This window comes from Pseudomonas sp. D3 (genome assembly GCF_029320995.1).
Classification (GTDB): domain Bacteria; phylum Pseudomonadota; class Gammaproteobacteria; order Pseudomonadales; family Pseudomonadaceae; genus Aquipseudomonas; species Aquipseudomonas paraveronii.
This window is the reverse complement of sequence record NZ_CP119772.1, coordinates 5,087,644-5,143,094: the sequence shown is the minus strand read 5'-3', so window position 1 is coordinate 5,143,094 and position 55,451 is coordinate 5,087,644. Positions and strand designations below refer to the sequence as shown.

General features: G+C 58.0%; 55 protein-coding genes, 4 tRNA genes and 1 riboswitch (2 of these 60 only partly in view). Of the genes, 32 read left to right on the top strand and 27 right to left on the bottom strand.

Annotated features, from left to right (window positions below; translation table 11 throughout):
* The 7 genes from acs to argR form a co-directional block, all read left to right on the top strand.
* On the top strand, nt 1-411 hold the 3' end of the coding sequence (gene acs / locus P3S72_RS23720; protein WP_276194506.1) for an acetate--CoA ligase. It extends 1,545 nt beyond the left edge of the window; 411 of the gene's 1,956 nt are visible here — the last part of the coding sequence; its start codon lies beyond the left edge, outside the window; the stop codon is at nt 409-411.
* 624 nt (nt 412-1,035) lie between these two features.
* The gene (locus P3S72_RS23715; protein ID WP_276194505.1) at nt 1,036-1,821 is read left to right on the top strand and encodes an ABC transporter substrate-binding protein; all 786 of its coding nucleotides are present in this window, start codon (nt 1,036-1,038) and stop codon (nt 1,819-1,821) included.
* A 91-nt stretch (nt 1,822-1,912) separates the two neighbouring features.
* A complete protein-coding gene (locus tag P3S72_RS23710; RefSeq protein WP_010566615.1) occupies nt 1,913-2,602 on the top strand; it encodes an ABC transporter permease in 690 nt (229 codons plus the stop codon).
* Nucleotides 2,599-3,297 (top strand): ABC transporter permease, encoded by a 699-nt coding sequence (locus P3S72_RS23705; protein WP_247402126.1) that lies wholly within the window; start codon nt 2,599-2,601, stop codon nt 3,295-3,297. The genes P3S72_RS23710 and P3S72_RS23705 overlap by 4 nt, the downstream gene beginning before the upstream one ends.
* A 1-nt stretch (nt 3,298) precedes the next feature.
* Entirely contained in the window at nt 3,299-4,411 is a 1,113-nt protein-coding gene (locus P3S72_RS23700) for a succinylglutamate desuccinylase/aspartoacylase family protein (RefSeq protein WP_276194504.1), read from the top strand.
* Between the two features lie 27 nt (nt 4,412-4,438).
* A complete protein-coding gene (locus P3S72_RS23695) occupies nt 4,439-5,203 on the top strand; it encodes an ATP-binding cassette domain-containing protein (RefSeq protein ID WP_247402131.1) in 765 nt (254 codons plus the stop codon).
* A gap of 220 nt (nt 5,204-5,423) precedes the next feature.
* A complete protein-coding gene (argR, locus tag P3S72_RS23690) occupies nt 5,424-6,404 on the top strand; it encodes a transcriptional regulator ArgR (RefSeq protein ID WP_247402133.1) in 981 nt (326 codons plus the stop codon).
* 26 nt (nt 6,405-6,430) lie between these two features.
* On the opposite strand, the gene P3S72_RS23685 is transcribed toward argR, so the two are convergent.
* Nucleotides 6,431-12,352 (bottom strand): DUF6543 domain-containing protein, encoded by a 5,922-nt coding sequence (locus P3S72_RS23685; RefSeq protein ID WP_276194503.1) that lies wholly within the window; start codon nt 12,350-12,352, stop codon nt 6,431-6,433.
* A gap of 309 nt (nt 12,353-12,661) precedes the next feature.
* Here P3S72_RS23685 and P3S72_RS23680 point away from each other — a divergent pair, with 309 nt between their 5' ends.
* From P3S72_RS23680 to astE, 7 genes are all read left to right on the top strand, one after another.
* Nucleotides 12,662-13,882 (top strand): aspartate aminotransferase family protein, encoded by a 1,221-nt coding sequence (locus P3S72_RS23680; RefSeq protein ID WP_276194502.1) that lies wholly within the window; start codon nt 12,662-12,664, stop codon nt 13,880-13,882.
* Nucleotides 13,883-14,095: 213 nt separating this feature from the next.
* A complete protein-coding gene (gene aruF / locus P3S72_RS23675) occupies nt 14,096-15,115 on the top strand; it encodes an arginine/ornithine succinyltransferase subunit alpha (protein WP_276194501.1) in 1,020 nt (339 codons plus the stop codon).
* Between the two features lie 50 nt (nt 15,116-15,165).
* Entirely contained in the window at nt 15,166-16,191 is a 1,026-nt protein-coding gene (gene astA, locus P3S72_RS23670) for an arginine N-succinyltransferase (protein ID WP_276194500.1), read from the top strand.
* The gene (gene astD, locus P3S72_RS23665; protein ID WP_276197984.1) at nt 16,188-17,657 is read left to right on the top strand and encodes a succinylglutamate-semialdehyde dehydrogenase; all 1,470 of its coding nucleotides are present in this window, start codon (nt 16,188-16,190) and stop codon (nt 17,655-17,657) included. The genes astA and astD overlap by 4 nt, the downstream gene beginning before the upstream one ends.
* 155 nt (nt 17,658-17,812) lie before the next feature.
* A complete protein-coding gene (astB, locus tag P3S72_RS23660; RefSeq protein WP_276194499.1) occupies nt 17,813-19,159 on the top strand; it encodes an N-succinylarginine dihydrolase in 1,347 nt (448 codons plus the stop codon).
* Nucleotides 19,160-19,182: 23 nt separating this feature from the next.
* Nucleotides 19,183-19,473 carry a topoisomerase II gene (locus P3S72_RS23655; RefSeq protein ID WP_247395951.1) on the top strand — a complete coding sequence of 97 codons (291 nt, stop codon included), beginning with the start codon at nt 19,183-19,185 and terminating at the stop codon, nt 19,471-19,473.
* Between the two features lie 11 nt (nt 19,474-19,484).
* Nucleotides 19,485-20,489, top strand: a complete 1,005-nt coding sequence (gene astE, locus P3S72_RS23650; RefSeq protein WP_276194498.1) for a succinylglutamate desuccinylase — start codon at nt 19,485-19,487, stop codon at nt 20,487-20,489.
* 133 nt (nt 20,490-20,622) lie between these two features.
* Here the strand turns inward: astE and P3S72_RS23645 are convergent, their stop codons facing one another.
* Nucleotides 20,623-21,132 (bottom strand): 6,7-dimethyl-8-ribityllumazine synthase, encoded by a 510-nt coding sequence (locus tag P3S72_RS23645; RefSeq protein WP_276194497.1) that lies wholly within the window; start codon nt 21,130-21,132, stop codon nt 20,623-20,625.
* Between the two features lie 113 nt (nt 21,133-21,245).
* Nucleotides 21,246-21,415, bottom strand: a riboswitch (FMN riboswitch).
* A 190-nt stretch (nt 21,416-21,605) separates the two neighbouring features.
* On the opposite strand from P3S72_RS23645, the gene ltaE reads away from it, so the two are divergent.
* The 8 genes from ltaE (at nt 21,606) to mgtE (ending at nt 29,343) form a co-directional block, all read left to right on the top strand.
* Entirely contained in the window at nt 21,606-22,610 is a 1,005-nt protein-coding gene (ltaE, locus tag P3S72_RS23640; protein ID WP_247395946.1) for a low-specificity L-threonine aldolase, read from the top strand.
* A gap of 146 nt (nt 22,611-22,756) precedes the next feature.
* A complete protein-coding gene (gene alaS / locus P3S72_RS23635; RefSeq protein WP_276194496.1) occupies nt 22,757-25,375 on the top strand; it encodes an alanine--tRNA ligase in 2,619 nt (872 codons plus the stop codon).
* A 97-nt stretch (nt 25,376-25,472) separates the two neighbouring features.
* The gene (locus P3S72_RS23630) at nt 25,473-26,714 is read left to right on the top strand and encodes an aspartate kinase (RefSeq protein ID WP_253398261.1); all 1,242 of its coding nucleotides are present in this window, start codon (nt 25,473-25,475) and stop codon (nt 26,712-26,714) included.
* A gap of 172 nt (nt 26,715-26,886) precedes the next feature.
* Nucleotides 26,887-27,075: a carbon storage regulator CsrA gene (gene csrA / locus P3S72_RS23625; protein WP_003175645.1), complete on the top strand. Its 189-nt coding sequence runs from the start codon at nt 26,887-26,889 to the stop codon at nt 27,073-27,075.
* 62 nt (nt 27,076-27,137) lie between these two features.
* Nucleotides 27,138-27,228 (top strand) — tRNA-Ser (locus P3S72_RS23620).
* 108 nt (nt 27,229-27,336) lie between these two features.
* A tRNA-Arg gene (locus P3S72_RS23615) sits at nt 27,337-27,413 on the top strand.
* Nucleotides 27,414-27,485: 72 nt separating this feature from the next.
* A tRNA-Arg gene (locus P3S72_RS23610) sits at nt 27,486-27,562 on the top strand.
* Between the two features lie 338 nt (nt 27,563-27,900).
* The gene (gene mgtE / locus P3S72_RS23605) at nt 27,901-29,343 is read left to right on the top strand and encodes a magnesium transporter (protein ID WP_276194493.1); all 1,443 of its coding nucleotides are present in this window, start codon (nt 27,901-27,903) and stop codon (nt 29,341-29,343) included.
* A gap of 102 nt (nt 29,344-29,445) precedes the next feature.
* Here mgtE and P3S72_RS23600 read toward each other — a convergent pair whose 3' ends face one another.
* Nucleotides 29,446-29,772 (bottom strand): Arc family DNA-binding protein, encoded by a 327-nt coding sequence (locus P3S72_RS23600; protein WP_003193592.1) that lies wholly within the window; start codon nt 29,770-29,772, stop codon nt 29,446-29,448.
* Nucleotides 29,773-29,803: 31 nt separating this feature from the next.
* On the opposite strand from P3S72_RS23600, the gene P3S72_RS23595 reads away from it, so the two are divergent.
* Entirely contained in the window at nt 29,804-30,094 is a 291-nt protein-coding gene (locus tag P3S72_RS23595; RefSeq protein WP_276194489.1) for a hypothetical protein, read from the top strand.
* A gap of 66 nt (nt 30,095-30,160) precedes the next feature.
* Here the strand turns inward: P3S72_RS23595 and P3S72_RS23590 are convergent, their stop codons facing one another.
* Entirely contained in the window at nt 30,161-30,340 is a 180-nt protein-coding gene (locus P3S72_RS23590) for a PA3371 family protein (RefSeq protein ID WP_276194488.1), read from the bottom strand.
* An 11-nt stretch (nt 30,341-30,351) separates the two neighbouring features.
* Nucleotides 30,352-30,579, bottom strand: a complete 228-nt coding sequence (locus P3S72_RS23585; RefSeq protein WP_276194486.1) for a hypothetical protein — start codon at nt 30,577-30,579, stop codon at nt 30,352-30,354.
* A 324-nt stretch (nt 30,580-30,903) separates the two neighbouring features.
* Between P3S72_RS23585 and P3S72_RS23580 the strand changes: the two genes are divergently transcribed.
* Nucleotides 30,904-30,980: transfer RNA gene (locus P3S72_RS23580), tRNA-Arg, on the top strand.
* Nucleotides 30,981-31,130: 150 nt separating this feature from the next.
* Here P3S72_RS23580 and P3S72_RS23575 read toward each other — a convergent pair.
* Nucleotides 31,131-32,324, bottom strand: a complete 1,194-nt coding sequence (locus P3S72_RS23575) for a hypothetical protein (RefSeq protein WP_276194484.1) — start codon at nt 32,322-32,324, stop codon at nt 31,131-31,133.
* Nucleotides 32,325-32,342: 18 nt separating this feature from the next.
* Nucleotides 32,343-32,972, bottom strand: a complete 630-nt coding sequence (locus tag P3S72_RS23570; RefSeq protein ID WP_276194482.1) for a recombinase family protein — start codon at nt 32,970-32,972, stop codon at nt 32,343-32,345.
* Between the two features lie 270 nt (nt 32,973-33,242).
* Between P3S72_RS23570 and P3S72_RS23565 the strand changes: the two genes are divergently transcribed.
* Nucleotides 33,243-33,707, top strand: coding sequence for a trypco2 family protein (locus P3S72_RS23565; RefSeq protein WP_065895873.1), 465 nt, complete (start codon nt 33,243-33,245; stop codon nt 33,705-33,707).
* 136 nt (nt 33,708-33,843) lie between these two features.
* Here P3S72_RS23565 and P3S72_RS23560 read toward each other — a convergent pair whose 3' ends face one another.
* The 6 genes from P3S72_RS23560 to P3S72_RS23535 all read right to left on the bottom strand — a co-directional run bounded on the left by P3S72_RS23560 (nt 33,844) and on the right by P3S72_RS23535 (nt 36,740).
* Nucleotides 33,844-34,440, bottom strand: coding sequence for a tail assembly protein (locus P3S72_RS23560; RefSeq protein ID WP_276194479.1), 597 nt, complete (start codon nt 34,438-34,440; stop codon nt 33,844-33,846).
* 8 nt (nt 34,441-34,448) lie between these two features.
* Complete coding sequence (locus P3S72_RS23555; protein ID WP_065869648.1) at nt 34,449-34,793, bottom strand: hypothetical protein; 345 nt, start codon at nt 34,791-34,793, stop codon at nt 34,449-34,451.
* Nucleotides 34,794-34,861: 68 nt separating this feature from the next.
* Nucleotides 34,862-35,695: a hypothetical protein gene (locus P3S72_RS23550; RefSeq protein WP_276194475.1), complete on the bottom strand. Its 834-nt coding sequence runs from the start codon at nt 35,693-35,695 to the stop codon at nt 34,862-34,864.
* A 4-nt stretch (nt 35,696-35,699) separates the two neighbouring features.
* Nucleotides 35,700-35,909 carry a hypothetical protein gene (locus P3S72_RS23545; RefSeq protein ID WP_141688907.1) on the bottom strand — a complete coding sequence of 70 codons (210 nt, stop codon included), beginning with the start codon at nt 35,907-35,909 and terminating at the stop codon, nt 35,700-35,702.
* Entirely contained in the window at nt 35,896-36,327 is a 432-nt protein-coding gene (locus P3S72_RS23540; protein ID WP_276194472.1) for a hypothetical protein, read from the bottom strand. The genes P3S72_RS23545 and P3S72_RS23540 overlap by 14 nt, the downstream gene beginning before the upstream one ends.
* Nucleotides 36,324-36,740: a DUF5681 domain-containing protein gene (locus P3S72_RS23535; protein ID WP_276194470.1), complete on the bottom strand. Its 417-nt coding sequence runs from the start codon at nt 36,738-36,740 to the stop codon at nt 36,324-36,326. The genes P3S72_RS23540 and P3S72_RS23535 overlap by 4 nt, the downstream gene beginning before the upstream one ends.
* Before the next feature lie 838 nt (nt 36,741-37,578).
* Here P3S72_RS23535 and P3S72_RS23530 point away from each other — a divergent pair.
* Nucleotides 37,579-38,121 carry a hypothetical protein gene (locus P3S72_RS23530; protein ID WP_276194467.1) on the top strand — a complete coding sequence of 181 codons (543 nt, stop codon included), beginning with the start codon at nt 37,579-37,581 and terminating at the stop codon, nt 38,119-38,121.
* Between the two features lie 403 nt (nt 38,122-38,524).
* On the opposite strand, the gene P3S72_RS23525 is transcribed toward P3S72_RS23530, so the two are convergent.
* The 3 genes from P3S72_RS23525 to P3S72_RS23515 form a co-directional block, all read right to left on the bottom strand.
* Nucleotides 38,525-39,190: a hypothetical protein gene (locus tag P3S72_RS23525; RefSeq protein WP_276194466.1), complete on the bottom strand. Its 666-nt coding sequence runs from the start codon at nt 39,188-39,190 to the stop codon at nt 38,525-38,527.
* Between the two features lie 295 nt (nt 39,191-39,485).
* A complete protein-coding gene (locus P3S72_RS23520; RefSeq protein WP_276194464.1) occupies nt 39,486-40,433 on the bottom strand; it encodes a toll/interleukin-1 receptor domain-containing protein in 948 nt (315 codons plus the stop codon).
* 54 nt (nt 40,434-40,487) lie between these two features.
* Entirely contained in the window at nt 40,488-41,150 is a 663-nt protein-coding gene (locus tag P3S72_RS23515) for a DUF4145 domain-containing protein (protein WP_276194462.1), read from the bottom strand.
* A 169-nt stretch (nt 41,151-41,319) separates the two neighbouring features.
* Between P3S72_RS23515 and P3S72_RS23510 the strand changes: the two genes are divergently transcribed.
* Both P3S72_RS23510 and P3S72_RS23505 read left to right on the top strand, forming a co-directional pair.
* Entirely contained in the window at nt 41,320-41,550 is a 231-nt protein-coding gene (locus P3S72_RS23510) for a hypothetical protein (protein ID WP_276194460.1), read from the top strand.
* Nucleotides 41,551-41,695: 145 nt separating this feature from the next.
* Entirely contained in the window at nt 41,696-42,061 is a 366-nt protein-coding gene (locus tag P3S72_RS23505) for a hypothetical protein (RefSeq protein ID WP_276194458.1), read from the top strand.
* Between the two features lie 105 nt (nt 42,062-42,166).
* On the opposite strand, the gene P3S72_RS23500 is transcribed toward P3S72_RS23505, so the two are convergent.
* The 3 genes from P3S72_RS23500 to P3S72_RS23490 all read right to left on the bottom strand — a co-directional run bounded on the left by P3S72_RS23500 (nt 42,167) and on the right by P3S72_RS23490 (nt 43,631).
* Nucleotides 42,167-42,925: a hypothetical protein gene (locus P3S72_RS23500; protein ID WP_276194455.1), complete on the bottom strand. Its 759-nt coding sequence runs from the start codon at nt 42,923-42,925 to the stop codon at nt 42,167-42,169.
* A gap of 156 nt (nt 42,926-43,081) precedes the next feature.
* Nucleotides 43,082-43,318: a helix-turn-helix domain-containing protein gene (locus P3S72_RS23495; RefSeq protein ID WP_026013795.1), complete on the bottom strand. Its 237-nt coding sequence runs from the start codon at nt 43,316-43,318 to the stop codon at nt 43,082-43,084.
* 112 nt (nt 43,319-43,430) lie between these two features.
* Nucleotides 43,431-43,631, bottom strand: a complete 201-nt coding sequence (locus P3S72_RS23490) for a helix-turn-helix domain-containing protein (RefSeq protein WP_276194451.1) — start codon at nt 43,629-43,631, stop codon at nt 43,431-43,433.
* Between the two features lie 142 nt (nt 43,632-43,773).
* Here P3S72_RS23490 and P3S72_RS23485 point away from each other — a divergent pair, with 142 nt between their 5' ends.
* Nucleotides 43,774-44,457, top strand: a complete 684-nt coding sequence (locus tag P3S72_RS23485) for a hypothetical protein (protein WP_276194449.1) — start codon at nt 43,774-43,776, stop codon at nt 44,455-44,457.
* Here the strand turns inward: P3S72_RS23485 and P3S72_RS23480 are convergent.
* From P3S72_RS23480 to P3S72_RS23455, 6 genes are all read right to left on the bottom strand, one after another.
* Complete coding sequence (locus tag P3S72_RS23480; protein WP_276194447.1) at nt 44,454-45,665, bottom strand: site-specific integrase; 1,212 nt, start codon at nt 45,663-45,665, stop codon at nt 44,454-44,456. The two genes, P3S72_RS23485 and P3S72_RS23480, sit on opposite strands and share 4 nt — an antisense overlap.
* A 527-nt stretch (nt 45,666-46,192) precedes the next feature.
* Nucleotides 46,193-46,558 carry a DUF202 domain-containing protein gene (locus P3S72_RS23475; RefSeq protein WP_276194445.1) on the bottom strand — a complete coding sequence of 122 codons (366 nt, stop codon included), beginning with the start codon at nt 46,556-46,558 and terminating at the stop codon, nt 46,193-46,195.
* Between the two features lie 199 nt (nt 46,559-46,757).
* Entirely contained in the window at nt 46,758-46,946 is a 189-nt protein-coding gene (locus P3S72_RS23470) for a DUF2892 domain-containing protein (protein ID WP_276194443.1), read from the bottom strand.
* Nucleotides 46,947-46,959: 13 nt separating this feature from the next.
* Nucleotides 46,960-47,379 carry a DUF6691 family protein gene (locus P3S72_RS23465; protein ID WP_276194442.1) on the bottom strand — a complete coding sequence of 140 codons (420 nt, stop codon included), beginning with the start codon at nt 47,377-47,379 and terminating at the stop codon, nt 46,960-46,962.
* A gap of 2 nt (nt 47,380-47,381) precedes the next feature.
* Complete coding sequence (locus tag P3S72_RS23460; protein WP_276194441.1) at nt 47,382-47,816, bottom strand: YeeE/YedE family protein; 435 nt, start codon at nt 47,814-47,816, stop codon at nt 47,382-47,384.
* Nucleotides 47,813-48,127, bottom strand: coding sequence for a metalloregulator ArsR/SmtB family transcription factor (locus P3S72_RS23455; protein WP_276194439.1), 315 nt, complete (start codon nt 48,125-48,127; stop codon nt 47,813-47,815). The genes P3S72_RS23460 and P3S72_RS23455 overlap by 4 nt, the downstream gene beginning before the upstream one ends.
* A 346-nt stretch (nt 48,128-48,473) precedes the next feature.
* Between P3S72_RS23455 and P3S72_RS23450 the strand changes: the two genes are divergently transcribed.
* Together P3S72_RS23450 and P3S72_RS23445 are read left to right on the top strand one after the other, a co-directional pair.
* Entirely contained in the window at nt 48,474-49,604 is a 1,131-nt protein-coding gene (locus P3S72_RS23450) for a site-specific DNA-methyltransferase (protein ID WP_276194438.1), read from the top strand.
* Entirely contained in the window at nt 49,601-50,473 is an 873-nt protein-coding gene (locus P3S72_RS23445) for a NotI family restriction endonuclease (protein ID WP_017849182.1), read from the top strand. Before P3S72_RS23450 ends, P3S72_RS23445 begins: the two co-directional genes overlap by 4 nt.
* Before the next feature lie 63 nt (nt 50,474-50,536).
* Here the strand turns inward: P3S72_RS23445 and P3S72_RS23440 are convergent, their stop codons facing one another.
* Together P3S72_RS23440 and P3S72_RS23435 are read right to left on the bottom strand one after the other, a co-directional pair.
* Nucleotides 50,537-51,823, bottom strand: a complete 1,287-nt coding sequence (locus P3S72_RS23440; RefSeq protein ID WP_276194437.1) for a carbohydrate porin — start codon at nt 51,821-51,823, stop codon at nt 50,537-50,539.
* 140 nt (nt 51,824-51,963) lie between these two features.
* Nucleotides 51,964-54,360: a membrane-bound PQQ-dependent dehydrogenase, glucose/quinate/shikimate family gene (locus P3S72_RS23435; protein ID WP_276194436.1), complete on the bottom strand. Its 2,397-nt coding sequence runs from the start codon at nt 54,358-54,360 to the stop codon at nt 51,964-51,966.
* A gap of 862 nt (nt 54,361-55,222) precedes the next feature.
* Between P3S72_RS23435 and P3S72_RS23430 the strand changes: the two genes are divergently transcribed.
* Nucleotides 55,223-55,451 carry the 5' end (the start) of an MFS transporter gene (locus tag P3S72_RS23430; protein ID WP_276194435.1) on the top strand. Its footprint extends 1,151 nt past the window's final position, so the window shows 229 of its 1,380 coding nt (coding positions 1-229); it begins with the start codon at nt 55,223-55,225; the stop codon falls past the right edge of the window.

Here is a 55,451-nt window from a genome sequence, read left to right as displayed (position 1 = left end):
GTGGATGACGTGTTGAACGTGTCCGGCCACCGCATGGGCACCGCCGAGATCGAAAGTGCCATGGTCGCCCACCCTAAAGTCGCGGAAGCGGCGGTGGTGGGTGTGCCGCACGACATCAAGGGCCAGGGCATCTATGTCTATGTCACCCTGAAAAACGGCGAAGAGCCGACCGAAGCGCTGCGCCTGGAGCTGAAGAACTGGGTGCGTAAGGAAATCGGACCGATTGCTTCGCCGGATGTGATCCAGTGGGCACCGGGCTTGCCGAAGACGCGGTCGGGGAAAATCATGCGGCGGATTCTGCGCAAGATTGCCACGGCTGAGTACGATGGCTTGGGCGATATCTCCACCCTGGCCGACCCAAGTGTGGTGGCGCATTTGATTGAAACGCACAAGACCATGAACGTCGCATAAGGCGGGTTGGTGGGACAGAGCCCCATTCGGTGTGAGCCGGGTGGGGCTTTTTTGTGGTTTCTCAAAACCACTGAAGATCCCATGTTTGTGGTCTCTCAAAGCCACTGAAGGTCCCATGTGGGAGGGGGCTTGCCCCCTCCCACATTTGGATCTCCACCAGTCCAATAAATATCGGTTTATCGCAGAGGACGTTTCTGAATGTTACCGAGAAGCGCAAATGTGTAACCCTTCGCCCTAACATGAGGCAAAGTGCTACGGGCCTGCCTCGAAAAGCCGTGTTTTAGACACCCGGGGACATTAGATTAAACGCCAGACTTGCCGTGCTAGAAGGGTTTGCGAATAATAGGCCCGCAATTTGCAGTATCAACAGGTTTAATATCTTTTGTCTCTGCATAAAAAACAGGGGCTGTCAATGTGCTGGAACCGCTTTCTCAGTGCTTCTGTAAATTGTTGTCGCATTGAGGAAATATCGGCTTCCGGCCTGTCGTTAGAATGCCCATCACTCGCTCGTCGTCGCCGCTGTTGAATCGGCGTAGGACGCAGCACCGCTATTCGGTTTCACTCAGTCGCATCGTGGGCCATGGCTCATACTGCTGTTTTGCCCTATACCGATGGAGTCCCAAGATGAAGAAACTCGTGCTGTTGGGCGCCCTGGCGCTGTCCGTGCTGTCCATGCAGGCTTTCGCTGAAGGCAAGCCTCTGAAAATTGGTATCGAAGCGGCTTACCCTCCGTTTGCCTCGAAGGCACCGGATGGCAGTATCGTCGGTTTTGACTACGACATCGGCAACGCCCTGTGCGAAGAGATGAAGGTCAAGTGTACTTGGGTCGAGCAAGAGTTCGACGGCCTGATCCCCGCGCTGAAAGTGCGCAAGATCGACGCGATCCTGTCGTCCATGTCCATCACCGATGACCGCAAGAAGTCCGTGGACTTCACCAACCGCTACTACCTGACCCCGGCGCGCCTGGTGTTGAAGGAAGGCACGACCGTCAGCGATAGCCTGGATGAGTTGAAAGGCAAGAAGATCGGCGTGCAGCGCGGTTCGATTCACGACCGTTTTGCCAAGGAGGTCCTGGCGCCTAAAGGTGCCACGGTTGTTCCTTACAGCTCGCAGAACGAAATCTACCTGGACGTGGAAGCCGGTCGCCTCGACGGCACCGTGGCTGACGCCACCCTGTTGCAGGAAGGTTTCCTCGATACGGCTGCGGGTAAAGGCTACGCGTTCACCGGCCCAGCCTTTACCGATAGCAAATACTTCGGCGATGGCATTGGTATCGCGGTACGTAAAGGCGACAAGGAAAACCTGGATCGCATCAACGCTGCGATCACTGCGATCCGTGCCAACGGCAAGTACAAGGCTATCCAGGACAAGTACTTCAACTTCGATATTTACGGCCCAGACGCCAAGTAAATCGTCGCAGCGGTCTGTCCAGAATGGCGCAAGCAACAGAATTCCTGAGGTTTGCGCCATTTTTTCATCCCCCTTTTCGAGGACCTGAATCATGTTGAAAGGCTACGGGGCCGTCATCCTCGATGGCGCATGGTTGACGCTTCAGCTCGCCTTGTCGTCCATGGCCTTGGCCATTGTTCTGGGTCTGATCGGGGTCGCGTTACGCCTGTCGCCGGTGCGCTGGTTGGCCTGGCTGGGTGACTTGTACTCCACGGTGATCCGTGGGATTCCCGACCTGGTGCTGATCCTGCTGATTTTCTACGGTGGTCAGGACCTGCTGAACCGCGTCGCGCCGATGCTTGGCTATGACGACTATATCGACTTGAACCCCTTGGCCGCCGGTATCGGCACCCTGGGTTTCATCTTTGGTGCCTACCTCTCGGAAACCTTCCGTGGCGCCTTCATGGCCATCCCCAAGGGCCAGGCTGAAGCCGGCCTGGCGTATGGCATGAGCCCTTTTCAGGTGTTTTTCCGGGTGATGGTGCCGCAGATGATTCGGCTGGCGATCCCCGGGTTTACCAACAACTGGCTGGTACTGACCAAGGCCACCGCGCTGATTTCGGTGGTGGGCCTGCAAGACATGATGTTCAAGGCCAAGCAGGCGGCAGATGCCACCCGCGAGCCTTTTACCTTCTTCCTCGCAGTGGCGGCGATGTACCTGGTGATTACCAGCGTGTCGTTGTTGGCCTTGCGTCATCTTGAGAAGCGCTACTCGGTAGGCGTAAGGGCGGCTGATCTATGATCTTCGACTACAACGTCATTTGGGAGGCCATGCCGCTTTACCTTGGCGGCTTGCTGACCACCCTGAAATTGCTGGCAATGTCGCTGTTTTTCGGCTTGCTCGCCGCCTTGCCCCTGGGGTTGATGCGTGTGTCCAAGCAGCCGGTCGTCAACGGTATCGCCTGGCTCTACACCTATGTGATCCGCGGCACGCCGATGCTGGTGCAGCTGTTCCTGATCTACTACGGCCTGGCCCAGTTCCAAGCGGTGCGCGAGAGCTTCCTGTGGCCGCTGTTGTCCAGCGCCACGTTCTGCGCGTGCCTGGCCTTTGCGATCAACACCAGCGCCTACACCGCCGAGATCATTGCCGGGAGCCTCAAGGCCACCCCCCATGGCGAGATCGAAGCGGCCAAGGCCATGGGCATGTCGCGCTACAAGCTGTACCGCCGCATCCTGCTGCCGTCGGCCCTGCGCCGTGCGCTGCCGCAGTACAGCAACGAAGTGATCATGATGCTGCAGACCACCAGCCTGGCGTCCATCGTCACCCTGATCGACATCACCGGCGCCGCGCGCACGGTGAACGCCCAGTACTATTTGCCGTTCGAAGCCTATATCACCGCCGGCGCGTTCTACCTGTGCCTGACCTTTATCCTGGTGCGCTTGTTCAAGTTGGCCGAGCGCCGCTGGCTGAGCTACCTGGCTCCACGGAAGCACTGATATGGAACGTATCGATCACCTGTTGCCGTGGGGCCACCTGGGCTGCGAGCGCCAACTGAGCGTGTTCCGTTTCGGCAGCGGCGAGCGCAAGGCCTACATCCAGGCCAGCCTGCACGCCGATGAACTGCCGGGGATGCGTGCCGCGTGGGAGCTGAAAAAGCGCCTGACCGAACTGGAACAGCAAGGCGCCCTCAACGGCGTGATCGAGCTGGTGCCGGTGGCCAACCCGATGGGCCTTGGCCAACTGCTGCAAGGCAGCCACCAGGGGCGTTTCGAGATTGGCAGTGGCAAGAATTTCAACCGTGATTTCGTCGAGTTGAGCGAGCCGGTGATCGCGCAGTTGCACGGCAAGCTCGGGGACGACCCCCATGCCAACGTGCGCGTGATCCGCCAGGCGATGCGCGCTACGCTTGACGCGTTGCCCGCGCCGGCCAGCCAGTTGCAAGGCATGCAGCGCGTGCTGTTGAGCCACGCCTGCAGCGCAGACATCGTCCTCGACCTGCATTGCGACGCCGAAGCTGCGCTGCACATGTACGCACTGCCCCAGCATTGGCCGCAGTGGCGTTCGCTGTCGGCGCATTTGAATGTGAAAGTCGGCCTGCTGGCGGAAGACTCCGGCGGCAGCTCGTTCGATGAAGCCTGCTCGCTGCCCTGGCTGCGTCTGTCGCGGGCGTTCCCCGAGGCGCAGATTCCGCTGGCATGCCTGGCGACCACCCTGGAACTGGGCGGCCAGGCTGATACCGGCCGCGATGAAGCAATCTTCCACGCCGAAGGCATCCTCGCGTTCCTCGCCGAACAGGGCCTGATTAACGGTGAGTGGCCGGCGCCACAGTACGAACCCTGCGACGGTGTGCCCTTCGAAGGCACCGAGTTGCTGTTTGCGCCGCATGCCGGTGTGATCAGTTACCTGCGTAAAGCCGGTGACTGGGTGGACGCCGGCGAACCGATTTTTGAAGTGATTGACCCTCTGGAAGACCGCGTGAGCATCATCCGCGCCGGCACTTCGGGGGTGTTGTTTGCCGTTGAACGGCTACGTTATGCCCAAGCGGGTTTCTGGCTGGCCAAGGTGGCGGGGCGCGAAGCGCTGCGTCACGGGCGCTTGCTCAACGACTGACCACCTGTTTTTGTGAGAACCGACCGCATGTACAAACTTGAAGTCCAAGACCTGCATAAACGCTATGGCAGTCATGAAGTGCTCAAAGGCGTGTCCCTGGCCGCTTCGGCCGGTGATGTGATCAGCATCATCGGTTCCAGTGGTTCGGGCAAAAGTACCTTTTTGCGCTGCATCAACCTGCTGGAGCAACCCCACGCTGGCAAGATCCTGCTCAATAACGAAGAGCTGAAACTGGTGGCCAACAAGGACGGCGCCCTGCGGGCCGCCGACCCGAAACAGCTGCAACGCATGCGTTCGCGCCTGTCCATGGTGTTCCAGCATTTCAACCTGTGGTCGCACATGACTGCACTGGAAAACGTGATGGAAGCCCCAGTGCATGTGCTGGGCATGTCGAAAAAAGACGCACGGGAAAAGGCCGAGCACTACCTGGCCAAAGTCGGCGTAGGCCATCGTAAGGACGCGTTCCCGGGCCATATGTCCGGTGGCGAGCAACAGCGCGTGGCGATTGCCCGAGCGCTGGCGATGGAGCCGGAGGTGATGCTGTTCGACGAACCCACTTCGGCGCTGGACCCGGAGTTGGTCGGCGAAGTGCTCAAGGTCATGCAGGACCTGGCGCAGGAAGGCCGCACCATGGTGGTGGTGACCCACGAAATGGGCTTTGCCCGTGAAGTGTCCAACCAATTGGTGTTCCTGCACAAAGGCATCGTCGAAGAACGCGGCAACCCGCGCGAAGTGCTGGTCAATCCCCAGTCCGAACGTCTTCAGCAGTTCCTTTCCGGCAGCTTGAAGTAGCCACTCCTTGTGAGCGCTGCTTTATGTGGGAGGGGGCTTGCCCCCGATAGCTGAGTGTCAGTCAGCACATCTGATTCTGATACAGCGCCATCGGGAGCAAGTCGAAGCGTCGCACCGCCCCTCCCACATTGGATGTTCATCGTTTTTGAGATTTGTGTTCATTTACGGGCTAGCATTGGCCCACGGCTTCTTTCACTGTTTTTGCTTCGGATAGCCCTCCATGACTGCCCATCGAATTGGTTTCCTGATTTGGCCCAGCACAAAAGCACTGACGCTTGCGCTGGCTGAGGAGGCCTTGCGCGTTGCTCAGCGGGTGCATCCGGAGGTGGTCTACGAACTGTCGTTTCTGCAGGCCGAACCGCAGACCGAAGGCGCCTGGCAACTGCCGGGCGGGCCGTGGACCGGCAAGCTAGAAGGCTTCCAAAAGCTATTCCTAGTGGCCGACGAACCGCCCACAGTGATCGCTTCCCAGCTCAGCGCCGCGCTCAAGCAACTGGTGCGCGCCGGTTGCGTGGTCGGTGGTTTGTCGGCCGGTGTCTACCCGCTGGCCCAGCTCGGTTTGCTCGACGGCTACCGCGCCGCCGTCCATTGGCGCTGGCAGGACGATTTCGCCGAGCGCTTCCCCAAGGTCATCGCCACCAGCCATTTGTTCGACTGGGACCGCGATCGCCTGACCGCGTGTGGCGGCATGTCGGTACTCGACCTGTTGCTGGCGGTGTTGGCCCGTGATCACGGCGCCGAGCTGGCCGGTGCGGTGTCCGAAGAACTGGTGGTGGAACGCATCCGCGAAGGCGGCGAGCGCCAGCGCATCCCCCTGCAAAACCGCCTGGGGTCCAGCCATCCGAAGCTGACCCAGGCCGTTCTGTTGATGGAAGCCAACATCGAAGAGCCGCTGACCACCGACGAAATCGCCCAGCACGTCTGCGTGTCGCGACGACAACTGGAGCGCATCTTCAAGCAGTACCTCAATCGCGTCCCCAGCCAGTATTACCTGGAACTGCGCCTGAACAAGGCCCGCCAGATGCTGATGCAAACCAGCAAGTCGATCATCCAGATCGGCCTGTCCTGCGGCTTCTCCTCGGGGCCGCATTTCTCCAGCGCCTACCGCAATTTCTTTGGCGCCACCCCTCGCGAAGACCGCAACCAGCGGCGCAGCAGCAGCCCGTTCGAGTTGTCGTCGGTGCCGTCCGAGCGCGGCTGAGTGCCGACTGAGTGCCGGCTGGCGCGTTATTCCTCCATCGGCTCGGTTGAGTCGGACCTGACCAGCGCAGTGCCGGTTGAATCCACCCGGGCTTCATCGACTGCCAGGTCGTTACCGGTTTGCAGGTAGTACTGGCGCAAGGCGTTGAGGCTTTGCGCCGACCAGGGGTTACCGCTGAAGTCCGATACCTCGTCGAGCGGCGCGGCCATTTCCAGAAGGTCGGTGGGCAATCCTTCGATCAGGTTGTCACTCACGTCCAGGGTGTGCAGTTCAGGCAGGCCAAACACGCCGCGAGGCATTTCGCGCAGGGCGGTGTCGGGCAGGTACAGCGACTCCAGTTCGCTCAGGCGACTGACGTCCGGTGACAGTCCCAGCGGGTTCTCGCTCAAATCCAGATAAACCAGGCTCTTCATCTCGGCCAATGCGCTGATGCTCTGCGGCGTCAATTGCACAGCGGACTCGGTCAGGCTCAGGGTGCTCAGTTCGGTCAGGCTGAACACGCTGTGTGGCACAGTGCCAAGGTGGTGCTTGGAGAGGATCAGCCTGCGCAGTTTCGGGAAGCACCTGAGTAACCCATCAACCCCGGTAATGCTGCCTTCACCCTCGATTTCGAGGGACGACACGTGGTCAAACTGCGCGCTCAGTTCCGGCAGGTCGCCCAGGATGTTGGTTTCAAACACCAGCTTATGGGTGGGTTCGAGGCTGTCGTGGTCGTCGTCCATTTCGCTTTCGCGGCGCCAGGCGTCTTCCAGATAGGTTTTGAACGCCTGGCGGTGGAGCTGATCCTGCGCGCGTGTTTGTTCATCCAGTGGCACATCCAGGATCGGGTGGCGGGTTGGAACGTCCAGCATCCACAGTCGCAGGTCTTCGCGCAGTGTTTTGTATTGGTCTTCCAGGCGCTTGAGGGCCGGCTCTGCCGCGTCCAGGTCACCCGGCAATTCAAAGAAAAAGCGATTGGCTTCGCCGTCGGTGAACGTGGGGTACAGCGCTTTGATCCGGTCTCGCAGGGCGGTCGGCGCGTCGGCCTGGAAATGCCCGCCGATGCGCTGGCTGTAGCGCTTTATCTGCGACAGCGCCGCCCTGGACAGCGGGTTGCGCGAGAGGTCGAAGGCGCCGGTGACGGTGCTGGATAAACCGAACGCGCCAGCGGGGATCTCGCTGATCAGGTTGTTGCTCAGGTTGACGCACTTGCGCTCGACGGCGGTCAACAGGCTGTTGGGGATAGCCTCCAGGCCGGTGGCTTGCAGGTTGACGCTGACCAGTCTGGGCAATGCGCCGAAGTCCGGGAGCCGCGCCAGTGGGTTGTGGCTCAGGTCTAATTGTTCCAAGTGGTCCAGCGTCGCCAGAGACGCGGCGCTCTCGGCTGACAGCGTGATGCGGCAATGGGGCAGGCGCAGGGATAACAGTTGTGGCAAGTCGAATACCGCGCCGGGGATATCGCCCAGCCCATACTGCTCGATAGACAGGTGGCTCAGCGTCGGGAACCCTCTGAAAAACAGGCTCGATTGCAGTGGGAAGGGGTCGCCCGCGCCGAGCAGACGCAATGAAGAAACATGGCTGAAGACGCTGTTGATGGCGGGGAATTCTCCAGTAAACGGGGAGGGGGTTTCCAGGCTGTACGTGGGAATGGCCTGGGGATGGCGTTCATCCAGCGCACTCTCCCGGCGCCAGCAAGCCTGGAGCGAGCGTTTGAACGCTTGGCGTCGTACTTGCTCCTCGGGCGTAGCGGCCTGGCGCGCCCAGGTTTCGAGCCCGGCAGACAGCTCTGCATAGTCCACTTCCAGTCGGGCCAATTCGATCTGGCCCATTTCCAGGTTGCCCGGCAGGCCAAAGATGAAGCGGTTGACTTCGTTCGCGCTGAAGTCTGGGAACAGCGTATTGACGCGCTGGATGTCGACATTTGATGCGTCGATATCCCAATAGCGGCCGGTCCGTTGGAAGTAGGCTTTCACCTGCTCAAGGCTCGGTCGTGACAGGGGGTTGCCGGACAGGTCAAGGGTGTGGCGGGCGTCTGCGGGCAGCTCAAACAGCGCGCTCGGTAACTGTGTGATCCGGTTGTAAGACAGCGCCGCCAGTTCCAGTGCCGGTCGGCTGAGCAGACCATCGGGCAGCGCAGAAATGCCGGTGTGGGAAAGGTCCAGGTATTGCAATTCAGGCATGTTGGCAACGCTGGGCGTGGACCCCAGCGGGTTGTTGAACAGGTCCAGGGCGCGCAGCCTGCTCATGGCCGTCAGGGCGCTTAGATGCTCGGGTGTCAGGGTGATGTGGCAGTCGCTGAGAATCAATGCGTTGAGATGAGGCAGGCGGCTGACGACCGGCGGCAGTTGGCCCAGTTGGGCATGGCTGATGCTCAGGTAACGCAGCCTGGGAAAACTGCGCAAGAACGCCTCGACATTCAATGCGCGCCGGTCGCCGAACAGTTCCAGGTAGGAGATGTGTTCGAAGTTGGCGCGCAGCGCCGGCAACTCTCCGTGGAGCGGGTAGGGCAGCCGGAGTTTCTGACCATTGCGGGCGGGTGGGTCGAAGTAGTGGTCGGCCTCGGTTTCTCGGCGCCAGCAACGCATGAGTTCACGCGAGAAGAGGTGGCGATTTTGCCGCACATCGAGGTACTCCTGACGGCTCATGTTCACCTCGCTATCCGGGTAGCGCCTTGGCGTGCCGGCTTCCCAGGCGGCCACGTCCTCACCGAGCTGCAGGTACTCCTGGCGCAGCGCGGTGAGGATCGGCAAGGCGCCGCCCGGACGGTTGCCGAGGTCTTGCAGCAGTTCACCGATTTGCTCATCGGTATGGGCAGGAAACAGCGCGCGGGCCAGCCCATGCAAATCGGGCTCGGCCGCCGGGGCTGCAGGCGCCGGGGCATAGTTGTCCATGCCCAGCAGGCGCAGGTGCGTGCGCGTGTCGGTGGGCGCGCGGGCCGTTTGGGCGGTGATCAGCGTGCGTGCGGCTTGGCGTTCCAGTGTGTGGTTGCGCAGTGCCTGGCGCAGGGCGGGGCCTTGGCCGATGCGCAGGCCCAGGGCATCGCGCTCGGCATCGGGCAGCGCCTGGAGGATGGCACTGTACAGGTCGGTTGGCGCCGACAGCGGGCCACGGCTGTCTTGCGGGGTGTAACGGCCGTCGGCGGAGCGCACCAGCACACGCTTGATGCGCGCCTTCGGTTTGCCGATTGCATCAATCAGGCCGTCGTCGGCATCTCTGATCTCGAGGCGCAGCTTTTTCCGCGCCCATCCCGGTAGACGCTCCAGGGAATGCAGGGCCAGTCGATGGGTGTCCGGCGTGTCCGTCGAGTTCAGGTACAGCCCTTCGTAGGCCTGGGTGATGCGGGCTTCGTCGCGCAGGGTTTGAGCCAACGGGTGCAGGCGCGGCGGGACTTTTCCTTGGTCGACTTCCTGCAGTTCCAGGCTGTTGGCGCTGTCCAGCACGGCATCGGCGGCGCTGAGCGGTAGGCCGGGCGTGTGCTCGCGCATGACCTGCTGCCGAGGGTTGGTGGGGCTGTCGAGCCTTTGATAGCGCGCATCGAACAGTTCGCGCCGATGTGCCTGGGCCAGGCCCGCCAGCTTTTTCCTGAGTTTGAGCGCCTGGTTGTGCAGGGAGGTGACCGGGTCGCCGAAGGCGTCCCCGAGCAAGGTCTTGCGTTGCGCCTTGTCGAGGCTTTCCAGCAGGGCCTTCAGCAAGTCGCCGTTGCTGAGTTGGGCGTCGTGCAGTTGCACCACGCTGGCGTTGGTTTCGCCGGGCAGCTCCCACAGGGTTCGGCCTCGAGCGTCCAAAAAGCGCAACGTCTTGGTTTTTGGCCACAGGCCCAGGTTGGCGAGCAGGTGCAGTTGGGTCTGCCCATCGGCCCGTGCGTAGATCGCCGGGTCGTCGCTGTTCATTTGATCGATGAAGTCCTGCAGCGTCTGGTCGATCTTGAACCGTTGCAGCGTATCGGTCAGCAGCGGCGGCGGTGTGTGGCGGTTGAGGTACAGGCTGCGTAGCGCGCCGTCGTCGGTGGCGCTGATGCGCTGCGCCGTCGTCAACTGATCGTTACTGAGGCCTTGGGTGTGAGGGCCCTGGCGTTTCATCAGGGTCAGGCTGTCCCAGCTCAGCGGGTTGTCCAGTTCGGTCAGCCAGGCGCCTTTGCCGTTGCTCCTCAGGGGCGGGCGGTAGGCGTTGGTGCGCGTGGGATGCTGCAGGTAGGGCTGTTGCGTGACGGGATCGGTCTGGACCACGAACGGTTGGTCCGCGAGCTTGAGGATCTGCGTGCCATTGTGGGCATGCAGGCCCTCCGCGTTTGGGTAGGCATGCGGCGCCAGTTGCAGGTCGTGGGCATAGGGCGTCAGGTCGGGTTTCCACAGGCGGGTCTTGCCATCGGGCAGCGTCACCGGCTTGAGGCGCTCGAAAAACCGCAGCGCCTCGGCGGGCAGCAATGCGCGCAGCGCGCCGCTGGCCAGGGGCGCGCCGGCGATGAACAGGCCCAATTGCACGCCTTGCTCCACGCACGACAATAAATGCTTGAAGGCTTCGGTCACGTCGCCCACGGCCCAGTCGACGATCCATTCAAAGGCGTCATCGAGCATCTGGTAGGCGCTGTAGCCGAGCATCAGCAGGCCCACCGGCGGGACGAAGGGCGCGGCCACGAATGCCGCGATTTGCAGCAGTGCCGAGGCGATGTTGCGCACGATGTCCCAGCGTTCCCAGCGCGCTTTCTGATCGGCGCTGGCGGTGGACACGGCGAGGGTGCGGGCATCGTTGAATACCTTGCTGAGTTTGCGCTGGAACAGGTGGCTGAACAGGTTGCCGCTGATGGCGGTGGCGCGGAATGCCAGGTGTGGCTGGTCGATGGGGGTTTCGCGCCAGGACGGCAGCGGGTCGCCGCGTGTGTGCAGGTGCCAGCTGACGTTGGACAGCCTGCGATTGAGGTCGGCGAAGAATGGGCCGCGCTCTGCGTGATTGACGAAGCGGCTGAAGAACTGCTGGTACTCGGCGCTGCGCAGGTTGTTCCCGAGTGCAGTCATGAAGGCCACGAGCGTGGGGTACTGTTTGAGCGGCGCGTAGGGATCGTCGGGGATATAGGCGATCAGGCCCACCGGTTGGCGGCTGCCGATGTTCTCGGCAAACAGCACGATGCCGGTGAGGGTGCTCGACATGATCGTCAGGTCATAACACAGCAGCGGGTAGCAGGTGTTGCGGCTGTCGTCGGCGTTGAGCAGGCGTTGCAGCAGCGTGAAGGACTGATCATCGCGCAGGTCTTTTTTCATCCGGGCCATTTGTAGCGCGACGCTCAAGTCCGCCGCCTGGCTGTGCTTGAGCTTGCCTTGCAGGCTTGCCGTGGCCACCGGGTTGTTGAAGTCGAAGTACTGCTCAAGGTAGCGCTGGTAGTGGCCGCCGATGTCCAGTTCGCGGCATAGCGCGGTGAACTGCGCGATGCTGATCTGTGCGTCGACGGCCGGCAGGGGCTCGAATTGCCCGCTGCTCGTGGGTGGGGTGATGAAGCCGGAGTGCGCTTCATAGTGTTCGTCGGCTTCGAAGTTGTGCAGGGCCGCCTCGAGCAGCGAGACGGTCCACGTCCTTGCCGCCCCAGTGCGCACGGGAAACCATGGGATGGTCTGCGCAATATAGAGCCGCAGATAGGTGGTCCTGACATCCAACTCGATACCGAACCGCTGCTTGAGCCGCTGTTGCAGCAGCGGCGCGCCGAAGTCTTGCGGCGATTTCAGGTTGGCCATCGCCTGGTCGACCTGCTGTTGTGCGCGCCAGGCGCTATTGACCCGGGTTTTCAGGGTGTCGTGGTCCTGGGCGGAGGCGCTTTTGTACCAGGCCGGGATGACTGGCTGCACGTTGCTCAGTGCGGCGCGCTTGGCGGCGGAGGTGGCGGGCAGCCAGGCGGGCACGGCGTGCTCGAGGATATCCATGTGCAGGTCGCGATAGGTCGACAGGTCTGCGAGTTCGAGGGGCGGGGTGGGTTGAGTCACGGGGAAACGCCTTTGCATGATGAACAGGCGTATCAGCAAAACAACATCGGGCGGCCGACGGGGGGTAGATAGATAGCAGGCCGCCAGCCAAGTTATGGCTATCCTGCTTGACCACCTGCCGTTGCGACCCGCGAGCGTTTAAACTGCGCCATTGCGATGCTATTTGTCGCATTGGCGTAAACCCGCCAAAATCGCGGGTTGGCGCTATAAGAAGTTGTCGCTTGGCGGCAAGGCCGCACTGAAAACTGTCCTTACAATCCCTGCATCGCCCGCCAGTTCCAGGCGGGCGTTCCTCTTCAGGAGACTCCGATGTCCGTTGAGCAAGCCCCGGTGCAACGTGCCGATTTCGACCAGGTCATGGTGCCCAACTACGCACCTGCCGCATTCATCCCCGTGCGCGGCGCAGGTTCGCGCGTGTGGGACCAGGCGGGTCGCGAGCTGATCGACTTTGCCGGCGGCATCGCGGTCAACGTGTTGGGCCATGCCCACCCGGTACTGGTCGGTGCCTTGACCGAACAGGCCAACAAGCTGTGGCACGTTTCCAACGTCTTCACCAATGAGCCGGCCCTGCGCCTGGCCCACAAGCTGATCGACGCGACCTTTGCCGAGCGCGTGTTCTTCTGCAACTCCGGCGCCGAAGCCAACGAGGCTGCGTTCAAGCTGGCCCGTCGCGTGGCGTTCGACCGCTTCGGCAGCGAAAAATACGAGATCATCGCGGCACTGAACAGCTTCCACGGCCGCACCCTGTTCACCGTCAACGTCGGTGGCCAGTCGAAGTACTCCGACGGTTTCGGGCCTAAGATCACCGGCATCACCCACGTGCCGTTCAACGACCTGGCCGCGCTGAAAGCCGCCGTGTCGGACAAGACCTGCGCCGTGGTGCTGGAACCGATCCAGGGCGAGGGCGGCGTACTGCCGGCCGAGTTGGCCTACCTGCAAGGCGCCCGCGAACTGTGCGACGCCCACGACGCGCTGCTGGTGTTCGACGAAGTGCAGACCGGCATGGGCCGCAGCGGCCACCTGTTCGCCTACCAGCACTACGGTGTAGTGCCGGACATCCTCACCAGCGCCAAGAGCCTGGGCGGCGGTTTCCCGATTGCCGCCATGCTCACCACGGAGGCCCTGGCCAAGCACCTGGTGGTCGGCACCCACGGCACCACCTACGGCGGCAACCCGCTGGCGTGCGCGGTGGCGGGGGCGGTGTTCGATGTGATCAACACGCCTGAAGTGCTGGCCGGCGTCAACGCCAAGCACGACCTGTTCCAGGCCCGCCTGGAACAGATCGGCAAACAATACGGGATCTTCAGCGAAGTGCGTGGCCTGGGCCTGCTGCTCGGTTGCGTGTTGAGCGACGCCTGGAAAGGCAAGGCCAAGGACGTGTTCAACGCGGCCGAGAAAGAAAACCTGATGATCCTGCAAGCCGGCCCCGACGTGGTGCGTTTTGCGCCGAGCCTGGTGGTCGACGATGCGGACATCAATGAAGGCCTGGACCGCTTCGAACGTGCGGTAAAAACGCTGACCCAAGCCTGATAGCTGCACCTTCTGTCGGCCGGACCCAGGTCAAATGTGGGAGGGGGCTTGCCCCCGATAGCAGTCTGTCAGTTGATACATCTGGTGACTGATACACCGCTATCGGGGGCAAGTCGAATCGTCGCACCGCCCCTCCCACATTGGGATATGTGTTGTTCCTGACCTGTCCGGTATTTTTTTTCCTATGAGTTTTTCGAGTTAAGGAGTGACACCATGCTGGTGATGCGCCCCGCGCAAATGGCTGATCTGGGCGAGGTACAGCGTCTGGCTGCGGACAGCCCGATTGGTGTCACCTCCTTGCCGGATGATGTGGAACGCCTGAGCGACAAGATCGCCGCGAGCGAAGCGTCCTTCGCTGCCGAGGTCAGTTTCAACGGTGAAGAAAGCTATTTCTTCGTGCTGGAAGACACCGAGACCGGCAAACTCGCGGGCTGCTCGGCCATCGTCGCCTCGGCCGGCTACTCGGAGCCGTTCTACAGCTTCCGTAACGAGACCTTCGTCCACGCCTCCCGTGAGTTGAAGATCCACAACAAGATCCACGTGCTTTCCCAGTGCCATGACCTCACCGGCAACAGCCTGCTCACCAGCTTCTACGTGGTGCCCGAGCTGGTCGGTTCGCCGTGGTCGGAACTCAATTCCCGTGGCCGCCTGTTGTTCGTTGCCAGCCACCCCGAGCGCTTTGCCGACTCGGTGGTGACCGAAATTGTCGGCTACAGCGACGAGCACGGTGATTCGCCGTTCTGGGACGCCATCGGGCGCAACTTCTTCGACCTCAACTACGCCGCCGCCGAGCGCCTGTGCGGGCTGAAAAGCCGCACGTTCCTCGCCGAGCTGATGCCGCACTACCCGATCTATGTGCCGCTGCTGCCGGATGAAGCCCAGGAAGCGATGGGCCAGGTGCATCCGCGTGCGCAGATCACCTTCGACATCCTCATGCGCGAAGGCTTCGAGACCGATCACTACATCGACATCTTCGACGGCGGCCCGACGCTGCACGCACGGATCTCGGGCATTCGCTCGATCGCCCAGAGCCGCGTGGTGCCAGTGAAGATCGGCGAGCGGGTCAAGGGTGTCGGTCGCCAGTACCTGGTGAGTAACGCGCAGTTGCAGGATTACCGCGCGGTGATGCTGGAACTGGACTACGCGCCCGGCAAACCGGTGACCCTGGACCTGGACGCGGCCGAAGCCCTGGGCGTCGGTGAAGGCGCCAGCGTGCGTTTGGTTGCGGTTTAAAGCAGAGTTTTGCGGGTGGCCTGAACGGGCGGCCCGTCTGAGGAGATAGCATGATCGTTCGTCCTGTACGCAGCAGCGATTTACCAGCCCTGATTGATCTGGCGCGCAGCACCGGCACCGGCCTGACCACCTTGCCGGCCAACGAAGAACGCCTGGCCCACCGGGTTGGCTGGGCGGAAAAAACCTTCCGTGGCGAAGCCGGGCGCGGGGATGCCGACTACCTGTTCGTGCTGGAAAACGACGAAGGCCGCGTGGTGGGCATTTCCGCCATCGCTGGCGCCGTCGGCCTGCGCGAGCCCTGGTACAACTTCCGGGTCGGCCTGACCGTCAGCGCCTCCCAGGAGCTGAATATCTACCGCGAGATCCCGACGCTGTTCCTGGCCAACGACCTCACCGGCAACTCCGAACTGTGCTCGTTGTTCCTGCACGCCGATTACCGCAACGGCCTCAACGGCCGCATGCTGGCCAAGGCGCGCTTGCTGTTTATCGCGGAGTTCCCGCAGCTGTTCGGCAACAAGATCATCGCCGAGATGCGCGGCGTGTCTAACGAAGCCGGGCGCTCGCCGTTCTGGGAAAGCCTGGGCCGGCACTTCTTCAAGATGGAATTCAGCCAGGCCGACTACCTTACCGGCGTGGGCAACAAAGCCTTTATCGCCGAGCTGATGCCGAAATTTCCGCTGTACAGCTGCTTCCTCTCCGAGGATGCGCGCAACGTGATCGGCAAGGTCCACCCGGACACCGAGCCGGCGCTGAGCATGCTCAAGAGCGAAGGGTTCAGCTACCAGGGCTATGTCGACATCTTCGATGCCGGCCCGGCGGTGGAATGCGAGACCAGCAAGATTCGTGCGGTGCGCGACAGTCAGTCGCTGGTGCTCGCCATCGGCACGCCGGGGGACGACGCCACGCCGTTCCTGATCCATAACCGCAAGCGCGAAGAGTGCCGCATCACCGCCGCACCGGCTCGCCTGGCGGCAGGCACGCTGGTGGTCGATCCATTGACCGCCAAACGCCTGCAACTGGTGGTGGGCGATCAAGTGCGTGCCGTACCGTTGTCCGCTGCTCGGGAGTCGAAATAATGAATTCGCTGTATATCGCAGGTAGCTGGCTGGCTGGCCAGGGTGAACTGTTCGAGTCGCGCAACCCGGTGACCCAGCACGTGCTGTGGGCCGGTAAGGGCGCCAGCGCCGAGCAGGTCGAATCCGCCGTGCAGGCCGCGCGCCAGGCGTTTCCGGCGTGGGCCCGGCGTTCGCTGGAAGAGCGCATCGCCGTGCTCGAAGCCTTCGCCACTACCTTGAAAAAACGCGCCGATGAAATCGCCCGCTGCATCGGTGAGGAAACCGGCAAGCCACTGTGGGAATCGGCCACCGAAGTCACCAGCATGGCCAACAAGATCGCGATCTCGGTGCAAAGCTACCGCGAGCGTACCGGCGAGAAGAGCAGCCCGCTGGGCGACGCCACCGCGGTGTTGCGCCACAAGCCCCACGGTGTGGTGGCGGTGTTTGGCCCTTACAACTTCCCCGGTCACCTGCCTAACGGCCATATCGTCCCGGCGTTGCTGGCGGGCAATACCGTGTTGTTCAAGCCAAGCGAGCTGACCCCGAAAGTCGCCGAGTTGACCGTGCAATGCTGGATCGAAGCGGGCCTGCCGGCGGGCGTGTTGAACCTGCTGCAAGGTGCGCGGGAAACCGGGATCGCCCTGGCGGCCAACCCGGGTATCGACGGGTTGTTCTTCACCGGCTCCAGCCGCACCGGCAACCACTTGCACCAGCAGTTCTCCGGGCGTCCGGACAAGATCCTCGCCCTGGAAATGGGCGGCAACAACCCGCTGGTGGTGGATGAAGTGGCCGACGTGGATGCGGCGGTGTACACCATCATTCAATCGGCGTTTATCTCGGCCGGCCAGCGCTGCACCTGTGCCCGTCGCTTGCTGGTGCCCGAAGGCGCCTGGGGCGATGCGTTGCTGGCGCGGCTGGTGGCGGTCAGCGCGACGATTGCCGTCGGCGCGTTCGACCAGCAACCGGCGCCGTTCATGGGCTCGGTGATTTCCCTGGCAGCGGCGAAAGCCTTGATGTACGCCCAGGAACTGCTGTTGGCCAACGGCGCCGTGGCGCTGCTGGAAATGACCCAGCCGCAGGATCAGGCTGCGTTGCTGACGCCGGGCATCATTGACGTCACCGAGGTGAGCGAACGTGCCGACGAAGAGCTGTTCGGCCCGCTGTTGCAGGTGATCCGCTACGCTGATTTCGCAGCGGCGATTGCCGAAGCCAACAACACCCAGTACGGCCTGGCCGCTGGCTTGTTGTCGGATTCCGAAGCGCGTTACCAGCAGTTCTGGCTGGAAAGCCGCGCCGGGATCGTCAACTGGAACAAACAATTGACCGGCGCCGCGAGTACCGCGCCGTTCGGCGGTGTCGGGGCATCGGGCAACCATCGCGCCAGCGCCTATTACGCGGCGGATTATTGTGCGTACCCGGTGGCGTCGCTGGAGACCCCGAGCCTTGTGGTTCCAGCCACACTCACCCCCGGCATTACACTGATCTAAATGTGGGAGGGGGCTTGCCCCGATAGCGGTGGATCAGTCACCTGATTCATCAACTGGCAGACTGCTATCGGGGGCAAGCCCCCTCCCACATTTGGTTGGTGGTGTATTCAAGTCATTAGATGCCTATAAAAACAGATGTTCGTGGAGCCTCGCCGATGAAATCCTATGAAGTCAATTTTGACGGTCTAGTGGGGCCGACCCATAACTACGGCGGTTTGTCCTACGGCAACGTCGCGTCCCAGAGCAACAGCCAGCAGGCTTCCAACCCGAAGGAAGCGGCGTTGCAGGGCCTGCAAAAAATGAAAGCGCTGATGGACATGGGCTTTGTGCAAGGCGTGCTCGCACCGCAGGAACGTCCGGACGTGGCCACCTTGCGCAACCTCGGCTTCAGCGGCAGCGATGCCCAGGTCATCGAGCAAGCGGCCAAGCAGGCCATGCCGCTGCTGGTCGCCAGTTGCTCCGCGTCGAGCATGTGGGTGGCCAACGCCGCCACCGTCAGCCCGAGCGCCGACACGGCGGATGGCCGCGTGCATTTCACCGCCGCCAACCTCAACTGCAAATACCACCGCAGCATCGAACACCCGACTACCAGCCGCGTGCTGGGGGCGATGTTTGCCGATGCGAAACACTTCGCCCACCACGCCGCGTTGCCGGCGGTGGCGCAGTTCGGCGACGAAGGTGCGGCCAACCACACACGTTTCTGCCGTGACTATGGCGAGGCGGGCGTCGAGTTTTTCGTGTTCGGCCGCAGCGCGTTCGACACCCGTTACCCGGCGCCGCAGAAGTACCCGGCGCGCCAGACCCTCGAAGCGTCCCAAGCCGTCGCCCGCCTGCACGGCCTGAACGATGGCGGCGTGGTCTTCGCCCAGCAGAACCCGGCGGTGATCGATGCGGGCGTGTTCCATAACGATGTGATCGCGGTGGGCAATGGCGAAGTGCTGTTCTATCACGAGGACGCGTTCCTCAACACCGAGCAGATGCTTGGCGAGCTGCAGGCCAAGTTGGGCAAGCTGGGCGGTAACTTCCAGTCGGTGTGTGTGCCGCGTGCCCAGGTCAGCGTCGAAGACGCCGTGCGTTCCTACCTGTTCAACAGCCAATTGCTGACCCGCGCCGACGGCTCGATGCTGCTGATCGTGCCGGAAGAGTGCCGCGCTAACACGCGCGTCTGGCAGTATCTGCTGGGCCTCACCGGTGCCGGTGGTTTGATCCGCGAAGTCAAGGTCTTCGACCTCAAGCAAAGCATGCAGAACGGGGGTGGCCCGGCGTGCCTGCGTTTGCGCGTGGGGTTGAACGAAACCGAGCTGGCGGCGGTGAACCCTGGGGTTATCATGACCGCGCCGTTGTATGAGACGCTGACCCAGTGGGTCGACAAGCACTACCGCGACAGCCTGCGCGAAAGCGATCTGGCTGACCCGCAATTGCTGGTTGAGTGCCGGACGGCATTGGATGAACTGACGCAAATCCTTAAACTGGGCGCGGTATATCCTTTTCAGATCAATTAATGCCACACGGCTGAGAGCTATTTATGAGCACCGATACCCTGCAACTGATCCTTGAAGACACCGACGGCACCCAACTGGAAACCTCCTGCACCCGCGTTGCCGTGATCTGGCAGGGCAAGGAAGTCTGGATTCAGCACGACGGCCGTGGCCAACTGCTGATCGGTGTGGATGTGGAAGAAGGCGACGCCGAGTACGCCAACCTGCTGATGCGCCCACTGGCCACCAACCTGATGAGCCTGCAACTCGAAATGGAACCGGCCGAGGTTGAGGGTGACGACGACGATCACGTCCACGGCCCAGGCTGCAACCACTAAGGAAGCTGCTTATGCTCGCCCTCGGCAAACTCCTTGAACTGACGCTCGCCGGTCGTGAACCGGCGCAAAAAATTCAACTGACTGTCGACGGCGTGCAGATGCGCTGGCTCAGCGAAGGCGCGCTCGAAGTGCGCCCGCCGCAAGCGCGGGACAACGGCAGCGACGTGCTGCTGTCGTCCGGCATCCATGGCAACGAAACCGCGCCGATCGAACTGCTCGACCGCCTGTTGCATGGCATCGCCCGTGGGGAGATCAAGCCCCGCACCCGTATTCTGTTCCTGTTCGGCAACCCCGAGGCCATGCGTCGCGGCGAGCGTTTCCTCGAACTGGACGTCAACCGGCTGTTCAACGGTCGTCACGAAAAAAACATCGGCCCTGAAGCCATGCGCGCCGCCGAGCTGGAACAATTGGCTCGCAGCTTCTTCAGCCTGCCTGGCCGTGCGCGCCTGCATTACGACCTGCACACCGCCATTCGCGGCTCGAAGGTCGAGCAGTTTGCGCTCTACCCGTGGAAGGACGGGCGCCAGCATTCACGCCACGAACTGGCCCGCCTGAACGCTGCCGGCATGGAAGCGGTGTTGCTGCAGAACAAGAGTTCGATCACTTTCACCGCGTTTACCTACGAGCAGTTGGAGGCCGAGGCCTTCACCCTGGAACTGGGCAAGGCGCGGCCGTTCGGGCAGAACCAGGGCGTGAATGTTTCCCGCCTGGAGCTGCGCCTCAAGCAGATCATCGAAGGCACCGAGCCTGAGACTGACAGTCTGGAGGGGTTGAAACTGTTCGCCGTGTCGCGGGAAGTCATCAAGCACAGCGATGCTTTCCTGCTGCACTTGCCGGCGGATGTAGAAAACTTTTCGGAATTGGAAAAGGGTTATCTGCTCGCCGAAGACGTCGCCAAGACCCGCTGGGTGATCGAGGAGGAGGGTGCGCGCATCATCTTCCCCAACCCGAAGGTTAAGAATGGCTTGCGGGCAGGGATATTGATCGTGCCGACCACGGACGCGGGCTTGGCATAGGTCTCAAGACGTAACCGGATTCAAATGTGGGAGGGGGCTTGCCCCCGATAGCGGTCTGTCAGTTAAAAAATTTCTGACTGTTACACTGCAATCGGGGGCAAGCCCCCTCCCACATTTTGTTTTGCAGTGTTGCTTAAACCGCTACAGCCCGTGGCTCGCTGCGGCGGATTGCACGCACCTTGTGCAAGGTGTCGGCGCACGTGCGCGCAGCTTCCTGGCCCTTGTGCACGAAATGATCATGGAAAAAGGTGTGGTGCTCGCTGCCCGCGTGGAAGTGGTGCGGGGTCAGGGACACCGAGAACACCGGCACTTCGGTTTCCAGCTGAACCTGCATCAGGCCGCTGACCACCGATTGGGCCACGAACTCGTGACGGTAGATGCCGCCGTCCACCACCAGGGCCGCGGCAACGATGCCGGCGTAACGGCCGGTCTTGGCCAGCAGCTTGGCGTGCAGGGGCATTTCAAAGGCGCCACCGACTTCGAAGAAATCGATGTCCGATTCCTGGTAACCCAGGGCGATCATTTCGCTGAGGAAGCCTTTGCGCGATTGGTCGACAATATCCTTGTGCCAGCAGGCCTGGATAAACGCGACGCGCTCGCCGTGGTGGTTTTTGCTTTTGCTGTCGATTGCGGTGGGTTGCATGTTCTGACTCCTGTTTAAGAAAAAAACAGGGCGTTATGAATCGAATGGGATTTAAGGGTACGACCCGCTGGGTCATGCAAGCATGAACTCCGCGCGCGGCCCTTTGGCGCCAATCCCGTTCTCTCTTCATCCGGACTATGACCGTCGGCCCCGGGATCACACCGGGTCTGCTGACCTTGTCGCCGTCCTGCCGGAGCAGTTCGAGGCGCCAAGCGCTCGCGGGCTATGCACATTGCGCGCAATTACCGCCGGTGGGGAATTGCACCCCGCCCTGAGAACGTTTCCGCCAGAACCCTGGCGGCGGAGAGTTTTTAACATGGTTTTTCAGAAACTGCACGATTGCCGTATCGATAGCCTATATCGGTTTGTTCGATCGATATTCGATTGACGCTGCATGGGACTTGATATTCCGTCGCTTTACCCGCAGTAATCGTCAGTACGAAAAAACGCCCAACCCGTCAGAGGCCAGTTTGATGACCGTGATAGACCTGCGCAGCGACACCGTGACCCAACCCACCCCCGGCATGCTCGATGCGATGGCCTGCGCCGTCAGCGGCGATGACGTGTATGGCGAAGACCCCAGCGTCAACCGCCTGGAGGCCGAACTGGCCAAGCGCCTGGGGTTCGCTGCGGCGTTGTTCGTGCCCACCGGCACCATGAGCAACCTGCTGGCGTTGATGGCCCACTGTGAGCGTGGCGAGGAATACATCGTCGGTCAGCAGGCCCACACTTATAAGTACGAAGGCGGCGGCGCGGCCGTGCTGGGTTCGATCCAGCCGCAACCGTTGGAGGTGCAGGCGGACGGTTGCCTCGATTTGGATCAAGTGCTCGAAGCGATCAAACCCGATGATTTCCACTTCGCCCGCACCCGCCTGCTGGCGTTGGAGAACACCATGCAGGGCAAGGTATTGCCGCTGGAATACCTGGCCAAGGCGCGTGCGTTTACCCGTGAGCATGGGCTGGCCCTGCATCTTGACGGCGCACGGCTCTACAACGCGGCGGTCAAGCTCGACGTGGACGCGCGGGAGATTACCCGGCATTTCGATTCGGTGTCGGTGTGCCTGTCCAAGGGCCTGGGCGCGCCGATTGGTTCGGTGTTGTGCGGTTCCACGGCGTTGATCGCCAAGGCGCGGCGCCTGCGCAAGATGGTCGGCGGCGGTATGCGCCAGGCCGGTTCCCTGGCGGCGGCCGGGCTGTATGCCCTGGACCATCAAGTGCAGCGCCTGGCCGACGACCACGCCAACGCCCAATGGCTGGGGGATGAACTGCGCAAAGCCGGTTATACGGTGGAGCCGGTGCAGACCAACATGGTCTATGTACAGCTCGGCGACCAGGCGCAGGCCTTGAAGGTATTTGCCGCCGAGCGCGGCATCAAGTTGAGCGCTGCGCCGCGTCTGCGCATGGTCACGCACCTGGACGTGAGCCGGGCGCAGATCGAGCACGTGGTGCAGGCATTCGTCGAGTTTTCTCGGAAATGACAGTGCAGACTGTCTAATTGACTGTTTCTATCACATAAACACGCTGTACCACCGGCAAAGGGCCGATATAATGCGGCCCTTTGCCGTCGCTCCGTCTGATGATGTTGCGCACTGGCCTTTGGCCTCAGACTCCGTGGAAGAACCTAATGAAAAGCGCAGAAATCCGTGAAGCCTTCCTTCGCTTCTTCGAAGAGCAAGGTCACACCCGTGTCGCCTCCAGCTCCTTGATCCCAGGCAATGACCCTACCCTGCTGTTCACTAACGCGGGGATGAACCAGTTCAAGGACTGTTTCCTGGGCCAGGAAAAGCGCGCCTACACCCGCGCGGTCAGCAGCCAGAAATGCGTGCGCGCCGGTGGCAAGCACAACGACCTGGAAAACGTCGGCTACACCGCCCGTCACCACACGTTTTTCGAAATGCTCGGCAACTTCAGCTTTGGCGACTATTTCAAGCAAGATGCGATCACCTTCGCCTGGACCTTCCTCACTGGCGTGCTGAAACTGCCGAAGGAAAAGCTCTGGGTCACCGTCTACGCCAGCGATGACGAGGCCTACGACATCTGGACCCAGCAAGTCGGTGTGCCGCCTGAGCGCATGGTGCGTATCGGCGACAACAAGGGCGCGCCTTACGCCTCCGACAACTTCTGGACCATGGGCGATACCGGCCCGTGCGGCCCTTGTACCGAGATTTTCTACGATCACGGCGCCGATATCTGGGGCGGCCCACCGGGTTCGCCAGAAGAAGACGGCGACCGTTACATCGAGATCTGGAACAACGTGTTCATGCAGTTCAACCGCACCGCCGATGGCGTGCTGCATCCGCTGCCGGCGCCGTCGGTGGACACCGGCATGGGCTTGGAGCGGATCAGTGCGGTGATGCAGCACGTTCACTCCAACTACGAAATCGACCTGTTCCAGAGCCTGCTGGCCGCTGCCGCCAAGGCCATCGGTTGCGCCAATGAAGAGCAGGCATCGCTCAAAGTGGTGGCTGACCACATCCGTTCCTGCGGTTTCCTGATTGCCGACGGCGTGCTGCCGTCGAATGAAGGCCGTGGCTACGTGCTGCGCCGTATCATCCGTCGCGCCTGCCGCCACGGTAACAAGCTGGGCGCCAACGGCAGCTTCTTCTACCAGATCGTCGCGGCGCTGGTCGCCGAAATGGGCGAGGCCTTCCCGGAACTCACCCAGAACCAGGCGCACATCGAGCGCGTGCTCAAGGCTGAAGAAGAGCAGTTCGCCAAGACCCTGGAACAGGGTCTGAAGATCCTCGAGCAAGACCTCGCCGGCCTGCAGGGCAGCGTGGTGCCGGGCGACGTGGTGTTCAAACTCTACGATACCTACGGTTTCCCGATGGACCTGACCGGCGACATCGCCCGTGAGCGCAACCTGACCCTCGACGAGGAAGGTTTCGAACGCGAGATGGAAGCCCAGCGTGTACGCGCACGTTCCGCCAGTTCCTTCGGTATGGACTACAACAGCCTGGTCAAGGTTGACGTGGCCACCGAGTTCACCGGCTACAAGGCCACCCACGGTTCGGCCAAAGTGATCGCCCTGTATAAAGACGGCCAGTCGGTCGACGTCCTGAGCGAAGGCGATGACGGCGTGGTGGTCCTGGACCAGACGCCGTTCTACGCCGAATCCGGTGGGCAGATTGGCGACTGTGGTTTCCTCAAGGCTGCTTCCGGTCGTTTTGATGTACGCGATACCACCAAGACCGGCGGTGCGTTCCTGCACCACGGCGTGCTGGCGTCGGGCAGCCTGACCGTCGGTTCGCCGGTGGAAACCCAAGTGGACGCCGACGTGCGCCACGCCACTGCGCTGAACCACTCGGCCACCCACTTGCTGCACGCTGCACTGCGCCAGGTGTTGGGCGAGCACGTCCAGCAGAAGGGTTCGTTGGTCGACAGCCAGCGCCTGCGTTTCGACTTCAGCCACTTCGAAGCGATCAAGCCTGCGCAGATCAAGGCCTTGGAAGATATCGTCAACGCCCAAGTGCGTAAGAACACCCCGGTGGAAACCGAGGAAACCGACATCGAGACCGCCAAGGCCAAAGGCGCCATGGCGCTGTTCGGCGAGAAGTACGGCGACAACGTGCGTGTCCTGAGCATGGGCGGCAACTTCTCGGTGGAACTGTGCGGCGGTATCCACGCCAACCGTACCGGCGACATCGGCCTGCTGAAAATCATCAGCGAAGGCGGTGTTGCGTCCGGTGTGCGTCGTATTGAAGCGGTGACCGGCGCTGCGGCCCTGGCCTACCTCAATGCGGGCGAAGAGCAACTCAAGGAAGCGGCCAGCCTGGTCAAGGGCAGCCGTGACAATCTGATCGACAAGCTGTCCGCCGTGCTGGAGCGCAACCGTGCCCTGGAGAAACAGCTGGAACAGTTGCAAGCCAAGGCGGCCAGCGCGGCAGGTGATGACCTGTCGGCTTCTGCCCAGGACGTCAAGGGCGTGAAAGTCCTGGCGGTACGTCTGGACGGCCAGGACGGCAAGGCGTTGTTGGCCTTGGTCGATCAGTTGAAGAACAAGCTCGGCCGCGCAGTGATCCTGCTCGGCAGTGTCCATGAGGATAAGGTCGTTCTGGTTGCCGGTGTAACCAAAGACCTGACTGGCCAACTCAAGGCCGGTGATTTGATGAAGCAAGCCGCTGCGGCAGTGGGCGGGAAGGGCGGTGGTCGTCCGGACATGGCACAAGGCGGTGGTGTTGATGCCGGTGCCCTGGACGCGGCCCTGGCCCTGACCGTGCCGTTTGTCGAGGCAGGTATTTAAGGCGCTGTGAATGAGCCCGTGGTCTAGTCACGGGCTCGCTCGGTTGCTGGAAGATTGGTTTATTGGGCGCCCCTTTACGGGCTGAGGCGGCTTAGAAATGGCTTTGATCGTACAGAAATTTGGAGGCACCTCGGTCGGCTCTGTCGAAAGAATCGAGCAGGTCGCCGACAAGGTTAAGAAATTCCGCGACGCCGGCGATGACCTGGTGGTGGTGCTGTCGGCCATGAGCGGCGAGACCAATCGCCTGATCGAACTGGCCAAGGCCATCAGCGGCGATCAACAACCGTTGGCGCGTGAGCTGGATGTGATCGTGTCCACCGGCGAGCAGGTGACCATTGGCCTGCTGGCCATGGCGCTGAACAAGCGCGGTGTGCCGGCGGTGTCCTACACTGGCAGTCAGGTGCGTATCCTCACCGACAGCGCGCACACCAAGGCGCGAATCCTGCAAATCGATGATCAGAAGATTCGCGCTGATCTGAAGGCCGGTCGTGTGGTAGTTGTCGCCGGTTTCCAGGGCGTTGACGAGCACGGCAATATCACCACCCTCGGGCGTGGCGGTTCGGACACCACCGGTGTGGCCCTGGCGGCCGCGCTCAAGGCTGACGAATGCCAGATCTATACCGATGTGGACGGCGTCTACACCACTGATCCGCGCGTGGTGTCCGTGGCCCAGCGCCTGGACAAGATCACCTTCGAAGAGATGCTGGAAATGGCCAGCCTCGGTTCCAAGGTGTTGCAGATCCGTGCGGTGGAATTCGCCGGCAAGTACAACGTTCCGCTGCGCGTATTGCACAGCTTCAAGGAGGGTCCGGGCACCCTCATTACTATTGATGAAGAGGAATCCATGGAACAGCCGATCATTTCCGGCATCGCTTTCAACCGCGATGAAGCCAAGCTGACGATCCGTGGCGTGCCAGACACCCCGGGCGTTGCGTTCAAGATCCTCGGCCCGATCAGCGGCGCGAACATTGAAGTCGACATGATCGTGCAGAACGTTTCGCACGATAACACCACCGATTTCACCTTCACCGTTCATCGCAATGAGTACGAAGCGGCCGAACGTATCCTGCAGAACACCGCGAGCGGGATTGGCGCCCGTGAAGTGGTCGGCGATACCAAGATTGCGAAGGTGTCGATCGTGGGTGTGGGCATGCGTTCCCATGCTGGCGTTGCCAGCCGCATGTTCGAGGCTCTCGCCAAGGAAAGCATCAATATCCAGATGATCTCCACGTCGGAAATCAAAGTCTCGGTAGTGATCGAAGAGAAGTACCTGGAACTGGCTGTACGCGCGCTGCATACCGCTTTTGAGCTGGACGCTCCGGCCCGACAGGGCGAGTGACGCAATGCCAGGAAGGCGCGGTTTACCGCGCCTTTCATTTTTTTGTAGGGTGCGTGTGTTTTGCACGGGCTCGACAATACTTAGCCGGTAGGGCTATGGCCGATGAGCCGTAGGTCGAAGGCCTTTTTTTGCAGACTGTTGTTCCTGAACTGAAGTGCGTGAGGTGAAAGGTATGTTGATTCTGACCCGTCGTTGCGCAGAAAGCCTGATTATTGGTGATGGCGAAATCACCGTGACCGTGCTCGGCGTCAAAGGCAATCAAGTGCGTATTGGGGTTAACGCTCCTAAAGAGGTAGCGGTCCATCGCGAGGAAATCTATCTGCGGATCAAGAAAGAGAAGGACGAAGAACCAAGCCTTTAATTTTTATCGTTTTTTATGTTTGCAAACGGGGAAGAACGTGGTTAATATACGCCCCGTGTTGCGGAGAGCTGGCCGAGTGGCCGAAGGCGCTCCCCTGCTAAGGGAGTACACCTCAAAAGGGTGTCGGGGGTTCGAATCCCCCGTTCTCCGCCATTATTTGCTTAGTACGTTGCAATCTGGATTTATCGGTAAGTTGTTGAAATTACTCGAAAAAATCGCTTTACATAGAGATTGAACGGCCTATAATGCGCGGCAACAAATGCACTCGTAGCTCAGCTGGATAGAGTACTCGGCTACGAACCGAGCGGTCACAGGTTCGAATCCTGTCGAGTGCACCATTTAAGAGTCAGTTGCAGTAATGCAGGTGATTTGGTTACAACCAGTTGTGATCTGGTCTAAAAACACAATCTGCACTCGTAGCTCAGCTGGATAGAGTACTCGGCTACGAACCGAGCGGTCACAGGTTCGAATCCTGTCGAGTGCACCATACAAACAAAAAGCCCGCCTAGTGCGGGCTTTTTGCCGTCTTGGGGTTATGTAGGATTTAGCCTTTTTCTCCCACCTCATGTGTTTTCCTTTCGCGCGGCGGCGTCGCAGTTCATAGATGCGGCCAGTCCTCAGCTTTGGCTCGCAAGCGCTTGTTCTTACCAGTTTTTTGACGTTAAAAGCGGCGGGCGGTGTATCATTGCGCCCGTCAGCCCCGCCGGGGCTTGTGGAATACCTCCATGGACTTACCCAGTAGTTACTCAGTACCCCGTTTTACCAATCATGAATTGACTGATTGATCCTTCCGGCGTGCCCCGCTGCTGGGAGTGGAGTTCGCCTATGACCGAAGTAGAAGTAAAAAAAACACAAGAAAGCCTGCAGGATCGTCTGGCTCAAGTTATCGAGCTGCTGCAGCGCCAGCGTTTGGTCGAAGACCTCACGCACCGCCAGGAAGGTCCGCACCACGACCGCGTCGAAAACCTGGTTCATCGGCAAAACCTCGTCGAGTTGCAACGCAAGCTCGATGACCTGCACTCCGCCGACGTCGCTTATATCCTTGAAGCCTTGCCGCTGGATGATCGACTGACCCTCTGGCAGTTGGTCAAGGCCGACCGCGACGGCGACATCCTGCTCGAAGTATCCGACTCCGTCCGTGAAACCCTGATCGCCGACATGGATGATCACGAGCTCCTGGCTGCGGCCCGGGAGATGGATGCCGACGAACTGGCTGACCTGGCCCCCGAGCTGCCCCGTGATGTTGTCCATGAGCTGATGGAAACCCTCGATGGCCAGCAGCGTGAGCGTGTGCGCTCCGCGCTGTCGTATGACGAGGACCAGGTCGGCGCGCTGATGGACTTCGAGATGGTCACCATCCGCGAAGACGTCAGCCTGGAAGTGGTACTGCGTTACCTGCGTCGCCTGAAAGAGCTGCCAGGGCATACCGACAAATTGTTCGTGGTCGACTACGAAGGGATTCTCAAGGGCGTGTTGCCGATCACGCGCCTGCTGGTCAACGACCCCGAGAAGAAGGTTGTGGACGTGATGGCCAACGATCCGGTGAGTTTCCACCCGGATGAAGACGCCTACGATGCCGCCCAGGCATTTGAGCGTTACGACTTGATCTCGGCCCCGGTGGTCGACAAGAACGGCAAGTTGATCGGTCGTCTGACCATCGATGAAATGGTCGACCTGATCCGTGAAGAAAGTGAAACCGAAGTCCTCAACATGGCGGGTCTGCGTGAAGAGGAAGATATTTTTGCGTCGGTCTGGCGCTCCCTGCGTAACCGCTGGGCGTGGTTGGCCGTAAACCTGATCACCGCGTTTATCGCTTCGCGGGTGATCGGGCTGTTCGAAGGCTCGATCGAGAAGCTGGTGGCGCTGGCGGCGTTGATGCCAATTGTCGCCGGGATCGGCGGTAACTCCGGCAACCAGACCATTACCATGATCGTGCGCGCCATGGCGCTCGACCAGGTCAATACCGGCAACACCTCGCGCCTGATGCGCAAGGAGTTGGCGGTGGGGCTGATCAATGGCGTGGTGTGGGGCGGGGTGATCGGGATCGTGGCCTACTTACTGTACGGCAGCTGGTCGCTGGGGGTGGTCATGACCGCCGCCATGACGCTTAACCTGCTGTTGGCGGCCTTGATGGGGGTGCTGATCCCCATGACCCTGGCGCGCCTCGGGCGCGACCCGGCCATGGGTGCCAGTGTGATGATTACCGCCATGACCGACAGTGGCGGCTTCTTCATCTTCCTTGGCCTGGCGACGATCTTCCTGCTCTGACCCCTCGCGGCGGGGGCAACCCAGCCCCCGCCCAGTATTGCCTTCCCGAATTGCGCGCAAAAAAAAGCCAGCACGTGGCTGGCTTCGGCTTTCAGGGGCAGATCAATTGGCTTCTGCGGCCGCCTCAACGTCATGTGCAATAAGCGAAACGAGGGCATTTTGCTGGCGGTGGGAGAGCTGACGAAAACGCTGCAGCAGTTCGCGTTCGTGCAGTGACAGCTCAGGGCTGTCCAGGCGCATGCTTAACTCTTCACCCAACGCGCCTTCCTGAATGAGGCTCTGCTCAAGGCGCGCGATGATTTCGGAGTTCATGCTGCGGTGATGATTGCGAGCCACCTCGGCAATGCGTTCCCGCATTCCGTCTGGCAGACGTACGACGAACTTGTCAGCCGTGCGGCTGGAATAAATTGCCTGTTTCAATGGGCGCATATATTTAACCGGTTAGTTCAGGGGAGCGGTTATGGGAATTGGCCGCAAGATGAGTGTTAAGACAAGGCTCACGACCAAAGTTCAACCTGAATTGCAAAGAGGCCGCATCATGCCTCAATTTTGCCGGTTCCTTGGCGTCAATTCTGTGACAAATATTGAACTGCCTAAAGGCTTTATGCCAGTACTGATTTGCATTTTTGCGGACTGGTTGGAAAACTTTTTTGCGGGCGATCGCCACAGTCCATCATCCCGCAAGCCATTGCTGCTAAAGGCGTTGGGGTGCATATCGTATCGCAATATGGCCTTTTGCCCTTGTTTTTAAGACTAGTGGCAATTTGCCGATTTACTAGCGCGAGGCGACATAAGGTCGGTGCAGGGCTACGGAGAATCAGCGCAACACGGGGTCGAATTTGATTCGGCGGCCGACGATAAGCGTCAACAACAGGAGGCTGCCGAAGACGGCGCTGGCGATGAGGGTGGTGGCGTGAGCGTCGTGGGACGAGGTAGACATACCCAGCACGGCAGTCACGACGGTCAGGCACAAAAACAGCCAGGCGAATTTGGACATGGAAGGCTTCCTCAGAAAACCCAGTGTTCAGTGGCGGGCGCGGGCTGAGTGCTTTGGGTAAGGCGCACAGGTGATTGCGGGTTGGCCGTCATCACCGCCAATTGCGGGCGTTGTTGCAGATGATGCGGCACGGGCTGGCGGATTTGCGCGGTGTCATCGCTGGAGCTCGACTGAAAATGAAACATCACCAGTGCGGCCAGGGCTACGGTATTGAGGGCTAACAGAAGGGTGCTGTTCATCGTCATCTTCTCCGCAGCGGGTTCAGCCGAATGGTTTTGTGGGAGAATTATTGCAGATGCCGTGCCAATGTTTTATTTCAATAAAATCAATGGCTTGAGTTTAATCTAAAGGTCGGTTGGGTTGCAATTTGCAATGCTGGCATTTTGGCGTAATGCATTTTGCACGATAGCCTCAGGTGCCCGGATTTGCGGGGCGAAACCGTGATCAGTGGCGCAAGTATTGGCTTACACTCAAAAAGCCTACGGACGACATGACAAAAACCACCTTGGCCGTTAACATGCACGCCGTCCGTCGCAGTGCCCTTAGCCTGATGACTGTCATTTGTCCCAGTAGCTCAATTGGATAGAGCATCCCCCTCCTAAGGGGAAGGTTGGCCGTTCGAACCGGCCCTGGGACACCATATTATTCAAGGCTTACAGCGTTTTCTCAGTCTGCTCTCTTAACTCTGTGGGTGCAGGGTGGGTGCAAACGAGTTTGTGATTGCGAGAAAAAGCCCCTTTCAGATGGCCAATATTTGAAGGGGGCTTTTTTGTTCTTGCCGAGTAGGACCTTAGCGAAGCTGTAGTCGAGGGTATGCGGTTTTTACCGCGGAGAGATGCTCTTCATCAATATTCGCTTCTAGCTCGTCTAGCCATGCAAGGAATTCGTCTAGGTTGTTCGCGCTGAAGACCTTTGTGCCATATCGCTCCTCGAGACCGACTGTCGGCTGCTTCACTAGCTCGGCCATTGCATTGTCCATAAAGAAGGCATCGCAGTAGGGGGCGTAGGTTGAAATATGCTTGATGTCATAAAAAACACCGCTAAGTCGTTTCAGTGCTGACGTTCGATTTGCGTAGGCTCCCCGCTTAACCATGCTTTTTAAGGTCGCAAACATTTTGACTGATAGGTCAATTGTCGGAACGCGAGCAAAGTGCTCAGATGCGAAGAAACTCCGACATATGCTTATGCGGTCCCAGAAAGGTATTTCATCGGAGAGGAAATTCATCATCCCCTCTACTACGGAAGAGGTTGCGGGCGCATCCATCATCGCCGCGTAATCCCCGTTGGCTAGTCGCCGTACAAAATCGAGATATGAGTCGATGTAAGGTTTGCCCGCGTCACTCAATTCAAGATCGAGATTCTGTTCGAACGAATTTTCCGACGCCTGCCATCCATCGAACGCGTCTACAAGTAGCGTGACTGCAACACCCTTCAGTCTTCTGATTTCATCGATGTCGCCGCTGTATTTGCCGACGTCGAGATAAAAGTAATCGTCCCAAGCATCGATATCTCCTTGAATAGCATCATTTTGCCTTAGCACAAATCCTGAAGGCTCTTCTTTCAGGAACGCGGAGAATGCGGTATAGATCTGCGTGGATTCAACGTCTGACGCATGGTTAAATTCTGAGCCTCGAGCGGATTTTTTGATAAAGCTCATCAAGCTTTCATGTTCCCTCCATTGATGAGCCTCCTCGACATGGACGCTTGAGTACGGCGCTATTAGCAATTGCAGGGAACAAACCTGGGTTACTCGCTCGACAGCCTTGACGAATCGCTCATCGCCTCCTCGCAGTGCTCCGGATAAAATGAACTGATCTAGATAAAGAACCTTTTTTCTTACGGGCGGAAGGTAGACCTCTGTAGTGAATCTGCATTTTTTGCAGCCTCGCATGAGGTAGCGTCCCTGCGGGATCATCACGTTCCCAAAAGAGTTCTTTTCGCCGCAGCCCGGGCAATCCCCGACAACGTGAGTAACTATAGCCATCTTGGCCTCCAGCCAAAGTTATGCAGAAGTGACGCTTATCGCATGATCTCTAATTCTCAGAACTGTCGTCGTTGAGCAACTGGCGTGCCGAGCAGTTGCGCGTATACCTAGGCCGGCGGCGAGCAGTTCAGACACGCGCCTATGCAGATCTGCATCAATGGGGCGCCCTTGGTACTTACCTGCCGCTTTCGCCTTCTCTATACCCTGTGCCTGGCGCTTCCGGCGTTGCTCGTAATCCTTGCGGGCAATTGCCGCCATCATCTCCACCAGCATTGAGTTAATAGCCCCCAGCATCCGTCCGGTGAACTCGTCCTCTTTGGTGTCCTGCATTCCCTGGTGACTGGTCGGCAGGTCGAGCGCGACGATCCGCAGGCCCTTGGAGTCGATAGCGGCCTTGAGCTTTTGCCAGTCTTCTACTGGGAGACGGGAGAGGCGGTCTATAGATTCCACCAGCAGAACGTCACCCTTGCGGGCATCTTTCAGCAGGCGCGCCAGCTCCGGCCGGTCGGCGGTGGCGCCGCTGGCGTTCTCCAGGTACACGCTGGCGATGACCTTGTTATGGTCGCTGGCGAACTGCTCGAGCGAGGCGCGGGCGCGACCGGCGTCTTGCTCTTCGGTGGATGCTCTGAGGTATGCGCGGATGAACATGATGGGTGCCTGTATCAGTTAGGGCGTTCTACTAATACTGTTGCACTTTAGGTGTTACTTATCAAGCGGGAAGCCCGAAAAAGGCAAAATAAGCCTGTATCTGGATAGGCATACCCTCAAGCTGTACCGGATTCGAGCGCTTCGATCCATGCCTCGAACTCCTCTCTTGGTTCTACCCCCAGTTTTTAGCAAAGCTCAGGTCTTGAGCTAACATCAGAACCACTCAGTTGCAGCTGGCTGATTATCGTATTTCACTTAAAAGGATATGTGATGAAAGGGAATATAAGCCTGTCTGACTTCATAAAAGAGGTGAAGGCCGAGCTGATTGAATCAATCGATAACGACACCCCATTTTTTGAGATGGGAGAGGTCCAGCTGGAGGTTTCTTTTAGTTTGGATGCAAGCGCTAAGGCTGGGGCAAAGCTCTTAGTTCTTGATATTGGCGGGTCAACAAAGGCCACTCAGACTCACAAGGTGACGATAAAATTGCATCCCTTTGTGTACGCTGATGCGGACGAGGAAATGCATCCCATAACGATACCTGACAAGGTGACGCCAACGGCACTTAAAGGCAGATCAACAAATACCTTCACTGTTTCATTACCTCGAGGGACGGTCGTCAAAGAAGCGCCGAAATTTGTCAATAAAGAGGCGCCTAGAGCGAAGAAATCTGGCCCCTCGAAAAGCTCTCCTACGGCTACAGGCAAGAAAAGTACTCACAAAGGTCCGAAATAGTGATGCTTTAGGTGAGATGACGACAGCGCTCCTGTCGCCACACATTTTATTGGGGCATGGGCGCGGTTACTTAAGTGGAGAGCCCCATCAAGACGGATATCTGTTAGGCGTTCTGATGGTTCGTACTCGATTGCGCTTACACCTGATCCTCAGCATAAACTCCAGCACTGATGATCGCGCCGCCTACCCGCCGCTTGCCGTAGCAGAGCGGTACCGGGTTACCGGATGCAGTGGTGTTCTTGGCGCTGCCGAAGGCATACCCCGGGGTGTTCTCAGGTGCCGCGCTGGTCTTGAGGCCGCCGGCCTGGGGGCTGAGCATTTGGATTACGCCGCCGGCGACCATACCCACGCCAGATGCAAACAGGCCGGCTGATACTGGAGGCGCCCAGAACGTGAAGAATGAAGCAGCTATAAGCAGCGCACCGACGACCGTTTGCAAAACCCCAGCGCGCTTACTGCCAACGATCACAGGCGCGATGATGATGTCGCCTTGTCCTTGGTAGGTGAGCTCGCTCTCCCCGATATTTTTCTTGCCTCGAAACACGGCAAACACGAGCCCGCGAGACTTTGCGTTAGACAGAAACCGTTCAAACCCTGGGATCTGCACTGACAGTGCTTTGATGGCCTCGGCCGTCGTGCGGACGGAGAACTGGTAGGACTTACCGAACTGCCGTAGCTGCCCGTACAGTTTGATGGTGGTGAGCGGGGCGTATTCGATTGCTGTAGCGGCCATGGGGCCTCCTATGGCTTGGTGGATGGGGCGGGCAGCCCAAGACGAATGGCGAGTACCGCACGCGACATATGCGCCTGGTCGATGGTCAGTTGCTCCTGGCGCGGGTCGTAGTTCCACACCCGGTTGTAAATCGCCTCGCTGGCCCGGGCACCGCGGAATGTTCCCCGCATCAGGTCGGCTGACACCCTGGCCTCTTCCTCGGTGAAATAGGGGCCGTCGATGGTCACCTGTTGGCCATTGCGGACGTGTTGAACCTCCCACACCAAATAGCCGGCGTCGGGCCCCTGTATCAGCTCGTAGGGTTTGAACTTCTGGGTGCTGCACGCTTCGGTAAAGCGCTCTTGAAAGGTCATATCGTCACACTCACAGAGTCTGCCGCTGATCGGCGCTACCAATAATTGCGTAGCGCACGGATGGTCAGTTAGGCCGCTTCGGATTGATCAGGGGTCGCTTTTGCAGAGGTGCGGGTGGGCATTTTTGCCAGCCATTCGCGAAGTGCTTCGGAGCCCTCACATCCCGATCGCCACTTCTCAAACCGGCCGGTGTACCCATTCGAATTGGCGACCATACCGCTCAGTGCGACACCGGCATTGGAGGCGGTGGCCAGCACGTCATCGTAGATAGCTAGCATCTGCTTGAGCCCTTCAATGTCTTCGGCGCGCGACGCGGCAATGCCTGCGCGCGAAAGGCTGTCAGCCGCCTCTGGCGATAGCCCGGAAAGCATGGGGTTTGCCCTGAGCACCGCCTCTACAACGTCGGGGTGATTGCCTGCGCGCGCTTCAGCTACTAGCCGCTGACGCTCCTCCGGCTTGAGGCCTCGCACGATGGCTCGCAGCTCCTGATCAGCCAGGAAACCAACAACGTCCGAGCTCGCGCGAGGCGTGACCGCAGCAAAGCCGCTAGCCACTGTCTGAGCCAACGTGAGCATATCTTTTGCTGCTTTCTCCATCGCCGGCATCAGGGCGGGGATGATTCCATCGATCTGCTCCTTGCCCTTTCGCTCAATGGCAGCGGCGTTGAGGTCCTTGTTCCCGCGAATCGAAAGGATTTCTTCTCCGAGGTCCTTGAACGCCTCCAGCGACAATCCCTGTAAATGGCGAACAGACTTCAACAAGCCACCGGCCTGCCAGGTGCCTTTGGTGCCATCGGGTCGTTGAATGTTGAATGTTCTTGCCTCTACCTGGTGGTGTTCGTATTCGGAGTAATGCAGGTTGGCCAAGCCAACTTTGAGGACGGATCGTTTGCCGATTTTCATGGAGTTACCTTTTGATTGTCTGGCCGTGGTTCGGCCGGTTTTGGTCTGAGGCTTCGCTCAGGATTTGGAGTAGGGACAAGTTCTCCCGGGCGTCACCGCCGGTTGCTGCTGCGTGCAACTCGTCCATAAGGGCGCTGATCTCTCGCACGTCACGATTGAATTGAGTGAGCCCGGATTGCTGACGCAGCTTGGCCACCTGGCTACGGATGTTCATGGCGGGCCTCGAGGATCAGCCGGTACTGTTCGGCGACGTGATTTTTGATGTCTTGCCCGTCAGCCAATGGCGGGAAGATCCAAGCGCCAGCGCTTGGGAATGGCCGCATATCCATCACACCTACCGGAGCGGGACGGCGGAGGCTTTCAGTTGAGCGGACGTGGAGAATGAACGCCTCTGCCAGATTGGCCGCGTCATAGCTGTTCATGGTGCACAGTGGGAAGTGCATGACCGTCTGTACGCCGAGGAGGGGATAGTTGAAGGAGTGGCCCACTGTCTCGGGGTAATCCATCTCCCCCTCAACCGCGTCAACCCTGCAGTCCACCACCGTCAACATAACGAGCACTGTCTCCTCGTCTTCGGTGCCGATCTTCTCTGCAATTCGCTTAAGCTCGGCCCGCATCCACTTAATGCTCATTGCCGCATTCCCTCCATCTGTTCGCGGAGTTCTTCGACGGCCCTCTGTAGCTCGGCAACTTCGATCACCCGGGCGACGGCGCCTAGCCCCTCAATCAATGCTTTGCCCTGGTCGGGTGGTAGCTCGCCGGCGGCAACTGCGCGAAGGATTGATTTGGCGGCGCTGGGCAGATCGGTGTCGTCTAGGTCGAAGCACACCGTCTCGGCAGTTGGTTTGATCGGGGGCACTAGGCGCTCAAGGATCAGTCGGCAAGCTTGCATATCGCCCTTCTTGGCCGCTGTCAGAACCTTCTTTGTCACGGCGTCTGCACCTTCCGCGAGTCGTGCGCGCAGCTCCTGCGTTTGGCCAGAACGGCCACCTGGATTACCTGACTGCCCCGGCTTCCATTTGCCGGCTTTATCGCGATCAGTCATGCGGTGGGCGATTCCATGGCGATGACCGGTTTGTTTTCAGCGAGCGCTATCAGCAGGGCAGATGCTTGAACGCTCCCGTCTGCTGCGGCTTCGCGAAGGCGGCCCCAGGCGGCAGCAACTTCAGAGCGAGTTGGTTTGTGCTGGCGTCCTCGGGCGGGCTTAGCTGTGTTCATAGGTGCTGCCTCGAATGGGGTTTTGAGTGGCTCAAAAACTCACATTAGGCATGATCTGATCATTTATCCAGTGCTTTTTAGGTGCACCTAAGGTGATACACAGAACGGGATTGAATGGGACTGAAATAGTTGGTTTTGGCGGGATTGGAGAGGGCGTTTTTGTTGCAGTAAATCGAGGGTAGGCAAAGTGATACAGGGCTGGGATTTCAGCTCAGTCCGACCTCAGATTGCGGATGGAGCGGGGAGGGCTGACCAACCGTTTTGGTATGTCAGGTTTACGCGCCACGTATTGCGAGATATGAAAACGTGGCGCGGGAAATTCGCTGATGAGTCGTCGAACGGTTGTTGACCTGTTCCGGCCTGCTGTCAGGCTTCGACGCACGCCAGGTAACGGTAAGGTGCCGTTAGAAGCGTTACCGGCCAGTCAGGCCATACTGTCCGATTCGGCTCATATGGTCTGTCTCGCAATACTCGGGTTGAGCACCGATAACATCGGAACGACTCCAGATCTGCCAGATAGACCAAAACGTCTCAGTGAGACCAAACCATCCCACTTAGACCGAAACGTCTCACTCGGCACGGCAAGATTCTAAGGCTAGGCTGTGCATTGTCCTTTCTAAATGTTTTGACAAGACAGCGACCTAACGACCGCAAGGAGCGCGCACATGATCAGCGTTTATATTGACGCAAATGTCTGGAATCTACTGTTCGAGCATCAAATAGATCTAACCGCAGAGTTTCCAGCTAACCAGTACTGTCTTTGCATGACCCGGGAAGCGGAGTTTGAGATACCACCAATCCCCGAGGAGAAGGCTGAGCTGAAGACCTTCATCAACACAACGGTCCAGCGGGCCGTGAAGACGGTTCCGCTATTCGGTTTCTACGACGAGTCTGTGCCGGCGGATGAACAACGATATGGGGGGTTCGATCAGGGTTGCTTCGCAAGCGAGGCGGAGTTGGCGTTCATGGCGCAGCAGCGGAGTACCATCGGTGCGCGCATGAAAGCTAAATCAAGGCTTTATCCTAACGAAGCAGATGTAGCATTGGCTTCCCGATCCTTCGAGTCGGTTGTTCTCACCTTGGACGCTAAGAAAGGACCGCTGAACACCGCTTATCGGCAGGGCGGTCAAGTTGTGTTCCTGGATCAGTTCCTCACATCCGGCCTCTGCCTAAGAGCGTTCGTAGAGCGAGCAATAGCATCCAACTAGAAGTAAGGGCCGCCGGCCTTTAGATATCGAGCACTGGCAATGTGAGCAGATGTGCTCACATTTGAGCGAGGGTGTTGCTGTCGCGGCAACACCTGTTCCGGCCTGCTGTCAGGAGGATCGAGAGCCAATCAGACCAAATGGTCCGAGTCGGCTCATTTGGTCTGTCTCGATGGGAGGGGAGGAGGCTCCATCCTGAGTCTTGCGGCAAAGGTATGGTGATGTTGACCACTTCCCCGTCTGTTGTTCCCCACACACTGTGGCGTTTCCACCACGCTGAGTGAGACAAAAACGTCTCAGTGAGACTACGTTGACACGCAGGGGACATTATTACCCGCCGACTATGTACTAAGCTCTTATGATCCGGTGGCAAGATGCTACGAGATCAACACGTTTTTTTGGTGTTTTACTCGGTCGAGGCGACAGTAAGTAAATCAGGTTTTTTTTGTTGAGTTTGTGTTGCCAGTCTTTCTGATTTGAATTTTTGACCGTAATGGCAATGGTAGTCAATATTGATTTTTATGCCAGAAGAGTAGGTCGATGCTAATTGTCGAGCTTCATTGGGGTGTACGCCTTCTCTAGCGAAATTTATTTGGATTAGTATTTTCTCTTCCCCTTTATCTATAGCGTCGCCCTCTCGCAAAAAATTTGCCAAGCAGCGTGTTTTACCTTTAGCGCTGAAGTGATCCCGAGCGTGTTTTCGAATGGTATCTAATAAAGTACCGCTAACGATTTCTCCGTCATCTCCAATTGATATTGAAAACTTTTCAATCAGTGCTGGCCCAAGTCCTGAGTTTCTCACCATTAATGTAAAGGTGTAATAGCCCTCTAATTGAATGCTTGAAATAGGAGATTTAATTAATAGGTGGGGTTTTACCAGAAGTCTATTATGTTTTCTCGTTGAATATGACTGGTAGAACGCTACCCCGAAACCCAATGTGGCAATGACTAGAGTTAAAGATGTTCCGAGTGGTAGCCCCCACCCTAAATTAACTGAGAGCCCAAATAGTGATCCAATTAAAAAAGATAAAAGAAGCGCTAAAAATATATTAATTTTTGATAAGTGTCGCATTGAGTATGTCTACCTGAATTCGCGTTTTTGGTGGCTCATAGCTATCATGTTAGTCAGAGTCGAGGCTATTCGCAATCTCGTTCTGTTAGGTTCCAGGGCGGGAACTCATCCTTCCGTGTGATCTAGCCTAAGCGTTAGGCGTGCTCAGATTTGAACACTCCGCAATTGACCAAGATTTGGACCTTTCTCTCCTCGAATTTGAAATCCAGATGGGGCAGATTTCAGATCTGACCCTAAGCTAGGGCATTAGGCCAGTCCACCTTCCAGGTCAGAGTTCTGATTGCATTTAGTCCACTTACTCTTTAGGCGGAAGTAATGTATCTAGCACTTTAACGCCATATTCGTTTGCGAATAATGAAACGATAATATCGTTCGCATCAAAGGTAAAGGATTCCGTTTTTTTTGTCATTGCGAAGAAGCTCCTCGCTAGTATTGCTCCACCTTGTTCAATTGCCTCAATATGATCAACGCTTGTACGGTGGGGGAAGAATGCCGATAAAGCTGCGGTTCCCAGCGCGCGCATCCCTTTAGATGGTGACCAATGATCCCAATGCCAGATCCCTTTAGAAGGGCAGTACGTTTCGTTTTCGTTTTCGTCGCTCAGCATATACCCCCATTCTTTGCTATCCCACATCCATTGCGGGGGGACGAGCGCTTTTCTTAACGGGTCAAGCACTTCGTGGGTGCTGGCGTTACCGATCAGTGTCACAGGAAAATCACAAAAATATGACTTTGCTCTGTCGCGGATGTTTTCAACTCTGATTTGCTCCGCCAGACAAAGTGTAATATCAGATTGAGTAGAACCATTCGCCACCTGAAGTATGACAGGGCCAAGTGTGAGGCCTCTTCGGTGGTGGTCAGATAGGTCTAAGTAAGTCCTGCTGCTGAGTAGTTTAGGTAGGCTTTTTTTGCACTCGGCGTCGATTATGATTGGAACTATATTTACTTCGTCGTCATCTGCAAGGTTATCCATCGTAGAAAGCTCTCGGTATAGACCAGAGTTAACTTTTTGTGATGAGGCTAGATATTCATTGTCGCAAATACAAAATATTGTTATTGGCCTTTTGCTAAGTGCTTTAGATATCGTGCTGTCAATTGTTTTTCCGTAGGGGATACTATCTCTATCCCAGAATACTTCGTACTGCCAAGTCAGGTAAGAAATTATATTGTTTCTCATCCATTCCTTTTTTTCTAGTGCGCCGCCCCACGCATAAGAGATGAAGATATTGCCTTCCTTTTTCATTGATGTTTTCCGTAAATCAAAATCAAATGGCATTTCTTAAAGTGTTAACTCGTATCATTGGAGAGTCATCGCAAGGAAACGCTCCACGTCATCAATCATGCCTTTCACATCCCCAGCCGTGAACTCCTCTGGTTTACCATGCGCGGCGCTGTTGCGAATTGCAGCCAAAGCGGTGATCCGCTTTTTCTGACTGGCGTTGTATGCGCCGGCCTTAGCTAGGTCATCGTTCATTTTATTGAGGCCGCCGTGCTCTAGATCATGGGCTGAACACAGATCGCGCAGACTCGTCTCGAGGACAACACCTGCGATTACCGCCGCAGCAGTGGCGTAGCCGTTTCTGAACAGCTCCTCTGCTTGCTCTAGTTCATTGGAAAATACCTCTGCTTGAACCAGGTTGCGGTACGACACTAAGTAGCCGCCTTCGAAATCCTCCTTGGTAGCGAGGAAGATCGCTCTGAGGCGATTCAGGCGATCTACCTCCGAATCGAATGATCGATATTCATCGGCTTCAATAAATGTCTTTAACTGACTTGCCGCTTCTGAGCCCAACCGCTCAAACAATGATTTGACCTTCACGCCCCAATTGAGCACTCGGTCCGATTCGATGTGCTCGTAACTCGAACCTGTATACGAACTGTTTCTATGGGTTTTAGACGCCAGGATCTCTTCCAGTTGCTGCTCAAGCTCGACAAACCGCCTTGCGATCATCGCAGTCATCAGATGTTCCTTCCTTGAGTGATCGCTAATCTTGGCCTGCGTCGGGTCAGGACGGCAATACTCAAATGATAAGTCGATCGGAGCCCTGTAATTATTTTGCATCCCCTAGTTGCGTCAGCACTAACAGCGTGACATTATTCTCCTATGTCAGCACTAACGGGAGGAAGGGATGGAAGATTCGGGCAGCGTGTCTGGCAAGAGGACTGGTGCGGATCGGCAGCGGGACTTCGCCGAACGGCAGAAGGCAGCAGGCTACAAGCGGACAACGGTCTGGATTCACGAAGAGACAGCAAAGGAGGGGATCAGGGCAGCACGGGCAGGGAAGCCACTTGAGCCAATGGAGTCGAAAGATCCCTTGAGCTGGGCGGCAGGCTGGATCAGCGAGAAGGGTAAGCAGTAATCGGTGGGATATTTCGCCGATTGATCGGCTGAGAAATTAGCCGATTGAATCAATGGCTCTGTTTTGAGCCAACTCAGAAGAGGTGCCAAGCCGCTGCGCTAACAGCGGCCTGGCTATCACACGACGAAGCTTAGAGGCACACGTCATGCAATTTAACCAAAATATCAGTAACGCTCTGAAAGGCCAAGATAAGTCCGAATTTGAAAGGGAGGGCTCGGTAGGCACTGAGGTGGGTGACTCTAGCGCCGTACACCTGCCTCTCTTCACCGACAACCAACGAACCTTAATGGTTGAGCTCATTCTCGCAGAGCGGCGTCACGCTACCCGGTGGTGGACGCACTTGAGCGAGATGCGGCGGCGTCAGGAGCTCCCTGAGTGGGTTGCGGCGGACATTGGCACTTATGATGAGCATGACCTTCTGCTTGAGAGTAGGAAGGCCGTCAATCAGGCTCTGTTCTGCTCAGATGACCTGGGCGGCGATCAGCAATACCGCGCGGTGGTGTTGGAGTAGGGCTGGCAATCTACGAAACCTTCGCAGCATCAAGGGCACTACCCCGAAACAGGGTGGTGCCCTTTTTTCATTTGCCGGCGGCGGGGGCCTTTTCGGCAAGGTAGATCATGTGGAGCTGTATGCCTCCAACCACTCGTCAACACTCTGATCCTGAGGAGGCTTAGGGATAGGTAAATCAGTTATGGAAGCTGTCTTGTATTCGTCCTTTCTTATTAACTTGTTTTCGTGGTTTGAAACGCACGTAGTTGAAATCGGCTGTAACCCGCGCACTGCATGGGCTGTAGCGTTTTCCTTGTCCGGGGCTCTTGTCCGGAAGTTGTCCGGCAGTTGTCCGGATATTGTCCGGAATTTGTCCGGCAAAATTGCCTTTCTGAATTGCTCGGCAGTCAGGCTGATAGGCGCCAAACTGCCGGCGTTAATACGGTCGTCAGTCAGCAATCCGGTCAGCATGACGCCACGCAGTTTCCCCATGTAATCGTGCATAGCTGAAAGGCGCCGAGGGAATGGCAAGCCCGTGCCCATCCAGAATTTGTAGAAGTGGCTGCGCTTACCTATACGGAATTGTCCCCTGGGAAGCAGCGTGCCAGCCTTAGCTGCGGCTGTGTTCCGCTGACGGGTCAGGTCTGCATTGAAAACGGCGTATACAGACTCCCCATTTACTAGCGAGACGAACCGCAACGTGATACCGGCGCTCCGAGTTTTGCCATAGTGACCAGTTGAATAATCCGTGTACTCGAAAGCATCCAGGCCTAATGAAATAAGCGCTTCACGGCAAAGCCTGGCCCGGTTGGTGTTGATCCACTCAGGCGGCACGGGCTTGCCGCTCGCCGGTTGAATGACGAGCTGCCCACGCTCAATGCTCACCGTGTCTCCACGGCTAAGTAGTTTTGTGGCTAGGCATTCCACTGAATCGACCTCAGCGTGATTCGGCTGGATAAGCAACGGGCCGAGGCCCGCCAGCAGCTCGCAGGCAGGCACAAGGGACGCCGCAATTTCGCGGCGCCCCTTGTGGTCTCCGGATTACGACGCTTCGCGCATCAGGATGTACTTGGCCACGCGATGAGGTGGCCGGCCTGGCTCGGTGGACTGGTGCGTCCAATAGGTGCGGATCTCATGACCCTTTTTCCTGAGGCGGCGGATGGTGTTGGGGGGCTGGACGATATCCAGGTCCTTGGCGGCTTCGATGGTCGATACCGGCCCGTTTCGCAGGGCCTCCATCATCTTGCAGTCTTGCTCTGTCGAAGAATGGCGTGTCATAGTTTGGCCTTCACGTTGGTGCTATCCAGTGTGTTTTCGTTAGGGCGGTGCTCGAACACCGCCTTAACGCTCTCTTTTATGTGATCTATCTCCGTTTTTTTGTCGGTTGTTCTCATCGAGCACCTTCTTTCGCTGCGCGCTCAATCCATGACTTCAACTCGGTCATCAAGATCAGCCTGCGTTTGCCCAATTTGAACGCCTTTAATTCTCCTTGGGCGATAACTTCATAAATTCCCGACCTCGAATGCCCTACCAATCGGGCTGCCTCTTCTACGCTTACGGAAAGAGGTGCGATTGTTGCTGCCTGCGACATAATTTTTCTCCTCCTGGCCGACGGAAATGGGCCAGCAAGATCAGATTACCTCACAGAAATACTGCACGTCAAATGATGTGCAGTATTATTCGAATTGAATCGGACTCATCTGCGCGTATACTTGTTCGCACAGGAGATTCGAATGACGACAAAGAAGACGCCAAAAAAAACCGATGCTCTGACACTTCGGCTTGATCCGCGAACCAAGTTTCTCATTGAGTTGCTGTCCCGAGCCGGGCATCAGACCATTACAGGCGTGATTGAATCGGCTGTGTCACGGCTGGGGTTTGATAGAAAAGTCCCATTTGGAGAGGATGAAATTTCTCTAACAGGCGCTTCCGTGCGTATTTGGTCTCCAGTGGAGAGCGAGAGGGTCGTAAATCTGGCTCTTTTTGCTCCGTCACTTCTGAATCATGAAGAGGGCTGTATCCGCGCTGTATTGGAAGGCGCCAGTGATCTCTTCTTCACGACTTACCAAGTGCGGGATCGTCGAGAATTTGACTATCGAGCACATGACTTCAGGCATATGCATGGCGCGTTTCAGCAAAGTGAAGATGGCAAAACTGTCTTTATCACTCCTAAACGAAGAGTGATAAAGCTCGCATGGGATTTGATTCGGCAAAGGGCTGCAGAGCTTGCTGAGAAAGGTGTGTGTGCCGATTTATCAATCGCAGAAGTAGAGGCCTTCATAGGTAAGCCTATTGCCGCAGTGGCCCCTGACATAAAAGATCCCAAGGTAGTGATCTACGATGATGAAGGGGTCAGCTTTAGGGGCGCAGAGAAGGAGTCGGATGATCTAAATGAAAGTCTTGGGATAAAACGCTAGATCAGCTCTATTGCCGCTGCCTTGGTGCCTGGCGCCAAGTGCGCGTAGCGAAGCGTCATTTTGATATCGGCGTGCCCCAGCAGATCTCGCACCGTGTTGAGCGGTACGCCGGCCATTACCAGGCGTGAAGCGAAGTCGTGGCGCATATCGTGCCAGCGGAACCCGTCGATCTGCGCCCGCTCAAGCAACTTGAGCCAGGCGCTTTTGACGTCCTCAAAGCGACCGCCGCCCTGACCTGGGAAGACATACGGCGACTTGCTCACCTGCTTCTTCCAGGCTTCCAGCACATCAATAGTCTCCTTGTTCATCGGGATGTGGCGAGTATCGCTTGTCTTAGTGGTGGCCCCTGCGACTGTGATTGTCTTCGTGTCGAAGTTTACCGCTGACCATTTCAGGTCGAACAGCTCTCCGCGCCTCATGCCGGTATTCAACGATACCAACACCATTGGCTTCAGGTGATCGGTGAAGGGCAGTTGCAGGAGGCTTGGCAGTGGCTCTCTGTGGCGATCCGTCCGCCAAGTGTTCGCACTCTCACGCTCGGTCCTCATTTCATCCTGTCGAGCGTCCAGGGCATCGCGTAGACGCTTGGTCTCGTCAGCAGCAAGGTAGCGAATCACCCCCTTTGAATCGACTTTGAGCTGTTTCAGCTTGGCCAGCGGGTGTGTATCGATGTACTCCCACTCAACGGCACGACTGAAAACACCACTGATCGAGCCCATTTTTCGATTCACCGTCGAGGCCTTGTTGCTGGCCTGCATCCATCCGGTGCGGATCTGCTCCAGGTCTCGTCCGGTGATCGCGTCCAGGCGCTGGGCCATGATTGGGTCGAAGTTATTACTGAGGGTATGTTGCGTCTTCTCGTGACCTTTGTGATGAGCCTTGAACCACGGCATATAGGTGTCTTCAATGAAGTCGCGCAAGGAGGGCAGGGTGGCGCCCCTTCGGCCTTGAGTGACCGCCAGAGGCTCTCCATGTGCTCGGGCTTCTGCGAGGTACTGAGTGGCCTCTGTGCGCGCTTGATCAAGCGTGAGTATGCCGACACGGCCTAAAGTCTTCTTCCGGCCACGGGCCCAGGAGACGACGTAAGACTTTGCACCCGCGGCAGTAACACGCACGAATAGACCGCTGACGGTGGTATCGTGAACTTCGTATTCGTTGCCAGTGACCTGCAGTGATCCCAGCAGTTTGGCTGTTAGCTTCTCTTTCAATTTGTTCCCATGGGTGCATGGTGGGTGCAAAAAGAACTATACGGGGTCGTTTTTGCGGACACAACCGGACGCTAAGGCCAATAAATACTGGGTTTTCTCAATGGTGGCTGGGCTTTATATAACCCTCCTAAGGGGAAGGTTGGCCGTTCGAACCGGCCCTGGGACACCATCTATTTAAAGGCTTTCAGCCTTTTCTGCGTAATGCTTGATTTTGCAGTGACGGCAGGGTGACAGCAAGACGCAGAAAAATTAGCCCCGTTCAGGTTTCCTGATGGGGCTTTTTTGTAACTCAGAGAAAGGTATGGATACGCTGACGAATTTCGCACTGAATATCCTTGCCACAGCGGGGGGGGCAGCGCTGTTTTACTTGTTGTTCTCGGATGGTTGCTCCGAACAGGGATAGTGAATCGCCCTGTGTTCTCTAGACACCCTGCAAGCCGCGTCCAAGTGAACTTCAACGAGTGTTGAACGCTGCGCGGCTTTCGGCCCGCAGGGAAGCCAAGTGAGCTCAGGCAGGTCCGCCTTGCTCACATAATGAACAAATAGACCATGAGCAAAACGCCCAGGATTGCAGTAATGACATTAACGCCAGGGCCGGTATTAACGCTGTAGCCAAGGGGGATCTCAACGGGCCTGAGGGTCTTGACCACCTTTTTGTATTGCCAGGATGACCAGCAGGCAATCCATGAGCCCAGCATCAGAAAAGCCAGCCCGATCCAGAACGAAAAGTGTTTTCCTGGAGAATTCGGAACGTCCGGTTTCAGCATTTGCAGCAGTAGTCCGGATCGTTCAATCACAAAGCCAAATGCCATCAGCGAAAGGCTGGTTCGGTTCCATGCCAGCAACGTTCGCTCGGCGGCAAAGAATACGCGCGGATCGTTCAGGTCGGACATTGAAATTTCCTTGTTCAAACAGCTTTTGAAGCTACTCCACACAGAATAGTTTTGAACAAAAACACTCGACTTGTACGTTTATAGATCCAGCTGTTGGCGTCAACGCGCACATGCCCAACGCAGCGTCCCGTGCTTGGCGCATAGCCACGAAATCGGCTGCGCCAATGGCCTCATGCACGTGAACGCTATGGGTTTTTGCTCAGCAACGGTTACAGGTTTTGATGCCCAGCAACCTGTACATAGGGCAAAAGCGGAAAAGACCAGTAGCCAGTGGCACTAAGCCGATCCAACCCCACCAGCCGATCACGCCCATCAGACTGAGGCCAATGAGAACCAGGCCGGCGACAATGCGCAGGCTACGGTCAATGGTTCCAAGGTTCGCTTTCATGACGATCTCCCGATCAGTGGTTGCGCCGGGTCTCCAGCGCAGTAAACAACAACATGCCGGCCAGCATGGCCAACATGAACACGATTGCTTGCCAGCGTCCTGTCAGCAGAATTGCCACCGCAGGGCCAGGACAGATGCCTGCTATTCCCCAACCGATGCCGAACAGCAGGCTGCCGCCGATCAAGCGCGGGTCCAATTCACGCTTGGTCGGCAGTTGCATTGGCCTTCCCAGCAGCGAGCGGGATTGTTGGCGCGCCCAGGTCAGCGGGCCAATGGCTATGCCAATGGCCCCGACCATGACCAGCGCGAGGGAAGGGTCCCAAGCACCGGCTAAATCCAGGAACGCCAGGACTTTGCTCGGGTTGGCCATGCCTGCCAGCAGTAGCCCCAAGCCGAACAGCAGGCCAGCAATGAATGCCGTCAGTTTGTTCATATTCAACCTCCCAGCAGATGACGCAGGACAAACACAGTGGTGAAACCGCTGAACATGAAGCAGGCAGTGGCGACCATCGATCGCGGCGAAAGGCGTGATATGCCGCACACGCCATGGCCGCTGGTGCAACCTGAGCCGTATCGTGTGCCGATACCCACCAATACACCGGCGGCGATCAGTCCGAACCCGCCACTTTGGAATTCAATCTGCGGCAGCGCGGCGAACAAGCCCCATAGAAGCGGCGCGATGAGCAGGCCCAGGAGAAAAAGCGCCTTCTCACCCGCCCCCTCGCTCCCCCGCTGTAAAAGACTGCCGATCAGACCGCTGATGCCGGCGATGCGCCCGTTGGCGACGACGAAAAGACTGGCCGCCAGGCCAATCAATGCACCGCCTGCAAGGGATGACCAGGGAGTGAAGTTGAGCCAATCGACATTCATGACGCGTCTGCTCCGCAAAATTGTTGATACAAGGTTTGGATGACGGCCAATGCCGCAGGACTGCTGATGCGATAGAACACCTGCTTTCCGTCTCGACGGGTATCCACCAGTGCTTCGCGGCGCAGCACCGCCAGTTGTTGAGAAAGCGTCGGTTGCTGTATCCCTAGCAGTGACTCCAGATCGCTGACATTACGCTCGCCTTGGGATAGTTGGCAGAGCAGGATCAAACGATCCGGATTGGCCAGAGCCTTAAGGAACTTGCTGGCGGCATCGGCGTTGGCGTGTAGCCGCTGGAGATCTGATTCGGGCATACGATTGATCACTAACTGGTCAGTTTGTTAAATAATATTATATAAAAACAATAAGTGTATGTCAGCACCGATCTGCGTTCGTCGCTGGCAGGAGAAGGTCGGGGGCTAAAGGCGAAGCGAAAGTGAGTGGTTCAGCTTTGGTGATCCAATGAGGTCGCTCTGCGCCATCGCAAGGCGATCGAATTGACCGAGCCCTGGGAGTCGACACCCCGTGGCTCAACGTCTGTCCCTTCAGTACGGTTTGGCTTGCCCGGCTTTCCTCAGGCTCTGTACCATCCGGGTCTGATCAGGACAGCGTTAGAAGGCCATCCTGTAGCCATTGCCGCCGTTCCCGTTTGGACACCTCATGACCTACACAGAACTTAACGATCCAGCACTATTTTCTGCGCAGGAGAAAGACGCGTTTGAACCTTCGACCATCGTCCAGAAAGATTTTTCTTCTGCGCTTCTGAAATACGGCCGGTCATCTTCTACACGCCCCCTGCTTCTGAACGGGGATTGCCTCGCTGTATTGAGGTCTCTGCCTGACGAGTCGGTTGATTTTGCAATGACGTCACCGCCGTACTGGGGGAAGCGGGAATATCAAAACGGTGGGATAGGCCTGGAGAAAGACTATCGGGATTTCGTCGCAGATCTTTGCGCTGTGTTTTTGGAACTCAAACGCGTGCTGAAGTCGACGGGATCGTTCTGGCTCAATCTCGGTGATTCTTATAGCGGCAAGGGGCTGCTCGGGATTCCGTGGCGAGTGGTGTTCGAGCTTACCGACAATCAAGGCTGGATACTTCGAAATAGCATTATATGGAACAAGCTGAAAGGCGGCATGGACAACACCAAGGACCGTCTTGGAAATGTCCATGAAAACTTGTTTCACTTCGTGAAACAGTCAAAAAACTATTATTACAATGCTGATGCCGTCAGGTCCAAGCCTAGAGAGTCCAAAGTGGTGAATGGCTCGATAGTCTCAGCCACGGGCGTTTCCGGCGTGCGTTACAAGCGCCAGATCGAGCTGTCGACCTCGTTGAGCGACGCAGAAAAATCAGCCGCGCATGCTGCCCTGGCCAGCATCCTTGCAGATTTGTCTTCCGGTAAAGTGTCAGACTTCCGGATGATCATTCGTGGGCAGCAAAGAGCGACACACTCCGACAGTGAAAAAGTTTCGGGGCGAGCGAAGGAACTCAGGGATAAAGGTTATTACTTTCTTAAATACCACCCTAAGGGGAGTAAACCGTCTGACGTCTGGGACATTCTCCCGGAAGATTCGCAGGGCCGGGAAACCCACTTTGCCCCCTATCCGGTCGACCTGTGCCGTATACCTTTATTGGCGACCTGCCCACCAGGCGGTATGGCAATCGACCCTTTCTGCGGTACGGGAACAACGATGGTCGCGGCGCAACGCTTAGGCTTGAAGTCGATCGGGATAGATATCTCCGAGCAGTATCTTGAGATGACCAAAGACAGGTGCAATACGCTGTTATGAGCAAAATAATAGAGTTGTTCGGGAAGGGTACGCATAATCGCTCCGTCGACTGGCAAGGCGTGATTGGCGCTCAACGCTGCGCCTATACCAACAAGCGTTGCTACAAAGTCAGGAAGTCCAACCCCGACATTTCTATCGGTACGTGCAGCGTGCTGTACGGAAAAGTGCCGGAACCGGTAATCATCTGTCCTGTCCGGCTAATCGAGCGCCGGCAGATTTTTACCGACTGTTTTCATCTATTGACGACCCATGAACCGGGGAACGAGCTTCACATCATCCCCGAAGTGTCGATCCCGGGGGGAAGTGTCGATTATTTCTTGGTGTCGGTAAAAGATGGAAAGGTGAAGGACTTTGTTGGCATCGAGCTGCAGACCCTTGATACGACCGGAACGGTCTGGCCAGAGCGCCAGAGAATGCTGGAAACGCTAGGGATTTCCAGGTCGGACAGTGCTGAAGAGTCCAATAAAACCTTCGGAATGAACTGGAAAATGACCGCAAAAACCATCTTGGTTCAAATGCACCACAAAGTGCAGACATTTGAACACCTCAACAAGAAGCTGGTGTTGGTGGTCCAGGACAAACTGCTGAGCTACATGACCAAGGAATTTAAATTCGACCATCTTGAAACACCGGCCTTGATTGGCGACTCAATGCATCTTCATGCCTATAAAATGGATAATGCAGGTGCCGGCGACTATAAGATCTCGATGTCATCCCGACTCAGTACGGATGCGGACGGAATCGGTATGTGCCTGGGGCTCCAGGCAGAGGCCCGGGTGGAGCTTGAGCAAATATTGATTGGGCTGCAGACCAAGCTATCCGACCGCACGTTGTTCCAAGCAGTGGGGACGCCCGACAGTTTGGTGTGATGCCGCCTGAGTGCGCGATTGCAAGAGGGCATCGAGTGGATGCCCCCCGTGCAAACGAGGCTTTTAAAACGTTGCCTTGACCTGTAAACCCGCGGCCAGCGCGTTGTCGCGTTTTTTGCCGGAAAACGCGCCGGGCTCGATGTAGTACTGCAGGTCTGGGCGCAGCAGCAGCCAAGGTGTGACCTGTGCGCCGTAGTTGAGCTCAAGCATTTGCTCGCCGTTGTCGAGGTTGGCGATCATCTCGGCGTCTTCGAGGTTGGTCGCCTTGGCTTCTTGCACATCCCGTGTGCGCGAGTTGAGCACGGCGCGGCCATAGCCAAAAGAGATGGAGTCGTTCGGGCGGCTCGCGAAAGGCTTCTGTTTGACAAGGCCCACCGAGTACCAGCGGCGCATCGGCGAGGTCGCCGCGTTGCTGCTGGCTGCCTGGCCGAAGAGGCGCAGCACGCTTTGCGGGTCTTGCTCATTGCGCCAGATGGCTTGGTCCATCAGCACATAGGCGCCGGTACGGTTGCTGCTCTTTTGCGTACTGCCGATCTCGGGGACGTTGGAGGTGTCGTAGTACCAACCGACTTTGTATTGGCCGTTCAGGAAGGCGTCGTTATTGAAGATCGCCTCCAGTGGCAAAATCGCCCCCGTGGTGCCGTTGCTGGGCATGGAGAACGCTTTGGAAGAGCGCGTGTTGTATTCCGGGTTGACCTGGAACACGGCGGTTTGCAGCGTCAGCGACGGGTTGACGTCGTAACGCAACTCGCCACCCCAATGCGCTGTCGGGTAGTTGCCCCAGCCACTGCCGCTCGACATGGTCAGCGGATGCGCACAAAAGCCGGCGCTCACAAAGTTGGCCAAGATGGGCATACCACCAAAATCGGTGCCCATCACCATGAAGCCGACTTTGGTGGACAGGGCCGGCGAAAACAGGTTGCGTTGATAGCTGAACTCGGTCAGCCGGGTGTATTCGCCGCCGTAGTTTTCTTGGGACGACAGGCGGTTTCCAAGCAAGTCTTCCGTGGCGCTGTGGCCGCGACGGTCGTTAACCAGCAGTTGCACGCGTCCCGCATCGGGGCTGTCGAGCAACTTACTCAGATCAAACTGGGCGCCTATACGTATTTGTTGCGAATAGCGGGTGCCGCGCTTGATCCCGCCATGCAGGTTGGAAATCGTTTCGGAACTGTAGTCACCGGTTAGTTTGATGCCCTCGTCGACCATCTTTTGGCGTTCACCACCCCAGCCGCCAGTGAGTGTGGAGCGGTTCATCAGGTCGTCGGCCAGTGCCGGGGACGGGGCGAAGAGGCATAGCGACAAACCGCTGCACAGGCTGCTGGTCAGCATGGCGCGGAAAGAAAAAAGCATTTTGGATGTGCTCCGTTACAGAGAAAGTGAGGGAGTAGCTCAACGCTCCGCGTTATTTATCGGTTTGCGCTGTGCTTTTGTGACTTGGAAAAATAACCCCCGTAAACGGGGGTTATTTTCATGCAGTGGCAACTAACGCATTACGGCTTGATGTTGTCCGGCAATGCATAAGCAATGATGTAATCGCCGACGTCAGGCGAATGGCTCATGCCACCGGCGGAGATGACCACGTACTGCTTCCCGGTGGTGGGTGACTGATAGATCAGCGGGGCCGCAACCGCACCAACCGGCAAACGGGCTTTCCAGACTTCTTTGCCGGTGGCCGAATCGAGTGCGCGCAGGTAGTAGTCCTGGGTGCCGGCAAAGAACACCAGGCCAGAGGCTGTCGACGTCGGACCGCCAAGCGTCGGCATGCCCAGCGGAATCTGCAGGTGGGTCTTGATCCCCAGCGGGCCGGTATCCTGGACGGTGCCCATGGGAACCTGCCAGACCAGTTTCTGCGTATTGAGATCAATCGCACTCATGCTGCCGAAGGGCGGGGAGTTGCACGGCACGCCCAGTGGCGACTGGAGAATGTCGATTTTCACGCCACCATAAATACCGGCGACTTGCGGGCGAATGGTGCCCATGAAACCCGGCACTTCGTCGGTCGAGACCTTGAATTTCTTGGTTTCTTCCTTGGTCACCAATGACATCCGCAGCGGCATGCGCATGTCGTTGACGAACAGCGTGCCGGTGTTCTCATCGATGGAGATGCCACCCCAGTTCATCCCGCCCAGCAAGCCAGGCCATTCGATGTATGGCTTTTCGGTTGGCGGCGTAAATGGCCCCGCGTAAACCGAATCTTTGAACATGATCCGGCAATACAGTTGGTCGAATGTCGACACCCCCCACATCGACTTTTCAGTCAGTGGGTCGGCCCCAATCACCGGCATGCCGGCCGAGTACGGTTGTGTCGGCGATAGGTGTTCGCCTTCTGCTGCCGGCGAGGTTGGAACCGGACGTTCCTGTACTTCTGTCACCGGCTGGCCAGTGCGACGATCCAGCACAAAGATTTGGCCGGTCTTGGTGGTCTGGATCAAGACCGGGGTTTTTACGCCTTGGGCATTCTTGATGTCATAGAGAACCGGCTGCGATGGCAGATCGTAATCCCATACATCGTGGTGAATGAGCTGGTAGATCCATTTGGCTTTACCGGTCGATGCATCGACGGCCACGACGGCCGAGCCAAATTTTTCTTTGACGGCGTTGCGATCACCGCCCCAATAGTCGGGCGGGCCGTTGCCGGTCGGCAAGTAGACCAGGTTCAGCTCTTTATCGTAGGTCGGGATCGTCCATACGTTAGGCGTTTCCAGCGTGAACGGGTGATCGGCCTTGGCTGGGTCCGTGCCCTCGGGCGCGCCGACGTCCCATGCCCACACCAGCGCACCGGTCAGCACATCGAAGGCGCGGACAGCGCCGGAGGGTTCGCCAGCCACAATGTCGCGTACCCAGCCGCCCACCACCGTGAGGTGGCCCATGACCACTGGCAGTGAGGTCGGGTGATAGCGCTTGCTGTTTTCGGTCGGGCCCATGCCTTTCTTGAGATCGACGTAACCGTTGTCACCGAAACTCTGGCAAAGGGCGCCTGTATGCGCGTCAAGTGCAAACAGACGGGCATCTACCGACGACACCAGAATACGCTGGCGGCATTGCTGCTGATCGTTATACGAGGCTTTGACCGCTGCGCTCAGGCTGTCGTCTTTATCAACGTCGTAATAGCCCACGCCACGGCACGTCACATGCTCTTCGCTTTTGGCGTGAGGATCGAACTTCCAGATCGGCTTGCCCGTATCGCCATCCAACGCGGTGATCAGGTTTTCCGGGGTGCACGAATACAGCACGTTGCCGATCTGCAACGGGGTGTTTTCGTCAACGCCAGCGCCGGCGCCGGTGGTCCTGCGTCCGGTCTGGTAGGTCCAGGCTACTTGCAGGTCCTTGACGTTTCCCGGCGTGATTTGCGTGTAAGGCGCAAACCGCGTGCCTGACGCATTGCGCCCGAAGAATTCCCAGTTTGCAGGCCCGCTGGCGGGCTCCGTGGCCTTGGGCAAGTCAGTCGCGGCGACAGGGTTCGAGATCCCGCCGTGTGGGTAGAACGCCGCAATAAAGGTGGCGATCAGGGCCAGGAACACGGCAAAGCCGAATCGGTTGGCGGTGCGCCGGGTGGCCAAGGACGTTTCCGGGAACGCAGCACCGACCCACAAGCTGAGGGTCAGGATGATCGCCGGCACCACCAGGCGTGGCAGCAGTTGCCAGTAGCTGAACTGGCCCACTTCGTAGAACGCCCACGCACACGTGGCGAGGAAGATGACGACGGAGAGGGCAATGCTGATAGGTTTACGCAAGACAAACAGTGCTGCCAACAGCAGATAGGCGAAGCCGGCCAGCAGGTAGTAACTCGATCCGTCGAGTGCTACCAGTTTGAACCCGCCATAAATCAACGCCAGTGCCACGGCAAAAACAAGCAGGGAAAACAGTCCCCTTGCAATAGTACTCATTGAGGATCTTCCAGAGTGAGATCGATGATCGTCTGTCATATTTGTATATGCTCAGTTGGGGAAATACGTAACTGCGCCCACGGTGTATGAGCAACTTGGCCGAATGTTGAGTCCGGCCATTAGTTGGCCCGGTGTGGTTTGTCCATGGTCCCGCTGCGCTGTCTTGCTGACGGCAAGCAAGCATTGAAAATCAGCGTAATAACTTGCCATCCGCATGTTCTTGGCCTGCATACCGGCACTCTTTCAGCTCAACCCCTTCACGCTAAAAGCTCCGTTCGATAACGAACTAGATGCTTAACCGGGGGCTGATGGAGTGTCGGCAGGAGGGGCAAAGAAAACGTTGGCGGCAGCATTACGCCCGCTTAATGACTATCCATGTGTTCAGTCGGTAATGAGTAGGCCCGAAGGATCTGTCGGCCTTGATCGGGTTGCATGCTTTGCTCCGACTGATTCGCTGGTTAATCGCGGTGGATTAACGCGCGGACCAGTTTATAGCGCTGGTTTTTTGGATAAATCCATAAGACTGGAAAACATTGTTGATGAAACAGCAACAATGCGCGCCGATACGCATTGTCGATGCGGGTGTCCGGGCAATTATGTACAGGGGGGCTTTTTTGGGCGCGCTCGGTCTTTTCAACACCCGGTCGAACCTTGCGCGTTGGCGACGTTCACAGGAGGTGCGGCGTGTATTTTGCGCAACCTTGTACCTTGTACGTCACCCGGTAGCGTCTGAGCTGTAGTCAATCGCTTTAAAGCAAAATAATCCCCGGAAACAGCACCTGGTGCCTGTCCGGACCCGACCCCCCGGGACTATCATGCCGGTAGCCCTGACCCTCACTGCAAGGAGCCGCTCGGAACGCCGATGCGCCAGATCTGGAAATCTTTTCGAGCCCTTTATTTCGCCTCCTTGATGATGCTGATCGGCTCCGGCCTGCTCAGTACTTACCTGGCCTTGCGCCTGGCGGCTGACAACGTGGACAGCCTATGGGTCGGCGCGCTGATGGCGGCCAACTATTCTGGCCTGGTCCTGGGCGGCAAGATCGGCCACCGCCTGATCGCCCGGGTCGGGCATATTCGGGCGTATGCCACCT

What these genes read in the sequence shown, in the direction of transcription:
- P3S72_RS23715 (WP_276194505.1), top strand. Translation starts at nt 1,036, where the DNA reads ATGAAGAAACTCGTGCTGTTGGGCGCCCTGGCGCTGTCCGTGCTGTCC.
- P3S72_RS23710 (WP_010566615.1), top strand. Translation starts at nt 1,913, where the DNA reads ATGTTGAAAGGCTACGGGGCCGTCATCCTCGATGGCGCATGGTTGACG.
- P3S72_RS23705 (WP_247402126.1), top strand. Translation starts at nt 2,599, where the DNA reads ATGATCTTCGACTACAACGTCATTTGGGAGGCCATGCCGCTTTACCTT.
- P3S72_RS23700 (WP_276194504.1), top strand. Translation starts at nt 3,299, where the DNA reads ATGGAACGTATCGATCACCTGTTGCCGTGGGGCCACCTGGGCTGCGAG.
- P3S72_RS23695 (WP_247402131.1), top strand. Translation starts at nt 4,439, where the DNA reads ATGTACAAACTTGAAGTCCAAGACCTGCATAAACGCTATGGCAGTCAT.
- argR (WP_247402133.1), top strand. Translation starts at nt 5,424, where the DNA reads ATGACTGCCCATCGAATTGGTTTCCTGATTTGGCCCAGCACAAAAGCA.
- P3S72_RS23680 (WP_276194502.1), top strand. Translation starts at nt 12,662, where the DNA reads ATGTCCGTTGAGCAAGCCCCGGTGCAACGTGCCGATTTCGACCAGGTC.
- aruF (WP_276194501.1), top strand. Translation starts at nt 14,096, where the DNA reads ATGCTGGTGATGCGCCCCGCGCAAATGGCTGATCTGGGCGAGGTACAG.
- astA (WP_276194500.1), top strand. Translation starts at nt 15,166, where the DNA reads ATGATCGTTCGTCCTGTACGCAGCAGCGATTTACCAGCCCTGATTGAT.
- astB (WP_276194499.1), top strand. Translation starts at nt 17,813, where the DNA reads ATGAAATCCTATGAAGTCAATTTTGACGGTCTAGTGGGGCCGACCCAT.
- P3S72_RS23655 (WP_247395951.1), top strand. Translation starts at nt 19,183, where the DNA reads ATGAGCACCGATACCCTGCAACTGATCCTTGAAGACACCGACGGCACC.
- astE (WP_276194498.1), top strand. Translation starts at nt 19,485, where the DNA reads ATGCTCGCCCTCGGCAAACTCCTTGAACTGACGCTCGCCGGTCGTGAA.
- P3S72_RS23645 (WP_276194497.1), bottom strand. Translation starts at nt 21,132, where the DNA reads ATGCAACCCACCGCAATCGACAGCAAAAGCAAAAACCACCACGGCGAG.
- ltaE (WP_247395946.1), top strand. Translation starts at nt 21,606, where the DNA reads ATGACCGTGATAGACCTGCGCAGCGACACCGTGACCCAACCCACCCCC.
- alaS (WP_276194496.1), top strand. Translation starts at nt 22,757, where the DNA reads ATGAAAAGCGCAGAAATCCGTGAAGCCTTCCTTCGCTTCTTCGAAGAG.
- P3S72_RS23630 (WP_253398261.1), top strand. Translation starts at nt 25,473, where the DNA reads ATGGCTTTGATCGTACAGAAATTTGGAGGCACCTCGGTCGGCTCTGTC.
- csrA (WP_003175645.1), top strand. Translation starts at nt 26,887, where the DNA reads ATGTTGATTCTGACCCGTCGTTGCGCAGAAAGCCTGATTATTGGTGAT.
- mgtE (WP_276194493.1), top strand. Translation starts at nt 27,901, where the DNA reads ATGACCGAAGTAGAAGTAAAAAAAACACAAGAAAGCCTGCAGGATCGT.
- P3S72_RS23600 (WP_003193592.1), bottom strand. Translation starts at nt 29,772, where the DNA reads ATGCGCCCATTGAAACAGGCAATTTATTCCAGCCGCACGGCTGACAAG.
- P3S72_RS23595 (WP_276194489.1), top strand. Translation starts at nt 29,804, where the DNA reads ATGGGAATTGGCCGCAAGATGAGTGTTAAGACAAGGCTCACGACCAAA.
- P3S72_RS23590 (WP_276194488.1), bottom strand. Translation starts at nt 30,340, where the DNA reads ATGTCCAAATTCGCCTGGCTGTTTTTGTGCCTGACCGTCGTGACTGCC.
- P3S72_RS23585 (WP_276194486.1), bottom strand. Translation starts at nt 30,579, where the DNA reads ATGAACAGCACCCTTCTGTTAGCCCTCAATACCGTAGCCCTGGCCGCA.
- P3S72_RS23575 (WP_276194484.1), bottom strand. Translation starts at nt 32,324, where the DNA reads ATGGCTATAGTTACTCACGTTGTCGGGGATTGCCCGGGCTGCGGCGAA.
- P3S72_RS23570 (WP_276194482.1), bottom strand. Translation starts at nt 32,972, where the DNA reads ATGTTCATCCGCGCATACCTCAGAGCATCCACCGAAGAGCAAGACGCC.
- P3S72_RS23565 (WP_065895873.1), top strand. Translation starts at nt 33,243, where the DNA reads ATGAAAGGGAATATAAGCCTGTCTGACTTCATAAAAGAGGTGAAGGCC.
- P3S72_RS23560 (WP_276194479.1), bottom strand. Translation starts at nt 34,440, where the DNA reads ATGGCCGCTACAGCAATCGAATACGCCCCGCTCACCACCATCAAACTG.
- P3S72_RS23555 (WP_065869648.1), bottom strand. Translation starts at nt 34,793, where the DNA reads ATGACCTTTCAAGAGCGCTTTACCGAAGCGTGCAGCACCCAGAAGTTC.
- P3S72_RS23550 (WP_276194475.1), bottom strand. Translation starts at nt 35,695, where the DNA reads ATGAAAATCGGCAAACGATCCGTCCTCAAAGTTGGCTTGGCCAACCTG.
- P3S72_RS23545 (WP_141688907.1), bottom strand. Translation starts at nt 35,909, where the DNA reads ATGAACATCCGTAGCCAGGTGGCCAAGCTGCGTCAGCAATCCGGGCTC.
- P3S72_RS23540 (WP_276194472.1), bottom strand. Translation starts at nt 36,327, where the DNA reads ATGAGCATTAAGTGGATGCGGGCCGAGCTTAAGCGAATTGCAGAGAAG.
- P3S72_RS23535 (WP_276194470.1), bottom strand. Translation starts at nt 36,740, where the DNA reads ATGACTGATCGCGATAAAGCCGGCAAATGGAAGCCGGGGCAGTCAGGT.
- P3S72_RS23530 (WP_276194467.1), top strand. Translation starts at nt 37,579, where the DNA reads ATGATCAGCGTTTATATTGACGCAAATGTCTGGAATCTACTGTTCGAG.
- P3S72_RS23525 (WP_276194466.1), bottom strand. Translation starts at nt 39,190, where the DNA reads ATGCGACACTTATCAAAAATTAATATATTTTTAGCGCTTCTTTTATCT.
- P3S72_RS23520 (WP_276194464.1), bottom strand. Translation starts at nt 40,433, where the DNA reads ATGAAAAAGGAAGGCAATATCTTCATCTCTTATGCGTGGGGCGGCGCA.
- P3S72_RS23515 (WP_276194462.1), bottom strand. Translation starts at nt 41,150, where the DNA reads ATGACTGCGATGATCGCAAGGCGGTTTGTCGAGCTTGAGCAGCAACTG.
- P3S72_RS23510 (WP_276194460.1), top strand. Translation starts at nt 41,320, where the DNA reads ATGGAAGATTCGGGCAGCGTGTCTGGCAAGAGGACTGGTGCGGATCGG.
- P3S72_RS23505 (WP_276194458.1), top strand. Translation starts at nt 41,696, where the DNA reads ATGCAATTTAACCAAAATATCAGTAACGCTCTGAAAGGCCAAGATAAG.
- P3S72_RS23495 (WP_026013795.1), bottom strand. Translation starts at nt 43,318, where the DNA reads ATGACACGCCATTCTTCGACAGAGCAAGACTGCAAGATGATGGAGGCC.
- P3S72_RS23490 (WP_276194451.1), bottom strand. Translation starts at nt 43,631, where the DNA reads ATGTCGCAGGCAGCAACAATCGCACCTCTTTCCGTAAGCGTAGAAGAG.
- P3S72_RS23485 (WP_276194449.1), top strand. Translation starts at nt 43,774, where the DNA reads ATGACGACAAAGAAGACGCCAAAAAAAACCGATGCTCTGACACTTCGG.
- P3S72_RS23475 (WP_276194445.1), bottom strand. Translation starts at nt 46,558, where the DNA reads ATGTCCGACCTGAACGATCCGCGCGTATTCTTTGCCGCCGAGCGAACG.
- P3S72_RS23470 (WP_276194443.1), bottom strand. Translation starts at nt 46,946, where the DNA reads ATGAAAGCGAACCTTGGAACCATTGACCGTAGCCTGCGCATTGTCGCC.
- P3S72_RS23465 (WP_276194442.1), bottom strand. Translation starts at nt 47,379, where the DNA reads ATGAACAAACTGACGGCATTCATTGCTGGCCTGCTGTTCGGCTTGGGG.
- P3S72_RS23460 (WP_276194441.1), bottom strand. Translation starts at nt 47,816, where the DNA reads ATGAATGTCGATTGGCTCAACTTCACTCCCTGGTCATCCCTTGCAGGC.
- P3S72_RS23455 (WP_276194439.1), bottom strand. Translation starts at nt 48,127, where the DNA reads ATGCCCGAATCAGATCTCCAGCGGCTACACGCCAACGCCGATGCCGCC.
- P3S72_RS23450 (WP_276194438.1), top strand. Translation starts at nt 48,474, where the DNA reads ATGACCTACACAGAACTTAACGATCCAGCACTATTTTCTGCGCAGGAG.
- P3S72_RS23445 (WP_017849182.1), top strand. Translation starts at nt 49,601, where the DNA reads ATGAGCAAAATAATAGAGTTGTTCGGGAAGGGTACGCATAATCGCTCC.
- P3S72_RS23440 (WP_276194437.1), bottom strand. Translation starts at nt 51,823, where the DNA reads ATGCTTTTTTCTTTCCGCGCCATGCTGACCAGCAGCCTGTGCAGCGGT.
- P3S72_RS23435 (WP_276194436.1), bottom strand. Translation starts at nt 54,360, where the DNA reads ATGAGTACTATTGCAAGGGGACTGTTTTCCCTGCTTGTTTTTGCCGTG.